This is a genomic window from Bacteroides neonati (assembly GCF_000499785.1).
GTDB lineage: Bacteria > Bacteroidota > Bacteroidia > Bacteroidales > Bacteroidaceae > Bacteroides > Bacteroides neonati.
Window position 1 is genome coordinate 408,046 of the sequence record NZ_HG726023.1, and the last position, 41,869, is coordinate 449,914.

General features: G+C 42.5%; 32 protein-coding genes and 1 tRNA gene. 24 read left to right on the forward strand and 9 right to left on the reverse strand.

Going from position 1 to position 41,869, the window contains the following annotated elements; translation table 11 throughout:
• Positions 1–262: 262 nt before the first annotated feature.
• Positions 263–1,456, forward strand: coding sequence for an ammonium transporter (locus TY03_RS14320; protein ID WP_042371126.1), 1,194 nt, complete (start codon positions 263–265; stop codon positions 1,454–1,456).
• 99 nt (positions 1,457–1,555) lie between these two features.
• On the opposite strand, the gene TY03_RS14325 is transcribed toward TY03_RS14320, so the two are convergent.
• Together TY03_RS14325 and TY03_RS14330 are read right to left on the reverse strand one after the other, a co-directional pair.
• A complete protein-coding gene (locus tag TY03_RS14325) occupies positions 1,556–2,341 on the reverse strand; it encodes a porin family protein (RefSeq protein WP_042371128.1) in 786 nt (261 codons plus the stop codon).
• 2 nt (positions 2,342–2,343) lie between these two features.
• The gene (locus tag TY03_RS14330) at positions 2,344–3,447 is read right to left on the reverse strand and encodes a PCMD domain-containing protein (protein WP_042371416.1); all 1,104 of its coding nucleotides are present in this window, start codon (positions 3,445–3,447) and stop codon (positions 2,344–2,346) included.
• A 287-nt stretch (positions 3,448–3,734) separates the two neighbouring features.
• Between TY03_RS14330 and TY03_RS14335 the strand changes: the two genes are divergently transcribed.
• The 4 genes from TY03_RS14335 to TY03_RS14350 all read left to right on the forward strand — a co-directional run bounded on the left by TY03_RS14335 (position 3,735) and on the right by TY03_RS14350 (position 7,178).
• Positions 3,735–5,021 carry an L-cysteine desulfidase family protein gene (locus TY03_RS14335; RefSeq protein ID WP_042371129.1) on the forward strand — a complete coding sequence of 429 codons (1,287 nt, stop codon included), beginning with the start codon at positions 3,735–3,737 and terminating at the stop codon, positions 5,019–5,021.
• A 2-nt stretch (positions 5,022–5,023) separates the two neighbouring features.
• Complete coding sequence (locus TY03_RS14340) at positions 5,024–5,617, forward strand: TlpA family protein disulfide reductase (protein ID WP_052332502.1); 594 nt, start codon at positions 5,024–5,026, stop codon at positions 5,615–5,617.
• Positions 5,618–5,631: 14 nt separating this feature from the next.
• Positions 5,632–6,495 (forward strand): helix-turn-helix domain-containing protein, encoded by an 864-nt coding sequence (locus TY03_RS14345; RefSeq protein ID WP_042371132.1) that lies wholly within the window; start codon positions 5,632–5,634, stop codon positions 6,493–6,495.
• A 62-nt stretch (positions 6,496–6,557) separates the two neighbouring features.
• Positions 6,558–7,178, forward strand: a complete 621-nt coding sequence (locus tag TY03_RS14350; protein ID WP_042371134.1) for a DUF417 family protein — start codon at positions 6,558–6,560, stop codon at positions 7,176–7,178.
• 48 nt (positions 7,179–7,226) lie between these two features.
• Here TY03_RS14350 and lacZ4 read toward each other — a convergent pair whose 3' ends face one another.
• Positions 7,227–9,266, reverse strand: a complete 2,040-nt coding sequence (lacZ4, locus tag TY03_RS14355; RefSeq protein WP_042371420.1) for a beta-glucuronidase LacZ4 — start codon at positions 9,264–9,266, stop codon at positions 7,227–7,229.
• 108 nt (positions 9,267–9,374) lie between these two features.
• Positions 9,375–13,412, reverse strand: coding sequence for a two-component regulator propeller domain-containing protein (locus tag TY03_RS14360; RefSeq protein WP_042371136.1), 4,038 nt, complete (start codon positions 13,410–13,412; stop codon positions 9,375–9,377).
• A 359-nt stretch (positions 13,413–13,771) separates the two neighbouring features.
• Here TY03_RS14360 and TY03_RS14365 point away from each other — a divergent pair, with 359 nt between their 5' ends.
• Positions 13,772–16,972, forward strand: coding sequence for a SusC/RagA family TonB-linked outer membrane protein (locus TY03_RS14365; protein WP_081713107.1), 3,201 nt, complete (start codon positions 13,772–13,774; stop codon positions 16,970–16,972).
• A gap of 52 nt (positions 16,973–17,024) precedes the next feature.
• The gene (locus TY03_RS14370; protein ID WP_042371424.1) at positions 17,025–18,761 is read left to right on the forward strand and encodes a RagB/SusD family nutrient uptake outer membrane protein; all 1,737 of its coding nucleotides are present in this window, start codon (positions 17,025–17,027) and stop codon (positions 18,759–18,761) included.
• A gap of 74 nt (positions 18,762–18,835) precedes the next feature.
• Here the strand turns inward: TY03_RS14370 and TY03_RS14375 are convergent, their stop codons facing one another.
• Positions 18,836–19,423, reverse strand: coding sequence for an FKBP-type peptidyl-prolyl cis-trans isomerase (locus TY03_RS14375; RefSeq protein WP_042371138.1), 588 nt, complete (start codon positions 19,421–19,423; stop codon positions 18,836–18,838).
• Between the two features lie 474 nt (positions 19,424–19,897).
• Here TY03_RS14375 and ilvD point away from each other — a divergent pair, with 474 nt between their 5' ends.
• From ilvD to ilvC, 5 genes are read left to right on the forward strand one after another with little or no spacing between them, the layout of a single operon-like run.
• Positions 19,898–21,700 carry a dihydroxy-acid dehydratase gene (gene ilvD / locus TY03_RS14380; protein WP_042371139.1) on the forward strand — a complete coding sequence of 601 codons (1,803 nt, stop codon included), beginning with the start codon at positions 19,898–19,900 and terminating at the stop codon, positions 21,698–21,700.
• Between the two features lie 29 nt (positions 21,701–21,729).
• Positions 21,730–23,427, forward strand: a complete 1,698-nt coding sequence (ilvB, locus tag TY03_RS14385) for a biosynthetic-type acetolactate synthase large subunit (protein ID WP_042371142.1) — start codon at positions 21,730–21,732, stop codon at positions 23,425–23,427.
• Positions 23,428–23,446: 19 nt separating this feature from the next.
• Positions 23,447–24,010: an acetolactate synthase small subunit gene (gene ilvN / locus TY03_RS14390; protein ID WP_042371144.1), complete on the forward strand. Its 564-nt coding sequence runs from the start codon at positions 23,447–23,449 to the stop codon at positions 24,008–24,010.
• Positions 24,003–24,746: an acyl-[acyl-carrier-protein] thioesterase gene (locus TY03_RS14395; protein WP_042371147.1), complete on the forward strand. Its 744-nt coding sequence runs from the start codon at positions 24,003–24,005 to the stop codon at positions 24,744–24,746. Before ilvN ends, TY03_RS14395 begins: the two co-directional genes overlap by 8 nt.
• 58 nt (positions 24,747–24,804) lie before the next feature.
• Complete coding sequence (gene ilvC / locus TY03_RS14400; RefSeq protein WP_042371149.1) at positions 24,805–25,851, forward strand: ketol-acid reductoisomerase; 1,047 nt, start codon at positions 24,805–24,807, stop codon at positions 25,849–25,851.
• Positions 25,852–25,933: 82 nt separating this feature from the next.
• On the opposite strand, the gene TY03_RS14405 is transcribed toward ilvC, so the two are convergent.
• On the reverse strand, positions 25,934–27,826 hold the full coding sequence (locus TY03_RS14405) for an AAA domain-containing protein (protein ID WP_074434184.1): 1,893 nt from the start codon (positions 27,824–27,826) through the stop codon (positions 25,934–25,936).
• 110 nt (positions 27,827–27,936) lie between these two features.
• On the opposite strand from TY03_RS14405, the gene TY03_RS14410 reads away from it, so the two are divergent.
• The 3 genes from TY03_RS14410 to TY03_RS14420 are packed head-to-tail and all read left to right on the forward strand — an operon-like array spanning position 27,937 to position 32,727.
• Positions 27,937–30,180, forward strand: coding sequence for an aconitate hydratase (locus TY03_RS14410; protein ID WP_042371153.1), 2,244 nt, complete (start codon positions 27,937–27,939; stop codon positions 30,178–30,180).
• Between the two features lie 3 nt (positions 30,181–30,183).
• Entirely contained in the window at positions 30,184–31,371 is a 1,188-nt protein-coding gene (icd, locus tag TY03_RS14415) for an NADP-dependent isocitrate dehydrogenase (RefSeq protein ID WP_042371155.1), read from the forward strand.
• A gap of 12 nt (positions 31,372–31,383) precedes the next feature.
• A complete protein-coding gene (locus tag TY03_RS14420; protein ID WP_042371156.1) occupies positions 31,384–32,727 on the forward strand; it encodes a citrate/2-methylcitrate synthase in 1,344 nt (447 codons plus the stop codon).
• 237 nt (positions 32,728–32,964) lie between these two features.
• Here TY03_RS14420 and pfkA read toward each other — a convergent pair whose 3' ends face one another.
• The 3 genes from pfkA to cmk all read right to left on the reverse strand — a co-directional run bounded on the left by pfkA (position 32,965) and on the right by cmk (position 35,642).
• Positions 32,965–33,945, reverse strand: a complete 981-nt coding sequence (gene pfkA, locus TY03_RS14425) for a 6-phosphofructokinase (protein ID WP_042371157.1) — start codon at positions 33,943–33,945, stop codon at positions 32,965–32,967.
• A 104-nt stretch (positions 33,946–34,049) separates the two neighbouring features.
• Positions 34,050–34,928: a 4-hydroxy-3-methylbut-2-enyl diphosphate reductase gene (locus TY03_RS14430; protein WP_042371158.1), complete on the reverse strand. Its 879-nt coding sequence runs from the start codon at positions 34,926–34,928 to the stop codon at positions 34,050–34,052.
• A gap of 24 nt (positions 34,929–34,952) precedes the next feature.
• Positions 34,953–35,642: a (d)CMP kinase gene (gene cmk / locus TY03_RS14435; RefSeq protein ID WP_042371159.1), complete on the reverse strand. Its 690-nt coding sequence runs from the start codon at positions 35,640–35,642 to the stop codon at positions 34,953–34,955.
• 274 nt (positions 35,643–35,916) lie between these two features.
• Between cmk and TY03_RS14440 the strand changes: the two genes are divergently transcribed.
• The 9 genes from TY03_RS14440 (at position 35,917) to TY03_RS14480 (ending at position 41,853) form a co-directional block, all read left to right on the forward strand.
• Entirely contained in the window at positions 35,917–36,600 is a 684-nt protein-coding gene (locus tag TY03_RS14440) for an energy transducer TonB (protein ID WP_042371160.1), read from the forward strand.
• An 88-nt stretch (positions 36,601–36,688) separates the two neighbouring features.
• A complete protein-coding gene (locus TY03_RS14445; protein WP_042371162.1) occupies positions 36,689–37,663 on the forward strand; it encodes a polyprenyl synthetase family protein in 975 nt (324 codons plus the stop codon).
• 13 nt (positions 37,664–37,676) lie between these two features.
• On the forward strand, positions 37,677–38,378 hold the full coding sequence (locus tag TY03_RS14450; RefSeq protein WP_042371163.1) for a hypothetical protein: 702 nt from the start codon (positions 37,677–37,679) through the stop codon (positions 38,376–38,378).
• 7 nt (positions 38,379–38,385) lie between these two features.
• Positions 38,386–39,162, forward strand: coding sequence for a TatD family hydrolase (locus TY03_RS14455; protein WP_042371426.1), 777 nt, complete (start codon positions 38,386–38,388; stop codon positions 39,160–39,162).
• A gap of 162 nt (positions 39,163–39,324) precedes the next feature.
• Positions 39,325–39,412: transfer RNA gene (locus tag TY03_RS14460), tRNA-Ser, on the forward strand.
• Between the two features lie 75 nt (positions 39,413–39,487).
• Positions 39,488–40,282 carry a MotA/TolQ/ExbB proton channel family protein gene (locus TY03_RS14465; protein ID WP_042371165.1) on the forward strand — a complete coding sequence of 265 codons (795 nt, stop codon included), beginning with the start codon at positions 39,488–39,490 and terminating at the stop codon, positions 40,280–40,282.
• An 8-nt stretch (positions 40,283–40,290) separates the two neighbouring features.
• On the forward strand, positions 40,291–40,761 hold the full coding sequence (locus tag TY03_RS14470) for a hypothetical protein (protein ID WP_042371167.1): 471 nt from the start codon (positions 40,291–40,293) through the stop codon (positions 40,759–40,761).
• A gap of 37 nt (positions 40,762–40,798) precedes the next feature.
• Positions 40,799–41,389 (forward strand): ExbD/TolR family protein, encoded by a 591-nt coding sequence (locus TY03_RS14475; protein WP_042371169.1) that lies wholly within the window; start codon positions 40,799–40,801, stop codon positions 41,387–41,389.
• Positions 41,389–41,853 carry an ExbD/TolR family protein gene (locus TY03_RS14480; RefSeq protein WP_042371170.1) on the forward strand — a complete coding sequence of 155 codons (465 nt, stop codon included), beginning with the start codon at positions 41,389–41,391 and terminating at the stop codon, positions 41,851–41,853. The genes TY03_RS14475 and TY03_RS14480 overlap by 1 nt, the downstream gene beginning before the upstream one ends.
• Positions 41,854–41,869 lie beyond the last annotated feature (16 nt).

A 41,869-nucleotide genomic window follows, 5' to 3' on the forward strand; every position in this document is an offset into this window, starting at 1 on the left:
CTAAATAATAATTCTTTGTAAGAGTGATTTCGTTTAAGGTTTTTCGAAGAACTAAAGCTTTTCATTATTCAAACTTGCCTAAATAACGTTTCGTGTAAATATACCGATTGGCCTGAACAAATTTTATATTATTTCTGTTTTTAGCAAATCAACAAGTAAAAGGTTGTATACCATTTGTATAACTTATACTCTGCCGCCCGTTAGAAGGAGAAATAAGTAGTAATATTTATGCTAATAGTGATATACTTTAAACGCTATAATTATGATTCCAGACACAGGTAATGTTGCCTTTATGGTTATAACGACCGTATTGGTTTTTTTTATGATTCCCGGATTGGCCTTCTTCTACGGTGGACTTGTTCCTAAAAAGAATAGTCTGACAATGATGATGTATACATTTATTGCTATAGGTGTAGTAACCGTCTTATGGACTTTAGGCGGCTTCTCGATGGTTTTTGGCGAGGATATTGGAGGAATAATAGGCAATCCCGGTGAGTATTTTATGCTTCGTGGTGTCGATTTTGCCGTGAATCCGGCTTACGGTTCAACTATTCCCTTTTTGATGTTCTTTATGTATCAGTTAATGTTTGCCATCATTACTGCACCGTTGATGACAGGAGCTATTGCGGGGCGTATCACTATCAGTGGTTGGGTGGCAGTACTGGTATTATGGATGGTACTTATCTATTTTCCTGTTGCTCATATTATATGGGGCGGAGGTTTTCTTGCTAAGATGGGTTTTGTTGATTATGCCGGAGGTACGGTGATTCACGCAACAGCAGGATTCAGTGCATTGGTTGGCGTTTTTTATTTCGGTAAGCGTTATGTAATTCCTAAGCGCGATTATAGCAATCTCAATTTGGTGCTCATTGGTGCAGTGATATTACTTTTCGGTTGGTTTGGATTCAATTCGGGGGGTGCATTGGCAAGTGGTCAGACCGCTGCAATCGCTTTTACAAATACCGGTATTGCAGCAGGTTTTGCTACGATAGTATGGGTGATAATATCGTATATCCGCGATAAGAAGTATTCGTTCATTGAGCTTACTACGGGCTCCATTGCCGGACTTGCTACGATTACCCCTTGCGCCGGTTATGTAACCCCGCAAGGAGCTGTTGCCATCGGAATTATCGCCGCTTTGGTAAGCTATTGCTGCTTGGCGTTTGCCCGTAAAATGAAGTGGGATGATGCTCTTGGAGTATGGGGTGTTCACGGAATGGGGGGTGTAACAGGGTCGCTATTGGTCGGTCTTTTTGCTGTTAAAGAAGTGAATGGTATTGCAGGTGGCTTAGACCAGTTTCTTATTCAGCTTTTGGGCGTGTGTATCGTTGTTATATATACCGTTATTGTATGTTGGTTGATATTTAAAGTATGTGACAGTCTTTTCGATATAAAAGTTCCCGAGAAGGTGCAGGAGTCCGGTTTGGATAAAGAGTACTTAACCGAAAAAGCGTGAATCTCACAAAACAAAGGCTTACACCAAATAGAAGATGTAAGCCTTTGTTTTGTGAGATTGTTTTCAACTATCTCCTTCTTTATTATAAAGACGGTTTATTTAGAATGCATATCCGAAGCCTACATTTAAATAAATGGGATACATGGCAAAAGTGATCGTTTTGAATTCTTCCTTGAAAATATCATTCAACCCCCATGCCAGATTTGCATATACATTTAAATGCTTGAATGCTTTCCACTCAGTTCCGGCTTGCACTCCCCATTGAAACTTCTGTAAGTCTTTAGAGAAATCATAAGGTGCAGTATCTCCATCTTTAAATTCTGCTTTTGTACCGGTTGGATCACCTTTTCTAAGATAACCATCCGATACGTATCCGTTGAAATCGCCGCTTGTTAAATATGAAAAATACGGACCTGCATTCAGTTTAACACGTGGGCTTAATTGGTAAGTAGCCAGAATTGGAACTGATAGATAAGAAGCTTTAAATTTAGTTTTTACCTTTCCCGTCCAGTAACCTGCTAAATGTTCGCCACCGTCTCCAATAATTTCCATACTATAATTTTTGACTGTAGCTGTAGTTTCCATGCCTTTGGTTTCTAAACGCGCTCCTACAATAACTCCCCACTTATTATTATAACCGAACCATTTGGTCACGTTTCCTTCGATGGCAAAACAGATGTTAGGGCTATATCCATCAATCGATCTAATCTCTTTGGGCAGTGGGAGCGGAGAAGCTCCGCCTATATTAAAACCTGCTTTAACTTGATATTCTAAACCATGTAAAGAAGACCAAATAATACCGTGGTTTCTCTCCTCTTGAGCTTGTATCTGCGTGGCGTTACCCAGCAAAATGAGTAAACCAATAATAAAACCATTCTTTTTCATAACTAATTAGGTATTTGGTCTGTATAATTTAATTCAACTTCATCAATATATAAGGTACTTCCAACGGCTCCTTCAAATAAATCACCTTTGATACTTGATGAGAATACAATGGCAACATTATATCCGCCGTTCTCCAGTTTTTGAGAATCTATTTTCTTATTTGGGAGCAATTTGAATGGAAGATTGAATTCAGTCCATTGGTCTGTTTCTTTGGCATTGGTGATACGTGCCACGGAGATTAAATTGGGGCTGGTAAATACATTGGTGCCATCTAAGTTTTTTACATTGTCATCAGTTTCATAGAATACGGCATAAATATCGCAAATATCTTTACGTCCCTCTACCGGGCTTCCTTGAACAGAAAACACGTCTCCCGATTTGTATTTGTAATATCCTTTAAAAGAAGTTGGAATATAGGTGAACGGTACTCCGAATTTCGTCGCTCTCAATACATTGCCAATATCTAATGTGAAACTTCCCATGAACAGATTACCAGAAGCAATATACATTTTTAGCATGGCGCCCAAATTCCCGGTACTTTTTGTGGTTAATTTTACGCAACCACCTACCACTCCGTTGGGAGATGGGCTTGTGGGGTAATCTGTTGCGGCAGCTTGTACCCCGGTATAATTAAATCCCTCATTTGCATTTGCCCAGTTCAGCACGTTTCCTATTAAATCTTTCTCTTGAAAGTTGTAATAGATCGTCTTGCCTTTCTTATCTTTTACCGGGATCGTGTCAGAGAAATGGTAACGCGAAGGAATACCTGTATGTATGGCACTAACCTCATACTCTTTTTTCCAAGCTTTATCTTCCGAGGTAACTATATACTTTTGAGCAACAGTGAAGTCACGAACTGATCCGCTCACCGGCGAAATAGTCGCTCCGGGAGTTAATGTAAACTCTGGGGCTAATCGAGTTATATCCGTTCCTTTTCTGAGTCTTAGGGATATTTTATCATTGTTAATAACAGGCTCCTGATTTAATACATCGCCAGGTAACGTACAACTTATTATATCTGCTTCTGCATTAGGAGCTTCATCTTGTATACACGATGTTGCTATCAATCCTAAAAAGAAATAAGCTAACAGATTTTTCAATTTCATTCGATTCTGTTTTGGGTTAATAATCATTCTTTAGTTTCGTTTATCTTACGAAGAAAACTTGGGTGCAAAGTTAAGTTTCTTTTTTGAAATCTGATATTTTTTCTTTAGCTATCTTTCATTATAACAACGAATAATTGCTTGTCAATTGGCCTTTTATCCAAGTTCCCAGCCGATTGGCTGAGTTGCTTTTATTCTCTTTATATGGGTATCTGTCTTTTATTTATCCATTTTACTCATTAATAAGCCAGAATTTTCTACATTTGTAGCAACAAAAAACAAACAGGACCATGACAGAATCGGAAAGAAAACAAATAATAGCTTTGGTAAAGCGTGAAGTGGTTCCGGCTATCGGTTGTACCGAACCTATAGCAGTAGCCCTTTGTGTGGCCAAAGCAACCGAAATACTAAGCGTAATACCTGAAAAGATTGAGGTGAAACTCAGTGCCAATATACTCAAAAATGCGATGGGAGTCGGAATACCGGGTACCGAGATGATCGGACTTCCTATTGCTGTTGCGCTGGGAGCTATTATCGGGCGATCAGCCTATCAGTTGGAGGTACTAAAAGACTGTACTTTCGAGACAGTGGAACAAGGCAAACGCTTCATTGATGAAAAGCGTATCTGCATTTCTCTGAAAGAAGACATCACTGAGAAACTATATATCGAGGTTGTTTGCAAAGCTGGTGACCAATCGGCCACAGCCATTATTGCCGGTGGGCATACCACATTCGTTTATGTGGCTCGAAACAACGAAGTGTTGCTTAACAAGCAACAAGTGGTTGGTGAAGAGGCCAAAGATCAGTCTGTCGAACTCAACCTGTACAGGATTTATGATTTTGCTACTACTGCTCCGCTCGACGAGATTCGTTTCATTCTTGAAACGGCCCGAGTCAATAAAGCGGCAGCCGAACAATCGTTTAAAGGTAACTACGGGCACGCATTGGGTAAGATGTTATCCGGTTCTTATAGCGATACCATCATGGGTGATAGTGTTTTTTCTCACATTCTCTCTTATACTTCGGCAGCCTGCGATGCCCGTATGGCGGGTGCTATGATTCCTGTCATGAGCAACTCGGGCAGCGGAAATCAAGGTATATCGGCTACATTGCCCGTGGTCGTTTATGCCGAAGAAAACGGGAAATCGGAAGATGAACTGGTTCGGGCATTGATGTTAAGTCACCTCACGGTGATCTATATCAAACAGAGCTTAGGACGCTTATCGGCTCTTTGTGGCTGTGTTGTTGCTGCTACCGGTTCGAGTTGCGGCATTACATGGCTGATGGGAGGTGGATATGAGCAGGTTTCCTTTGCTGTACAGAATATGATAGCCAATCTCACCGGAATGATTTGCGATGGGGCAAAACCCAGTTGCGCCTTGAAGGTGACTACCGGGGTGTCGACTGCGGTGCTTTCGGCTATGATGGCTATGGAAAATCGCTGTGTTACCTCTGTAGAGGGTATTATTGATGAAGATGTAGATCAGAGCATCCGTAACCTGACTCGTATCGGTTCGCAAGGAATGAATGAGACAGATCGAGTCGTGCTCGATATTATGACTCACAAAGGTTGTTGATTATGAAAAAAATGCTCGGTACTTTTTGTTTACTTATACTATTTGTACCTATATTGAGGGCTCAAACCGATAAGTTGCCTGCACTTCTTAAAGAAAAGAGGAGTGGTAAGGTTATGTTTAATCGGGATAATGCGATCGATGAGATCAAACGTCAGCGTTTGGCTCATAGTAGCACAATCTGGGACAGGTGGGGTGGTAAGCCTTGCCCCGTTTTTGCCTATAAGGATTTGAATGGAGTCTTGTGGACGAACGAAAACATACGGGGAAAGGTGACGTTAATCAACTTCTGGCACACCGAAGGTGCCCCCTGCGTACGTCAGATTCCTTGGTTGAACAAGCTCTTGGAGAAGTTCTCAGATGTCAACTTCATTGCTTGTACCTTCAATGACGCAGCGCAGATAAAAAAGGTGGTGGAACAAACTCCCTATCTCTATCACCAGCTAACCGATGCATTGCCGCTGTTTCAGGAATTCGGTATCGTTATTATGCCTACTACTATCATATTAGATAAGGAAGGCAAGGTATTTGCCGTGGTAACCGGAACCAATGATACGCTAAAGCATACCATTGAAGCGAAATTGAAAGAGAACCTTTAATATCAATAATACGGATGCAGTACGAGAATGGAAAAATAGGAGGGGTGATTTCGTTGTATACCAGTTCGGATCCCCACTTGGCCGAGATAGTCAATCAGCCGCTTTATCGCTTTCTCTATGTAATGCATGGAACGATCGTTGTGAATGTCAATTACCTCGATATAACCATTGCTGAAGGCGAGGTATTGGTACTTACCGATCTTCACGACACTGTGCTTAAGAGCGTAGATGGAAGCTTTGCAGTGCTGAGTTTCAACAGTAGTTTTTATTGTATTTATGGCAATGATCACGAGGTATCATGCTCGGGAGTGCTTTTTCACGGTACATCGCATCAGCATAAATTAAAGTTGACTGCTGATACGGTCGATGCATTGAACTATCTGATTAATGCCTTGCAGCGAGAGTTTGCCGAGAAGGACAACCTGCGTGAGGAGGTGTTGCGCATCATGCTTAAGCATTTTATCATCATCTGTACTCGTATAGCCAGAGCACAAATAGGAGTCGACGTAAGGACAGAACAAGGGTTTGATCTGGTACGCCAATTTTATGTGCTCGTTGATAAGCATTTTAAGGAGAAGAAGCAGGTACAGAACTATGCGGAACTACTGCATAAATCGCCAAAGACACTTACCAATCAATTTGCCGAATATGATCTTCCTTCGCCCATTCAAATTATTCATCAACGCATTGCCAGTGAGGCTAAGCTACTTTTATCGCGGACCGATAAATCGGCCTCGGAGATCGCTTACGCATTGGGTTATGATGACTTGTCAAGTTTCAGCCGTTTCTTCAAAAAAATGTCCAGTAAAAGTATTACCGACTTTAAAAAGGAGGTAGAAGCTTCACGAATGGGAAATATTGCCCAATCAAAGGGGTAAATCGTTATGAACCGGTAGCTTGAATAGCACTATTTTTGTATCATAATAAAAATGATTTGATTATGAATACTAAAATGAAGACTCTTTTTGAGCATTTTCTTCGAGTGGCAGCTTCGGCCAAAGAGTTTGGATACGGAGCGATGAGAGTAGCTATCCTTGTTATTTTTGTGTGGATAGGGGGATTGAAAATTTATCAGTATGAGGCCAATGGTATTGTGCCGTTTGTTGCCAATAGCCCTTTTATGAGTTTCTTCTATACTCATGCCAATGACAAAGTAATCACCGACAGTGGTAAGGAGGTAAAAGCTTATATGCTCAATAAACTACCCGAAGGAGCAACAGATGCTAAAAAAACAGTCTGGCACGAAGCTAATGGTACCTATAGCTTTGCTATTGGTCTAGGGCTCTTAATTGTGACGATTGGTGTATTGGTCTTTTTAGGCTTTTTCTCAACGAAGCTTGGCATGATAGGGGAGGTTCTTTGTATTATCATGACTCTTGGAACATTGTCTTTTCTGGTTACTACACCTGAGGTTTGGGTACCTAACTTAGGATCGGGTGAATTTGGTTTTCCGTTGCTGTCTGGTGCAGGACGATTGGTTATAAAAGACTTGGCGATTTTGTCCGGAGCCATTATACTATTATCTAATTCGGCGGCAAAACTGTTGGAGAAGATGAAATAATAGTATCGGACTCCACGAACGATTCGTTGGAGTCCGATGTGTTTAATACTACTCTAACCTACAATGGAAACTGTCGCTTAGGCTTCCTTTTCTGTCGGTAGTTACCACCCTGATTTCATTCTTACCGGACTTTAGATTGATATTGTTCCAAGTAAGAGTAGCATAAGCATCGGTTACCGCTTTGCCTTGGCTTTGTCCATTCACAAATAATTCGGCACCAGCAGCGGTAGTAAAGGCTTGGATTGTTTGTTCCTTTTTTTTGCGAATAATATTGCGTTTCCCAGATAGATGGATCATCGGTTCCTTTTTGTTCCAGTTGGCTTTATAGAAATAAAAGGCATCTTTGCGAACCTTACGGTCAAATGTAACCAATCCCTTATCATTGATTCCCGGACGATCACCTTCAGTGCGGTGTGCAGCTCCAAAGTCGAACATATTCCAAACAAAGCTTCCCCATATAAAGGGGCGAGAGCTAATCTCTTTCCAGTTTTCGATGTGATAGTATGTTTGCCAATTTTCGGGATGCCACCATGCGGTAGGAACTGTTTTCGTTAGTGAGTCTTGCTGGTGATAAATACTGGCTCCTGCACCGTATTCACTGATACCAATACGTATGTCGGGGCGCGTTTTATGCATTTCGTCCAGCCATTTCCCTAAATGGGCAGGTGTGCCACCATACCATCCCTCATATTTGTTCCAGGCAATTAGGTCGGTAATAAAATTTAAACTCCCCCCCTGATTACTGGCTGCCGTAGTAGGGCGCGTATTGTCTTCTTGCTTAGACAGCTCGTTTAGCTCTTTTACGTAGGCTACCGGATTGTCACCAGGTTCTTTCAACTCGTTAAATATACCCCACATGCAGATCGACGGGTGATTGTAATGTTGCCGTATCAATTCTTTTAACTGCTCTTGACCATTGGTTCTAAAGGAGGGCTGGTCCACAAAGCCTTTATCGCCGTATCCACCTGGGCCGATGAAAGGAATTTCTGCCCACACAATAATCCCGTTACGATCCATCAAATCGTAGAAATAGGTTGCTTGTGGATAATGAGCCAAACGAACGGCATTGACTCCCATCTCCAGCATAATGGCCAGATCTTCATCGTGGTGTTGTGGACGGAGTGCATTTCCTACCTCACTGCGGTCTTGGTGACGGCAAACACCATGTAAGGGGAGGTGTGTGCCATTCAAAAAGAAACCTTTATTGGAATCTATATGATAGAAACGTAGTCCTAACGGCTGAGTTATTTGGTCAATTACTTCTCCGTTGTGGCTAATGGTTACTTCCGCCCGATACAGAAAAGGATCTTGTCGTCCATTCCATAAATGAGGGGTCTGCAACTCTAGTGTAATTTCTTCTTTACTTATAGTCTTGGCCGCTAATTGTACACTGCGGTTACTCTCGGTTACGATCTTAGAACCATCGAATAATCGTAGCTTGACTTCAAGCTTTTTGCTATTGCTTGCACCGTTCGACAAGTCTATTTCTGTACGCACACGAGCAAACTGTTTGCTCACACTATCTTGAATTAGTTTAACTCCGGGTGCAGCATAGTTGAGAGGTGAGATACATACCTCTTCGGTGACGAGTAAATATACATTACGGTAAATTCCTCCGTAGAAGTTGAAATCGCCTACCAACGGCATGATATCTAATTGTTCGCCGTTATTGACACGTACTAGGATAGAGTTCTCTTTTCCATAGGTTACTCGATCCGTAATCTCGAAGGTGAATGCGCCGTAACCTCCCCGATGTTCGCCTACGTGCGTACCGTTTATAAAAAGATTGGCTACAGTGTTGACGCCTTCAAAGCGAAGAAATAACCGTTTCCCTTTCCAGTCTGGGGATACAAACAGTGGCTTTTCATAATTACCTATCCCTCTTTTGTAATCGGTTTTACCGCTTAGGGCATCTTGTGCATTCCAAGTATGAGGTAGGTTAACACGTTCGGTTTGATTCGATTTAACTTGGTGGGAAAATCGAAACTGCCAATTGTCATTTAATAGAATGGTGTTTCGTTGGGCATGCAAATCTACCGTTGTATAAAAGAATAACAGGCAAATTGTTACTATGTACATTTGTTTCATCATGTATGGATGTTAAATTAAAAATAATAGCCACAAAAATATTGCTAAAGGTCTTACACTAATAGGCGAATAATCCGTTAAAATGGTAAATAAGTACTATAATAATGTTTATATATCTTCCGACGGTGTATTTAACTGTGTTTTTCGGTATTGCAGAGGAGTGATTCCATACATTTTCTTGAAGCGTTTAATAAAATAAGGTGGGTCATTAAATCCCAATGTGGTGGCGATAGTGTTGATTGGCATTTGTGGCTTTTCAATGATTAAAGAAAGGCTTTTCTTTAATCGTATACCGGTGATGAAATCATTGGGTGTTTGCCCGGTTAATCCTTTGATTTTGCTGAATAAATTCGTTCGTCCTAGACACATTTCTTGTGCAAACATATCGATATTAAACTGTTCGTTACTTATGTTTTTTTCGATGATGGCGATTGCCTTTTCCAATAACTCTTGGTCGTATGCATTTCCTGCAAGAGTTTGGGGTTGTACTTCTGCACTTTTAAAGAATTGTGATTGCAACAATCTACGGCTATTGATAAGGTTATTGCATCGTATAATAAGTATTTTATTGTTGAAAGGTTTTGATATGTAATCATCTGCACCCGTTTGTAATCCTTCGATGGTATGCTCGATTGTTGAACGGGCTGTAAGCAAGACCACAGGGATGTGGCAGGTTTTTACATTGTTTTTAATTTTGCGGCACATTTCTGTTCCGGTCATTTGTGGCATCATTACGTCTGTCAGTACGATGTCGGGTTGTAGGTGAATGGCTTTTTCATATCCCTCCAAACCATTTGTAGCTGTATGTATCGTGTAGATCGGAGTAAACATTTCAACTAAAACTTGTAGTAGCTCTTTGTTATCCTCAACGATAAGTATTGATACCTTCTGTGAGGTAGCAGTTTCATTTTGTACCTCTTTGATTTCGGTTATAAAATGGTGCTCGATCGTTGAAAGGTTCAGCTGCAATTCCGATGCTTCTTGTTCGCATGTTATGATCTTGTTCTTATCGAAATGTGTGCGTCCCAGCATCAGAGTAACCTTAAAAGTGCTGCCTGCGCCTAGTTCGCTTTGAACGGATATCGTTCCTTTGTGTTCCTCTACAATTCCTTTGGATAGAGAGAGTCCAATACCCGTACCTTGATTGATGGAAGATGTAGAGATGGTTCCTTCGACCTGAAAAAACGGATTGAATATCTGCTCGATATTTTCTTGACTAATACCGATCCCACTATCTTTGATTTTGATTACGACTGTATCCTCTATGTGCTCGACTGAAATGGAAATCTCTCCTTTTTCCGGAGTAAATTTGAATGCATTGGATAATAGATTATAAAATACTTTTTCCATTTGGCTGAGATCGAACCAAACTCTTATGTCTTCTTCCGTGTGGATAAAAGAAAAACGTATGTGTTTACTTTGACTATATTCTTGAAACATTCCTACAATAGCATTTAAAAAGACAATGATATTTTGTTCATGTATCTTTAACTTCATGTATCCTTGTTCTTGTTTCCTAAAATCGAGTAACTCATTGATCAGCATTTTCATTTTTTCGGCATTCTTTAGTATGTGAACCAAGCGATTGTGTACACTTTGCTGAATACTATCTATCTGAAGCATAGATTCCAGTTGTGAAATGATTAGTGTGATAGGAGTTCTGAACTCATGTGATACGTTAGTGAAGAAGTTAAGTTTAATCTGGCTGAGCTCCTCCATGCGTTTTTGTTCTCTTGTGGCATAAGCGAGCGATGCCTTTAGCTGTAATTTTGATATATAATTAGCTAGTAAGGTGTAAAAAATGCTTGCAAATGTAATGAAGTAAAATAAATAAGCATACCATCTTAAATAAATGGGGGGAAGAATGATGATGTTAAGTTGTGTCGTAGCGATGGTTTCGCTACTCGAGTCATTATTGCTTGTTCGTATATGTAGGGTATAGTTACCGGCTGTCAGATTGGTATAAGTAATTAGGTTTCTCGCATTGGCCTTGACCCACTCTTTATCAAACCCTTCGAGTTTGTAATAGACAGTCGGCTGGATCGATCTGATGTAGTTAGTCAATGCAAATTCGACCGAAAACACAGAATGACTATGGTTTAATGTAATTTCTTTCGTAAAGGGGAGAGCTTGCTTCAATATTGCTTCGCTACTGGGTACTACGAGGGTGTTGTTTACATATAAATTAGTGAGGTTGATATCATATTTTTGAGGTTTTATCTCTAAATCCTTTTCATTTAATATCACCAGTCCATTGACGCTACAAACAATAATTTCGTTCTTACGGGTTATAAACAGGCTACTTTCGTTGAGGGAAGCAAAAGGGAAATAGTTCTTATTGTTGTAATTAGTGAAAAAAAGATTTTGAGTGTCAAACTTAGAGATCCCCTTATTGGTTGCGATGAGTAAGCACCCTGATGCGGCTTGGTTGATATCTAATATGTAATCGTCGATTAATTGTGAATTCTGGGTATGATAATGAGTGAAATCGTCGGTTTTGGGATGATATAGGCTCAGTCCATTGCCCGATGATCCAATCCACAGACGGCCTTGTTTGTCTTCAAAGAATGTATTAGAAAAACAGTAGCCGATACTTCTGGGATTTGAAGGGTTATAAATATAGCGAGTCAGTTGCTCTTTCTTTAAATCGTATCGATACATAGAAGAGACAGTCGAAAACCAGAGTTGATCTTTAGAGTCAATGAACATATCCCATATCTGTTGGTTTTGCAGTTTATCAATGTTGGTGGGTGATAAAGATGCCCATTTCTTTGTTTTTCGATTGTATTTTACAATCGAATTATGTGTTCCTAAATATAGGTCATCCTGATAGGGAACTATACATCTTACATAATCATTATTTAAAGGATTATCTCCAATCTTTATTCGTTCAAAACGTCGAGTACTAAGGTCGTAGCGGTTAAGCCCTCCCATGTGAGTTCCCAACCAGAGAGCTTTGTTCTTTTCATCCAGATAGATTGATTTGATATTATTTGAAGAGATGGAACCGCTTTTTTTAGGGTCATGTGTGTATGAGGTGAACTTATTCTTTTTTCTGTCGAAATAATTTAGCCCCCCATTTTCTGTGCATATCCAGAGATTGTTCTCCCGATCTTCGGCTATATTGCCAATCACAGATCCACTCAACCCATTCTTATCTCCTTTTACCCGGTAATATTGTTTAAAAGAGTAGGCTGGATTCAGGATATCGACTCCACCAAAGAAAGTACCGATCCATAAAGTGCCTTGTCGATCATTGGTTATACTCCATACCGATGAATTTCCGATACTATAAGGGTCATCTATGGTGTGATCAAAGTTGCTAAACTCACCTGTTCGGCTATTGAGGCGGTCAACACCTTTAAAAGTTCCTATCCAGTAATCTCCTAAATTATCTAAGCAGACGGCTCTGACATAATTATCAGACAACGATTTTGGGTTGTTAGGATCGTTTTTGAAATGGGTAATCTGCTGTTTCGTGTCGATTTTAAAGAGTCCGTCGCGTAGCGTGCCTATCCAGCAGTTGGTGTATTTGTCTATGTATAGACATACTACATGTACACCAGGTAAGAGATTGGACTTCTTTTTATGTTGGTCAATAATGTACACGCCGTTGGAGGTTGTGCCGATATAGAGCTTTCCATCGGGAGCTTCTTTGATACACCCGATATCATTGTAGCCAAGTTTCAGATATGTTTTGAGGGTTAGAGTTTTGGGATCTAAATATTTAATATCTTGATTCTCGATTACCCATAGGCGGTCAGTACCGTATGTGATACAATCGACTCCTTTTTTTAGGATCGGTTTCATTTGCAATGTTTTTAGATCGTACATTACAAGTCCCGCCATACACCATATATATACATGTCCTTTTTGATCGCCGCAAACATATTGCATATTGCTCCCTAGGAGCCCGACACTATCTCCTACGCTGGGACGAAATACTTCTATCTTGTTCCCGTCATACAGATTTAGGCCATCGCGAGTAGCTATCCATATTCTGTTTAGTTCGTCCTGATAAGTCGAGTAAACGGTAGCTTGTGAAAGTCCGTCTTCGACTCTAAGATGATTAAATAATAATCCTTGAGCAAGTAAGTTGTGGCCTAAACAAGAAAATAACATAAAAAGAAAGAGGGTGTTTTTCATAATAAAATCTCCTTTGGGATATGACGTCGGACCATTAATTGGTGTTTTGCTGTATTGTGATATTGATTAAATACAAAATTAATATAATCAGTGTTTACTTGTATACTTTGTAGTCGTTTTTTGAAAGAGGAGTTTGTGAGAATAGTACTGTTTTGTATAAAAGTCCTTTTTTTCTGTACGAATTACATGTTGTGGAGGTTGTTCTTGCCTTTACCTTTGTCGTTGTAATTATGAAGTATGTGTAATCTAAAACAAATGCGTATGAAATAAACATTAAATTCAAGTGTTATAATAAATCCTAAGTTAGTAGGAGAGCGAATTAAAAACATTTATCTAATAAGTATGAATAAAAAAACAAGATGGCAGGATTCATTCTTTGCCTACCACTGAAAAACCATTTCACTAAGCTGGCACTAATATGGGTAATGGGATTAAATCCGATCACCTCTTCTGTTGTAAGTGCAGCAATTACATCTGAAAATGAGTCTGGAATTGTTCAGCAGGACACACGTAAAATTCAAGGTATAGTAAAGGATGCTTTGGGCGAACCTGTCATTGGTGCGAATGTTCTTGTGAAAGGAACGACCAATGGTGTGATCACTGATCTGAACGGACACTTTTCTCTGTCTGTACCTAATAATGCTGTGTTAATTGTTTCCTATATAGGTTTCTTAAATACAGAATTAGTAGTAGGTAGTCGAAACGATCTGAATATTACACTCAAGGAGGACACCAAAACATTGGAAGAAGTCGTTGTAGTGGGATATGGCACGCAAAAGAAGGTTAATCTCTCTGGAGCTGTGTCGTCAGTCAATGTGTCAGATATGACTGAAAGTAGGCCGGTGACCAACATTTCTTCGGCTTTGGCCGGACTAGCTGCTGGTGTTTATGTTAACTCTGGCAATAATAAACCTTCAAACAATGGTAATGCGTCGATTACAGTGCGTGGACAGGGTACATTAAACAACTCTTCTCCCTTGGTTATTATCGATGGTGTAGAGGGTAGTATGAGCTCTATTAGTCCACAAGACGTAGAGAATATTTCTGTATTGAAAGATGCAGCCTCTGCATCCATCTACGGTTCACGTGCGGCGAATGGTGTTATCCTAATTACCACGAAAAAAGGAAAGTCGGGAAAAATAACACTCGATTATAATGGTTATATTTCGTTTGAATCGATTCGTGACAATGTGAATATGGTAAGTAATTATGCCAATTATATGGAATATATGAATGAAGCATCGCGAAACAGCGAGAGAGTTGAGCCTTATTCTAAAAAAATGATAGACCTATGGCGAAGTAATGAGAATAATCCGAATAAATTGTTGTATCCTAATACGGATTTGATGGATATTTTTGAAGTGGGAGTATCTCAGCAGCACAATATGTCTGTCAGTGGGGGAAATGAAAAGGTGACTTTCTTCACTTCTTTTAATTATTTGAAAAATCCCGGTGTATTAATTAATTCTGGACATGAACGATATAATTTGCGTTCGAATGTTGATGTGAAAGTGAATAACTGGTTGAAAGTAGGAACGAACTTGAGCGGCTATACTTCTTCTTCTGATGCAACAGCAGCCCCATATCCTGGTGAAGATGGTGATTTTGTGGATCGCGCATTTAATTATATGGGCTGTCTTCCTGGTACTCCGCTCATGGATGATCAAGGAAGATTAGGCGTCAATATGAATCCGGAGGAAAATCCTCAGAGTATTAATAGCCCTTACTTTCGACTTCGCAGCATTGAAGGAAATGTAAAAACAAATAATATAAAAGCTCGCTTATATGGAATGTTGAATCCCTTTAAAGGTTTAACCGTGCAGGGATCTTATGTCTATGAATTCTATGATAATAGTATTAATACAAAGCCTGTAGCCGTTCCTCAATACGATTTTTTAAACGATAAACTTTTTTCGGATGGACAAATACGAACAAATGTATATAATGCCAATGAAAAGCGAATTCGTAATTTTATGGATGCCACTGCCTTGTATGAAACTAGTCTGATCAATGATAAATTAGATCTAGGAATGATGATTGGAGCTAGTCAGGAGCAGTTTAGACAAGAGTCGTTTGGTGTAACACGTTACGACTTGATAGACCCTTCGCTATCTGTGATAGATGGAGCAGTTGGACCTTCTGAATCGGACGGGAATGCAAAAGAATGGGCTATGCGTTCATTTTTTGCTCGATTGAACCTGTCATGGGATAGTCGATATCTGTTAGAAGTAAACTTCCGTGGCGATGGATCTTCCCGCTTTCTTAAGGGTAATCGTTGGGGCTATTTCCCTTCTTTCTCTGGTGCCTGGCGTGTTTCAGAAGAGGCATTTATGAAGGGAGTTCGTTGGTTGGATAATCTGAAAGTAAGAGCCTCTTATGGTTCGTTGGGAAACAATGCTTTGGGTAATAACAAAGACTTGGACGGTAACTATATGGCTCAATCTCTTTACTCTTCATCTAATTATGTTTTGGGTAGAGCCTTGGCTATGGGATTATCTCAAACTGCGTTGGCTAATGCGGCTCTTACTTGGGAAAGTACGTATGTAACCAATTTAGGCTTTGATTTTGGATTGTTGAACAATAGACTATCTGGAACAATCGATATTTTTAAGAAACGTACAGAAGGCATTTTAATCAATCTTCCTGCACCCATGGTGGTGGGAAATGCAACTATACCCCGCCAGAATGCAGCACAAGTAACTAATAAAGGTATCGAACTGACACTTAATTGGAATGATAAAATAGGGAAAGATTTTACCTATAGTATCGGAGGCAATTTTTCTTATATAAGAAACAATGTAGATAAATTCCGTGGAGATGTACCTGCTTATTCCGGTGATCAAATGATTCTAGAAGGATACCCTATCAATGTAAAGTATTTATATAAGGTAGATCGTATCATACAGTCAGATGCAGATTTAGCAATAGTGCAGAACATGCTTGATAATGCCCCTGTCGATGAAAACGGGAAAAAGATGACTGTTTTCCCGTATGGTACTCCTGGCAAAGGTGATCTGTTATACAGGGACTTAGATAATAATGGCATTATTGACGATAAAGATAGAGAAGTGATGGGACACGGTGCTTCTCCGACTATTACGTACGGGATGAACCTGGCGGCTTCATGGAAAGGATTTGACTTTTCTATGCTTCTTCAGGGAGTAGCTGATATTCAATCTTCATATAGAACAAGTTTGTTTACAACCAATGTTTTGTGGGGAGGTTCACTAAATCAAGATATTGTGGATGGAAGATGGTATGAGGGTAGAACTACGCCAGCCGAATACCCCCGTTTGTTAGCTAATTCAGAACAACGTAATATGCTTAATTCTGATTTTTGGGTGATGAGCAAAGCGTACCTGAAAATTCGTAATATTCAATTAGGATATTCGTTGCCTAAAAACTGGATAAGTAGCATTTTTGCAGAACGAGTTCGTATTTATGGATCACTGGAAAACTTTTTTACGTTTACCTCATACAAAGGCTTTGATCCAGAAGTTGCTGGTGTGGGTTATCCGAGTTTAAAACAAGCTGTAGTAGGGCTTAATGTCACTTTTTAATGACTCGTTTTATAGAGAGATTGATCAAATAATAATTTAATAAATGCGTAAAATGAAAAAATATATAATTTCATCCTTCTTGGCAATAATTTTCATTCTGTCAGGATGCTATGACTTAGACAGGGCGCCATTTGATAAGCCTAGTTCTTCTACCTTTTGGAAAACGGAAGCACAATGTAAACAGGGAATCATGGGTGTATATGCCTCGCTTAAGAATAACGATTTGTATGGTAAAATGTTCCTAATTGATATAAACTCCGATGTGGCAGTAGGATACGATGAATACGAACCATTGATGATCGGCACCTGTACCCCTCGAACTGGTTTTTTGAATGGAAAGTGGAAAAATGGATATGATGCTATCCAGAAAGCAAATACGGCTCTTCGTAATCTGGGCGTAGCAGATATTCCGGATAACGTCAAACAAACGATGATAGCAGAAGCAAAATTCTTGCGTGCTCTTGTCTATTTTCATTTACTTGATTATTTTGGTGGACTACCTTTATATGATGAAACGACTAATTTGGAGTTGGAGTTCAATCAGTTGCTGAAACCGCGAAGCACCATTGAAGAAACCCGTGCTTTTATTTTGAAGGATTTGACAGATGTAATTAATTCTTCGCTACCTATTAGTTGGCCGGCGTCTGATTACGGAAGGGTTACTAAAGGAGCTGTGTATGCCTTGCGTGGTAAAGTAAATCTTTATAATAAGAGTTATGCTGAAGCCATCAAAGATTTTGAAGAGGTGATTGATCCTAAATATAACTATGCTCTTTATCCTAAATACGAAGAGTTGTTCAAGCCATTTGAGGGACATGTTAGTTCTGAAATGATTTTTTCGATTGTTAACGTCGGAGGTATTAGTACTCCTTATGGTATGCCGTTCTGCTTTTATGCTGGTAGTCGGGCTACTTTCAACTCATGGAACAATTCGGTTCCTTCCAGTGGATTAGTCGAAATGTATGAATACAAGGATGGAAGACCTTTTAATTGGGAAGAAATCTTTCCGGGATATACCAATGCGGATAATGCGGTAAAAGAAAAAGTATATCGGGTAACGATTGATTTAAAAACACTCAAAAGAATTCCTGTGCCCGAAGAAGCTGCTGCAGAAAAGAAACTATTGGATATGTACGCACAACGAGATCCACGTTTGAACGCTACTGTTATTCTTCCATTTACACAACACCTTGGATGGGTCAATAATGCCGAGAAGATGATGACATTCTATTTTGGTAAGGACGAAACAGGAAAGTTGGTGATTTTAAGTGAGAAAGATGGTTATTTCCGTAATAACAAAGGATGGGATAGCTATTATTGGCGTAAGTATATACCCGAAGGTAACTGGAAAGGGCTTATAACCGACCGTGCACATACACCGGTTAACTTTTCAATTATTCGTTTGGCAGATGTATATCTAATGCTGGCAGAAGCTTATAATGAAGTAGGTAGAAGCAGTGAGGCCGTTACTTATATTAATAAGATAAGATCACGTGCGGGGATAGCATTACTTAATAGTGGCCCTGATTATTTGAAAGCAATGTCAAAGGAAGAGGTCTTTGAGCGGATCGTGAAAGAACGTGCATATGAATTGGCAGGTGAGGGTATCCGTGATAGTGACTTACGTCGCTGGAGAAGATCGCACCTCATTCTTAATCACAAAGAATTTAGTATTTTGGGAAAACAAATGACGACACGTAAATTTAATGAGAACCGAGATTACTTATGGCCTATTCCGGCTGGAGAAATAGAATATAATCCTGAATTGAAACAGAATCCTTCCTGGTAACAATCCTGATTATAAAAAATGCTACATTGATTCTGTTTAGACAAAACAGAATCAATGTAGCATTTTTATATCAATTAATGACAGCTTCCGCCGCATCCGCAACCTTCGCCGCAACCTTCGTCGTCGCCACAGCCATCTCCACAGCTACCACATCCACATCCGCCTTCGCCACTCATTACGTTGACCATACCTTGAATTTCTTCATTGGTAGCAGGACGGTTTTCGATAACTTCGCCTACAAACGTAAGTGCAGCACCTGCAAGAGGGTGGTTCATGTCAATAACAACTTTATCTTCTTGTACTTCAACTACGGTTCCGTTCAAACGGTGTCCTTCAGCGTCCATCAATGGCACTACGTTACCTGCATAGATACGCTCGTTGTCGAATCGACCGTCGATCTCGAAAATACTTTTGGGTAAGTCGAGCACGTGCTCTTCAGAATATTCGCCGTAAGCGTCTTCCGAAGCAATTGTGAATTCAAATTTATCTCCTTTATTAAGTGATACTATTTGGCTTTCGAAAGCGTCGAGTGTAGTACCCAGACCTGAGATGAACTGGAACGGGTGTTCAGCTGTTGCTTTCTCCATTAATTCTCTTTCTCCATCTTCTGTAGTGTACAACTCATACGCTACGGTGATGTACTTGTTTTCTGCTGTTTCCATCTGTTATGTTATAATGTGATTAATAGATTCGGGATGAACCGAGATACAAAGATACGATTAATTTATGTTCTATTTTAAGATCGCTATTGCATATTTCAGATAATTAAGTGCTTTTAAGCCCGAATGCTTGTCTGAACCGTCTTTTTTATATATAATAGAAAGAATATAAAGTGATAAAAGTGATGTTTATCTCTTGTTTTTCTTACGATTATATGCTTTTATTTCTTTTTTTTATTCAATTTGTTTGGATATAATAAAAAAGCCCTTACCTTTGCAGCATAAAATAAGAGTAGTTATGAACAAGAATACAACGAATAACCTAGTAGTTCTACATCTAATTAACGTCGTGGTGGTCATTCCGTCAAGAGCGTGAGAGAGGTTATGCATTGTATCAAACAGATATAAAAGATAGTAATTAGAGCCTTTCTCACTACAGTGAGAAAGGCTTTTTTAATTCATTAAAGGAATATCGGAATGAAAAAACAATTACGCAGTTCGATTAGCACACAAGGTCGTCGTATGGCAGGTGCCCGTGCACTTTGGGTGGCCAATGGAATGAAGAAGGAGCAATTAGGGAAACCGATTATTGCTATTGTGAACTCTTTTACTCAGTTCGTACCGGGACATGTGCACTTGCACGAGATTGGTCAATTGGTAAAAGCTGAGATTGAAAAGCTTGGTTGTTTTGCTGCCGAATTTAATACGATAGCTATTGATGACGGCATTGCTATGGGACACGACGGAATGCTTTACTCACTCCCTTCCAGAGATATTATTGCCGATAGTGTGGAGTATATGGTAAATGCGCACAAAGCGGATGCCATGGTCTGTATCAGTAACTGCGATAAGATTACCCCGGGAATGCTGATGGCTGCCATGAGACTCAACATACCTGCTGTATTTGTATCGGGAGGGCCGATGGAGGCTGGCGAACTGAATGGTCAGCACCTCGATCTGATCGATGCTATGATTAAAGCGGGTGATCAAAGCGTGAGTGACGAAGAGGTAACTGCCATCGAAAACAGTGCTTGCCCTACTTGCGGTAGTTGCTCGGGAATGTTTACCGCCAATTCCATGAACTGCTTGAACGAAGCTATCGGCTTGGCATTGCCCGGAAATGGTACGGTAGTGGCTACACACCTCAACCGCGAGAAACTATTTAAAGACGCTGCTAAGTTGATCGTAGAGAATACATACAAATATTATCGCGATGGCGATGAAAGTATACTACCACGCAGTATTGCTACCCGAGAAGCTTTTCTCAATGCAATGACACTCGATATTGCTATGGGAGGCTCTACCAATACGGTACTTCATTTACTGGCTATAGCCCACGAAGCTGAGACTCCTTTTACAATGGATGACATTGATGCACTCTCTCGCAAAAGTCCCTGTCTCTGTAAGGTAGCTCCCAATACACAGAAATACCATATTCAGGATGTAAACCGTGCCGGAGGTATTATGGCTATTCTGGGCGAGCTGGCCAAGGGTGGTTTGATTGACACCACTGTTTCCCGGGTTGACGGAATGACACTGGCAGAAGCGATTGATCGTTTCTCCATTGCCAGTGCGAATGTATGTGAGAAGGCTCTCTGTATCTACAAAAGTGCTCCTGCCGGAAAGTTTAACCTGGTATTGGGTTCACAGGAATCCTATTACAAAGAACTCGATACCGACCGTTCCGAGGGTTGTATTCGTGATCTTAATCATGCTTACAGCAAAGATGGAGGATTGGCTGTATTGAAAGGAAACATTGCCCAAGGTGGCTGTGTAGTCAAAACAGCCGGTGTAGACGAGAGTATTTGGTGCTTTAGCGGACCTGCCAAAGTATTCGATTCGCAAGATGCTGCCTGCGATGGCATATTGAAAGGGAAAGTGGTAAGTGGCGATGTAGTGGTCATTACGCACGAGGGTCCTAAAGGTGGCCCGGGTATGCAAGAGATGCTATATCCGACCTCTTATATTAAGTCTCGGCATTTGGGTAAGGAGTGTGCATTGATTACCGATGGTCGTTTCAGTGGAGGAACATCGGGCTTAAGCATCGGTCACATCTCTCCCGAGGCAGCTGCAGGAGGAAACATCGGAAAGATAATAGATGGCGATATCATCGATATCAACATTCCCGCCCGAACCATTAACGTTCGGTTAACTGATGACGAGCTGGCTGCTCGCAGTATGACACCTGTTACGCGCCAACGTCATGTACCCAAAAGCCTGAAGGCATATGCCAGTATGGTCAGCTCGGCCGATAAGGGAGCTGTGAGAATAATCGATTAAATAGTATCACTTAATTCACCCATAGAACGATGAGTAAAGAGATTATTTCAGGTGGAGAAGCCTTAATGCGTTCTCTAGAACTGCACGGTGTTAAAACACTTTTCGGATATCCGGGCGGTTCTATTATGCCCGTATTTGACGCTTTGTATGACCATCGAGAGACGCTAAACCATATTTTGGTTCGTCATGAACAAGGAGCAGCCCATGCTGCACAAGGATTTGCCCGCGCATCGGGCGAGGTTGGTGTCTGTTTGGTTACCAGCGGGCCTGGCGGAACCAATACGGTAACCGGTATTGCCGATGCCATGATCGATAGTACCCCGATAGTGGTCATTGCCGGTCAGGTAGCTACCCATTTCTTAGGAACAGACTTTTTTCAGGAAGTAGATTTAGTCGGTATCACTCAGCCCATTACAAAATGGAGTTATCAGATACGTCGTGCCGAAGATGTGGCTTGGGCGGTAGCACGCGCCTTTTATATTGCCAAAAGTGGTAGACCCGGTCCTGTGGTGCTCGACTTTGCCAAAAATGCGCAAGTAGAGAAGTTTGAGTATACACCTACCAAACTCGACTTTATTCGTAGCTATATTCCGGTACCCGATACCGATCCTCAAACAATCACAGAAGCTGCTGCCTTGATCAATCAAGCCCGGCGTCCGTTGGTGCTTGTAGGTCAGGGAGTCGAATTGGCTCATGCACAAGCCGAACTGCGCGCTTTTATCGAAAAGGCCGAGATGCCTGCCGGTTGTACCCTACTGGGCTTATCGGCCTTGCCTACGGAACATCCGCTGAATAAAGGCATGCTCGGTATGCACGGTAATCTGGGGCCTAATATGAATACGAACAAATGCGATGTTTTGATTGCTGTCGGTATGCGTTTTGATGATCGAGTAACCGGGAAGCTGGAGACGTATGCTCCTCAGGCAAAGGTGATTCACTTTGATATTGATCCTGCCGAAATAAATAAGAATGTTCCTGCCGATATAGCTGTTTTGGGCAACTGCAAAGAAACATTGGCGGCGGTAACCCAATTATTACAGCCCAATAGCCATACCGAATGGTTGGACAGTTTCAAGCCTTTTGAGGCCGTTGAGGAAGAAAAGGTGATTCGTCCCGAACTCTATCCGATGGGCGATGCACTTACAATGGGTGAGGTAGTGCGGGCGATAAGCGAAGCTACAAACCATGAGGCTGTATTGGTTACGGATGTCGGTCAGAATCAGATGATGGCTGCCCGTTATTTTAAATATAGCAAAGACCGCAGTATTATCACCTCCGGAGGGCTCGGAACGATGGGCTTCTGCTTGCCGGCTGCCATAGGTGCTACTTTTGGGCGTCCCGATCGAACCATTTGCGCATTTATGGGCGATGGTGGTTTGCAAATGAACATTCAAGAGCTGGGAACCATTATGGAACAGAAAGCACCGGTAAAGATTATTGTGTTGAACAATAATTACTTGGGCAATGTACGTCAGTGGCAAGCCATGTTCTTTGATCATAAATATTCATTTACTCCGATGATGAATCCCGACTATCTGAAAATAGCTGAGGCTTATGATATTCCTGCCGGTCGGATTTTGTCTCGTGAGGAGCTCTCCAAAGCTATTCGTGAAATGTTATCGACCGAAGGACCTTACCTGCTCGAAGCTTGTGTCATAGAAGAAGGCAACGTGTTGCCGATGACCCCTCCGGGCGGTTCGGTGAATCAGATGTTGTTAGAGTGTTGAATTAGTAATTCGAAAATTAATGAAGACATTATATACTTTAATTGTTCATTCGGAAAATATAGCCGGTTTACTGAATCAGGTAACAGCCGTATTTACTCGTCGCCAGATTAATATCGAGAGCCTGAATGTATCGGCTTCTTCCATCAAGGGAGTACATAAGTATACCATCACTGCATGTACGGATAAAGATACTATTGAAAAGGTTGCTAAACAAATTGAAAAGAAAATCGATGTATTGCAGGCACATTATTTTGCCGATGATGAAATCTATTTTCATGAAATCGCTTTGTATAAAGTTTCAATGCCCGAATTTCAGGCAACTCCCGATGCTTCGATAGTTATCCGTCGGTACAACGCTCGTATTGTAGAGGTAAACCCGGTCTTTGCCATTGTCGAAAAGAACGGTATCAGCGAAGATATTACCGCACTTTATGATGAGTTGAAAGCACTCAACTGTGTGTTGCAATTTGTGCGTTCGGGGCGTGTGGCTATAACAACGAGCTGCTTCGAACGTGTCAATGAGTTCCTTGCCGACAGGGAGGCTCAATATACTATCAATAAAAAGAATCAAGGGAATGAGTGATAATAATAAATTAGGAACCTATCGGTTTGTAGCCGAACCTTTTCATGTTGACTTTACCGGCCATCTTACCATGGGGGTATTGGGCAATCATTTACTAAACTGTGCAGGCTTTCATGCAACCGACCGGGGTTTTGGCATTGCTACCCTAAACGAAGAAAACTATACATGGGTGCTCTCTCGTTTGGCTATTGAACTCGACGAGATGCCTTATCAATACGAGGACTTTAGTATTCAAACATGGGTCGAAAATGTGTATCGCTTGTTTACCGATCGTAATTTTGCAATTCTCGATAAGGATGGGAAAAAGATTGGTTATGCCCGTTCTGTTTGGGCGATGATTAACCTCAATACACGCAAACCGGCCGACCTATTGGCCTTGCATGGCGGTGGCATTGTCGACTACATTGCCGATGAACCTTGTCCCATCGATAAACCTTCGCGTATAAAAGTAACCACACAGGAGGTTGCCGCTACATTAACAGCGAAATATAGCGATATAGATATCAACGGTCATGTGAATAGTATTCGGTATATCGAGCATATCCTCGATCTTTTTCCTATCGAGCTGTATCAGTCAAAACAGATTCGCCGATTCGAAATGGCTTATGTAGCCGAGAGCTACTATGGAGATGTACTCTCTTTCTTTCAAGAAGAAGTGGATGCCGATGAATATCACGTCGAAATAAAAAAGAACGATACAGAAGTGGTTTGTCGTGCAAAAGTCAAATTTCAATAGAATCAACAAGTAAATAATAACAAGACGAGGCAACTCGTCACTAAAAATTAGAAATAAAATGGCACAAATGAATTTTGGTGGTGTTACTGAAAATGTAGTAACACGCGAAGAATTTCCGTTAGAGAAAGCTCGTGAAGTATTAAAAAATGAAACCATCGCCATTATTGGTTATGGCGTACAGGGTCCCGGTCAGTCACTGAACCTGCGCGACAATGGTTTCAATGTAATTGTAGGCCAACGTAAAGGTGGTAAAACGTGGGAAAAGGCAGTTGCCGATGGTTGGGTACCCGGCGAAACATTGTTTGATATCGAAGAGGCTTGCGAACGTGGAACAATCATCCAATACCTGCTTTCGGATGCTGCTCAAATCGAAGTATGGCCTACTGTGAAGAAACACTTAACTCCGGGTAAGGCGTTGTATTTCTCTCATGGTTTTGGTATCACTTACAAAGAGCGCACCGGCATTGTTCCTCCTGCCGATGTAGACGTTATTCTGGTTGCTCCGAAAGGTTCGGGAACCTCACTTCGTTCTATGTTTCTTGAAGGACGCGGTTTGAACTCCTCTTTTGCTATCTTCCAAGACGCTACAGGCCATGCGTTTGACCGCGTAGTGGCATTGGGTATCGGCGTAGGATCGGGCTATTTGTTTGAAACAACGTTCAAACGCGAAGTTTATTCTGACTTGACGGGCGAACGTGGTACCTTGATGGGTGCTATTCAAGGTTTGCTGTTGGCTCAATACGAGGTATTGCGCGAAAACGGTCATACGCCTTCCGAAGCATTCAACGAAACAGTCGAAGAGTTAACTCAATCGCTGATGCCTTTGTTTGCCAAGAATGGTATGGATTGGATGTATGCGAACTGTTCTACTACGGCTCAGCGTGGTGCACTTGACTGGATGACTCCGTTCCATGATGCAACCAAACCCGTATTCGAAAAACTGTATGCCGAAGTAAAATGCGGTAACGAAGCACAGCGTTCTATCGATACCAACTCTAAACCCGACTATCGTGAAGGTTTGGATGCCGAACTGAAAGCATTGCGCGAGAGCGAGATGTGGCAGGCGGGTGCTGTTGTTCGTAAACTGCGTCCCGAAAACAACTAAACACTTAGTTGGTATAGGTTAATATTAACGAGAGGGTGATCCTGTTACACACGGGATCACCCTCTCTGTTTTTACTGCTTCATTATGCGGGTGTACATGCATCTATATATTCCATCAACTTTCGATAAAAAGGATGCTTGGTCAATGTGGCTGCTTCGCCCAGAATGACCAACTTCATGCGTGCACGGGTGATGGCAACGTTCATTCTGCGCAGATCGTTAAGGAAACCTATCTGCCCGTTTTCATTCGCTCTAACCAGACTGATGAAGATCACATCTCGCTCTTGCCCTTGAAAACCATCTACCGTATTTACGGTGATGAGGCTGCGAAACGGCTGAAAGAAAGGGGTAACTTTTATCTTATTGCGTATGTATTGTACCTGTGCTTTGTAAGGCGAAATAAGACCGAAATCAATTTTCTCGTCCAGCACTCTGGCTTTGCCGATACGCTGTATGTACTGTTCGAGTTCTTGTAGTAGCAGGTTGGCTTCCGATTTATTGATGCGTCCGAAACTCTCTCCGATAAACTCTTCGTGAAACTCCATTGCCGAGGTGTCTATCCATGCCATGGGCGTGTCATAATCTAAAATACCTCGATAACGAATTTCGGGAGCTGCTGCAAGTGACCCCTGATAGAACCATTCGGAGGGAAAGCGCATAATCTGTTCGTGCATACGGTACTGAACCTTTAGTAACGAAACGGAGTTCGGCTTACCATTCACAACCTTCTCCATCAGCGTTCGGTCTAATCCGCTTCGAGCAGCTTCTGCACATTTAATGGTAGGAGGGAGCTGACAATGATCGCCTGCCAATACCACTCGGTGAGATCGTCGGATGGCAATCCAACACGAAGCTTCGAGTGCTTGTGCCGCTTCGTCGATGAAAAGAGTTGAGAATTGACGACCTGTTAGCACCCGGTGGTTACTACTAACCAAGGTCGAAGCGATCACACGGGCACCGGCAAAAAGCTCTTCATTGATAAGTATCTCTAATTCGGTGGCTCGCTCCTTGAGCCGGTTTATACGATCTCGGATTCCTTCCCGGTTGGAATGATTGCCGCGACGTAGCTGGCTGTTCATTTCGCGAATAGACTTTCGGATGCCCCACAATTCGGCATAAGACGGGTGGCTCTCAAAACGATGTTCGTACGTAAACGAAAGCATCTTGTCATTCACCCGGCTCGGATTGCCGATGCGTAAGACCGGCACTCCACGGTCGACGAGCTTTTCCGAAATCCAATCAACAGCCGTATTGCTTTGCGCGCAAACGAGTACTTGATTCTCCCGGTGCAAGGTTTCATAAATGGCTTCGACCAGCGTGGTCGTCTTTCCTGTTCCCGGAGGGCCATGCACGATGGCGACATCTTTTGCACAAAGTACTTGATTGACAGAGGCCTCCTGTGTGGTATTCAGCCAGGGAAAACGAACCGGATAGAGCTCCCGGCTACGCGAGGGCAGCGAACCGAGTAAGATATCGCGCAACTCGGACAGGCGGTTGCCTTTGGCCCGTATCACCTCTTCCAATGCCTCGAACATGGTACGATAAGACGTTTCGTCAAAATAGAGTTGAACTCCCAAACGGTCGGTTGCCTGCACTTCGAGCAGTGCACCGGCACTGGGTAGTGCCACTACCATGCGTTCTTCGCCGGCAAAGCTCACTGTAGCCGTAAAGTTCATGTACTGTATTTTTCCATCGTACCCCTGCCTGAAGAAACAGACCGGTCGTCCGAACTCGAAAGCGTGTTCAATCTCTTTCTCTTCGCTTCGTTCAATTTCCACGACGAGTTGGTTCAGAGAGTTGTAATAGCTCCGCCCTGTGGTAACGGGATACCAACAAAGTCCTCGTTTTATTTTTCGGGCTATCCCCATTGACTCGGTCTGACGCCGAAATTCTTCTTTCTCATATTCGTACTCCATACGAAGTAAGAGTTGCTGGTGTTGCAGATCGGCGATGGGAGCGAGGATGTTTTTTGTCATATTGTTTAATGAATTACTCACGGGCAAAGGTACGAATTCTTCTCGTTCTCCTAAACTTTCCACTCTTCCCAATCGTTAATATACTATATTTAATTTAATAGAGAAACTGAATGGTATATGATAAAAAGATGTTGGAATGCTTCTACTCCGCTTATAAAGGGAAGATAGAGCATGTGCGAGCTATACTGAAAAGACCATTAACACTGTCTGAGAAGATCTTGTATGCTCATTTGTATGATGAAAAAGTGGTGAATAACTACAAGCGTGGCGAGGATTATGTCAACTTTCGTCCCGATCGGGTAGCCATGCAGGATGCTACTGCACAGATGGCTTTATTGCAATTTATGAATGCCGGTCAAGATCAGGTATCTGTTCCCTCTACCGTACATTGCGATCACCTGATTCAGGCCGATCATGGGGCACGCGAAGATATAGCTACTGCCAGACATACGAATGAAGAAGTTTATGATTTCCTTCGCGATGTCTCTTCCCGCTACGGCATTGGTTTCTGGAAACCGGGTGCAGGTATTATTCATCAAGTGGTACTCGAAAACTATGCTTTTCCCGGTGGAATGATGATTGGAACCGATTCGCATACCCCCAATGCAGGCGGATTGGGAATGATTGCCATTGGTGTGGGTGGTGCAGATGCGGTCGATGTAATGACGGGCATGGAGTGGGAGCTCAAGATGCCTCGTTTGATCGGTGTGCGGCTAACGGGAAAACTCAGCGGATGGGCAGCCCCCAAAGATGTCATTTTAAAGTTGGCCGGTATTCTTACCGTCAAAGGAGGTACCAATGCTATTATCGAATATTTTGGTTCCGGTGCCGAATCAATTTCTGCTACCGGCAAAGCAACCATTTGCAATATGGGTGCTGAGGTAGGTGCTACCACCTCTGTGTTCCCTTACGACGAATCGATGAAGCGTTACCTTTGTGCTACCGGACGCGAAACGGTGGCTGCAATGGCCGACGTAGTAAAAGACGACCTATGCGCCGACCCGGAGGTATGCGAACAGCCCGAATGTTATTATGATCAGTTGATCGAGATCGATTTAAATACGCTCGAACCCTATATTAACGGGCCTTTTACCCCTGATGCAGCTACACCCATATCGGAATTTGCCGAAAAGGTATTAATCAATGGTTATCCTCGTAAGATGGAAGTAGGGCTGATTGGTTCGTGTACGAACTCTTCTTATCAAGACCTCAGCCGGGCAGCCTCCATTGCGCAACAAGCATTGGAAAAAGATTTGAGCGTGGCTGCCAAACTGATTATTAATCCGGGTTCGGAGCAAATCAGGGTTACAGCCGAGCGTGACGGTATGATGACGCTTTTCAAAAAGCTGGGTGCAACGATTATGGCCAATGCCTGCGGCCCTTGCATCGGTCAGTGGAAACGCCATACCGACGACAATGCCCGTAAGAACTCCATCGTTACCTCCTTCAATCGTAATTTTGCCAAACGAGCCGATGGAAACCCCAATACGTATGCCTTTGTGGCATCTCCCGAACTGACATTGGCCTTGACCATTGCCGGAGATCTTTGTTTCAACCCGTTGAAAGATCGTTTGTTTACCCGCGAAGGCGAACGGGTGAAACTCGATGAACCGCATGGCGATGAACTACCGGTGCATGGCTTCTTGACCGATGCTCATGGATATATAGCACCGGCTGGATCGGAAGTTGCGATTGTGATAAATCCCGAGTCGAATCGCTTGCAGCAGTTGTTACCTTTTGCTCCTTGGCGTGCCTCCGATTTTGTAGATATGCCTCTCTTGATTAAGACACAGGGCAAATGTACAACTGATCACATCTCGATGGCAGGCCCTTGGTTACGCTTTCGCGGACACTTGGAGAATATCTCGGATAACCTGCTGATGGGTGCCGTGAATGCTTTCAATGGCGAAACCAATAAAGTATGGTGCCGGCTGACGAATACCTATGATACCGTCTCGTCCACCGCCAAGTTGTATAAACAACACGGCGAAAGCTCCATCGTAGTAGCCGAAGAAAACTATGGCGAAGGCTCCAGCCGCGAACATGCTGCTATGGAACCTCGCTTCCTCAACGTAAAGGTTATACTGGCCAAGAGTTTCGCACGTATCCACGAAACCAATTTGAAAAAGCAAGGCATGCTTGCCCTCACCTTTGCCGAAAAGGCCGATTACGACCGTATCTGCGAACATGACCTCCTCACCGTTGTTGGGTTGGAGACATTTGCTCCCGATAAGAACCTGCAAGTAATCGTTTACCACGAGGACGGAACGAAAGACGTGATTGAAGTACTACATACTTATAATGAACAGCAGATAGCCTGGTTCCGTGCCGGCTCTGCACTAAACGCAAGATAGAATATGAGAATAACAAAACAAACAGATGGTACGCTGCTCGTACCCGATGTGCCTACCATTCCGTTTATTACGGGCGATGGTGTAGGCTCCGAAATAACGCCGGCTATGCAAGCCATTGTAGATAAGGCAGTCGAACTGGCTTATGGCGGTAGCCGACACATTGAATGGATGGAGGTGTTGGCCGGACAACGTGCCTTTGATGTCACCGGTTCATGGCTTCCCGACAATACCATGCATGCTTTTCAGGAATACCTGATTGGCATTAAAGGCCCCCTAACCACTCCCGTAGGAGGGGGCATACGCTCCCTCAACGTAGCTTTGCGCCAAACGCTCGATTTGTACGTATGCCTGCGTCCCGTCCGTTGGTTTCGGGGAGTGGTATCGCCACTGAAAGAACCACAGAAAGTTGATATGTTTATCTTCCGCGAGAATACCGAAGATATCTATGCCGGTATCGAGTGGGAAGCAGGTACGCCCGAAGCTAAAAAGTTCTACCGCTTTCTGCACGATGAGATGGGGGTAACGAAAGTGCGTTTTCCCGAAACATCGGGCTTTGGTGTAAAACCGGTGTCAAAAGAGGGAACCGAGCGTTTGGTACGTGCTGCTTGTCGCTATGCACTGGAGTTTGGATTGCCCACTGTAACATTGGTGCATAAGGGAAACATCATGAAATATACCGAAGGAGGTTTCAAGAAATGGGGCTATGAACTGGCTGAGCGCGAGTTTGGCGATGCTCTTGCCAAAGGAACACTGAAGGTGAACGACTGCATTGCCGATGCGTTTCTGCAAAACACGTTGCTTCGCCCCGAAGACTATTCGGTAGTGGCAACGTTGAACCTCAACGGAGATTATATTTCCGACCAGTTGGCTGCTATGGTAGGAGGTATCGGCATTGCTCCCGGAGCCAATATCAACTATATCACCGGACATGCTATTTTTGAGGCCACACATGGCACTGCACCCGATATTGCCGGAACCGATCAGGCGAACCCCTGTTCGCTGCTTCTTTCGGCGGTGATGATGCTCGAATATATGGGGTGGCAGGAACCTGCCGATTTGATTGTAACTGCCCTCGAACAGAGCTTTAGTCATGGGCGTGCTACCCATGATCTGGCTCGCTTTATGCCCGATGGACACTCACTTGGCACTACTGCCTTTGCACACGAAATTATCCAAAGAATCAATGATTAATATGACTGACTCATGAAAAAAGAATATCTTGTCTATAAACTCTCTGAAGAGATGAAGAATGCTGCACGTATTGATGCAGAGCTTTTTCCGAAGTTCGATGTAAAGCGCGGATTGCGCAACGAAGATGGTACGGGTGTGTTGGTGGGACTCACCAAGGTGGGCAATGTGGTAGGTTACGAGCGTATCCCCGGTGGTGGGCTCAAACCCATTCCCGGCAAACTATTTTATCGGGAGTATGATGTCGAAGACATTGTTCATGGGGTGATCAAGGAGAAACGATTTGGCTTCGAAGAAGTTGCCTATTTGTTGTTGTCGGGACATTTGCCCGATCGCGATGAGCTCTCTTCCTTCCGGGAGTTGGTAGCCGATAATATGCCGCTCGAACAAAAAACCAAGATGAATATCATCGAGCTCGAGGGTTCGAACATCATGAATATTCTGGCTCGTAGCGTACTCGAAATGTACCGCTTCGATGCCAACCCCGATGATATTTCGTGCGATAACCTGATGCGTCAGAGCATCGACCTCATTTCGAAGTTCCCTACCATCATTGCGTATGCCTATAATATGTTGCGCCATGCCACCTTCGGTCGTTCGCTGCATATTCGCCATCCACAGGATGAGCTGTCTCTTGCCGAAAACTTCCTTTATATGTTGAAGAAGAACTATACGGCACTCGAAGCAAGAACCCTCGATCTGTTGCTCATTCTTCAGGCAGAGCATGGTGGAGGTAACAACTCTACCTTTACGGTGCGTGTTACCTCGTCTACCGGAACGGATACGTATTCTTCGATTGCTGCCGGTATCGGTTCGCTTAAAGGCCCGCTTCATGGAGGTGCCAACATTCAAGTGGTCGATATGTTCCATCATCTCGAGCAGAATATTGAAGATTGGACCAATGTAGATGAGATTGATACCTACTTCACCCGTATGCTAAACAAAGAGGTGTATAACAAAACCGGTCTTATTTATGGTATCGGCCATGCCGTATATACCATTTCCGATCCGCGTGCGTTACTGCTCAAGGAGTTGGCTCGCGATCTGGCAAAAGAAAAGGATAAAGAGCGCGAATTCGCTTTCCTCGAACTGCTCGAAGAGCGTGCTATCGCTACTTTCGGTCGAATTAAGAACAACGGGAAGACGGTATCGAGCAATGTAGATTTCTACTCGGGCTTTGTGTACGAGATGATCGGTCTGCCACAGGAGATCTATACGCCGCTTTTCGCTATGGCTCGTATCGTAGGCTGGTGTGCACATCGCAACGAGGAGTTGAATTTCGAAGGTAAACGAATCATTCGTCCGGCCTATAAGAATGTACTCGATGAGGCTAAATACATACCGTTGAAGGCTCGTTGATGCAGCAGATTTCTTTACCTGCTTCAAGCATCGGTTGATGCGGAAAGCATGGGAAAGTGTAATATAATAAATTGATAATGAGTGCGTAAAGGAATACGTACTTTTATACAGCAAGAGTACGTACTTTATAGAGCATAGATTAGTATCTTATTGCTCGATAGAGTACGTACTCTTGTATATAAGGAAACGCTTTATCTGTATGTAGTGATAAAAAATACGGTCGCTCGTATGCTCCGTTTAAATAGACAACTTACGCAGTACATTTACCAACTCTCTGTTGATCGGTTTCTCTTTCTTGATGGCCTTGCTGAAGGGAACATATACAATTTCATCGTTCTCGATTCCAATCATGACGTTGCGTTGGTCTTCCATAATGGCATCGATGGCTGCAGAACCCAACCGGCTGGCTAGAATACGGTCGTGTGCCGAAGGGCTACCACCGCGTTGCAGGTGTCCCAAAATAGTTACACGTACGTCATATTGCGGATATTCGTTCTTTACGCGTTCGGCATAGTGCATGGCACCGCCTGTAAGTTCACTCTCGGCTACGAGTACGATGCTGCTGTTTTTTGATTTACGGTAACCGCTTTTGATGAACTCTTCCAGTTGGTCGAATTCAGTGCTGAACTCCGGTATAATGGCTGCTTCGGCTCCCGAGGCAATAGCACCGTTAAGGGCTAGGAATCCGGCATCGCGTCCCATTACTTCGACAAAGAAAAGACGTTCGTGCGAGGTGGCTGTATCGCGTATTTTATCCACGGCATCGAGAATCGTGTTTAGTGCCGTATCGTATCCGATGGTAGTATCTGTGCCATAAAGATCGTTGTCGATGGTGCCGGGCAATCCGATACACGGAACATCGAACTCCTGAGCGAAGATGCGTGCGCCTGTTAGCGAACCGTCTCCACCGATAATAACCAATGCATCGATACCTTCGGCTTTCATGTTGTCGTAGGCTACCTGGCGTCCTTCGGGAGTGGTGAATTCTTTGCAACGTGCTGTTTTCAAGATGGTTCCTCCCAATTGAATGATGTTGCTTACGTCTTGGCTCTTGAATTCTTTGATTTCGCCTGTTACCAGACCTTTATATCCTCTATATATACCTTTTACAGCTAAACCGTTGTAAATTGCTGCCCGTGTTACTGCACGAATGGCAGCATTCATTCCCGGAGCGTCGCCGCCCGAGGTTAAAATACCGATACACTTTACTGTTGCCATAACAATCTTATTATTATTTTAATTTTGATGCTGCAAAGATAACAAAAAGCCTTTGCAAATGTATTTCTTTGTTGCTAAACTAAAGTGTTCAGTAATAAATAACGTTAAACATCTTTTGCTTCGATACGGGTTTTAATCACTCTGTAAATCTTTTCCATAAGCCATTTGGGAGTAGACGTGGCTCCGCATACACCAATGGATTGTGCGCCTTCGAGTAGTGAATTATCTATTTCTTCTTCATTATCGATCAGATGTGAATTTGGATTTACTTTCAGGCATTCGCTGAAAAGCATTTTTCCGTTCGAACTCTTCTTGCCGCTGACAAAAAAAAGGAGATCGTGAGAGGCTGCGAACTCACGTAAGTTGGGCATGCGGTTGGCTACCTGACGGCAAATCGTATCGTAATACTCGAATGTTGCTTCGGGGGAAATGTGCTCTTTGATATAGTCTACTATTTCCCAGAACTCATCGAGCGATTTGGTTGTTTGCGAATACAGACGAATGCTTTTCGTAAAGTCGAGGCTTTTCACCTCTTCCAGTTTCTCGATAACGATGGCTTTTCCGGCGGTTTGCCCAACCAATCCCAGTACCTCGGCATGTCCGTTTTGCCCGTAAATAATGATTTGCTTCTCCTCTTTGCTCTCTTCCCGGTGTTCGACTTTGATCCGTTTCTGCAAACGCAATACCACCGGGCAGGTGGCATCGATAATCTCAATCTGGTTGCGACGAGCTATCTCATACGTTTCGGGTGGTTCTCCGTGGGCACGAAGAAGCACTTTGGCATGGTGTAACTGCTCAAACTCTTCGTGGTTGATGGTGATAAGTCCCATCTCTTTGAGTCGCTCCACCTCGCGGCTATTGTGTACAATATCTCCCAGGCAATAAAGGGTAGCCCCTTTTGCCAGCTCTTCTTCGGCCTTGTTGATGGCGGTTACCACCCCAAAGCAAAAGCCCGATCCTTTGTCTATTTCTACTTTTGTCATGGGTTTAGCACTAATTTAGAATAATTACTTGGAGATTACCTGATTGTAACGGTCGAACAGCCAATTGCGCTGCTCGTCGATGGTTAGGTTCGTATTGTCGAGTGTCAAGGCATCGTCGGCTTTGCGCAACGGGCTTACCTCGCGGTTCTGATCAATGTAATCGCGCTGTTTCACGTTTTCGAGAATGCTGTCGAAGTCGGCTTCTTCACCCTTCGCCTTTAGCTCGTCGTATCGGCGTTGAGCACGAACTTCGGCCGATGCCGTGACGAATATTTTCAGTTCGGCATCCGGAAATACAGTGGTTCCGATGTCTCTTCCATCCATCACAATGCCCTTTTCGCGACCCATGGCTTGTTGCTGCTCGACCAATGCTTCGCGTACGAAGCCCAGCGTACTGATGGGGCTTACCTTAGAGGATACTTCCATGGTGCGTATTCTGTTTTCTACGTTGTTGCCATTCAGATACGTCACCGGGCGTCCTGTTTCGGGATCAATCCGAAAGGTGATGTGAATATCGTTGATACGTTCTTTGAGTGCTTCGACATTGATCTCACTTCCGCAGAAGATGCCGTTTTCTATGCTGTATAAAGTAACTGCCCGATACATGGCGCCGCTATCAATATAGATATATCCGATTTCTTTGGCCAGGTCTTTGGCCATGGTGCTTTTTCCACAAGAAGAGAATCCGTCGATTGCTATAGTTATCTTTTTCATCTGATTGTATGTATTATCATGTTAGTGTAAAGTGAAACGGCAGCATGCCTGAAGTCGAGACTCCACCGAACGGAATAAAACACTCCGTTGCCTGCTTGTGACCCTGTGTGAAGCATAAAAATAGTGAAAAAAGCAGGATTATATTCTTTTTTAACATGCTGGCCGAAAATTCTGCTCAAATATACTGCATTTTTAAAATATCTCCATTATATTTGCCACAGAAAAGCTATTGAAGCTCGAAACCAGGAACACACATTTAATTATTTATATTTGTATGGAAGTTAAAAAATCACCCAAAGCAGACCTGGAAGGTAAGAAGTCTACCTGGATGCTTGTTGGCTACGTGATTGTATTAACCTTTATGTTCGTAGCGTTCGAATGGACTAAACGTGACATAGTGATTGATACAAGTCAGGCATTGGCCGACCTCGTATTTGAAGAAGAGATCATTCCGATTACGGAACAAAAACAAGAAGTTGTCCCTCCTCCTCCTGAGGCTCCTGCGGCAGCAGAAATTCTGAATATTGTTGATGACAAAGCAGAAGTGAAGGAAGCGGTGATTGCATCGACCGAAGATACCGGACAGAAAGTAGAAGTAAAATATGTAGCGGTAAAAGTGGTAGAGGAAGAACCTGAAGAACAAACCATTTTTGAGGTAGTAGAACAAATGCCCGATTTTCCCGGCGGTATGGCTGCATTGATGCAGTTTCTCGGTAAGAACATTAAGTATCCTACCATTGCTCAGGAAAATGGAACTCAAGGTCGTGTGATCGTTCAGTTCGTTGTGAACAAAGACGGTTCTATCGTAGACCCAAGAGTTGTGAAGAGTGTTGACCCTTATTTGGATAAGGAAGCTCTTCGTGTAATTGGCACTATGCCCAAATGGAAGCCGGGTATGCAGCGCGGTAAACCCGTTCGTGTAAAGTATACGGTTCCTGTAATGTTTAGATTGCAATAATATTGTATAGCATAGTAAGAGGCTGCCGTAAAGCAGCCTCTTTTTGTTAATTAGCCTGTTCTTTTAAACCCGTTTAAATCATCAAAGTATGTTCACTTCATCTCAAATGCTCGATAAAATGAATGCGCACATCGAAGCACTTCGATTTACTCGCAGCCCCAAAGGTTTGTATGCTCCTGTTGAGTATGTATTGTCTATGGGCGGAAAACGCATTCGACCGGTACTTATGCTTATGGCTTATAATCTTTATAAAGAAGATGTGGCTCGCATTTATGGACCGGCTACGGGTGTTGAAGTGTATCATAACTATACCTTGCTACACGACGATTTGATGGACAATGCCGACAAGCGGAGAGGCAAAGCAACGGTTCATAAGGTTTGGGACGACAATACCGCCATTCTTTCGGGCGATGCCATGTTGGTGTTGGCGTATCAGTTTATTTCGGATTGTCCGACCGAACACCTTAAAGAGGTGCTCGACCTATTTAGTCAAACGGCGCTTGAAATTTGTGAAGGACAGCAAATGGATATGGAGTTTGAACATCGCGACGATGTGCTTGCGAATGAATATATCGAAATGATTCGCCTCAAAACAGCTGTATTGCTGGCAGCCAGTCTTAAGATCGGTGCCATTCTGGGAGGTGCATCTGCTTCCGACGCCGAATACTTATATCAGTTCGGCATCCGGATAGGGGTGGCTTTTCAACTGCAAGACGATCTACTGGATGTTTATGGAGATACTGCCGTATTCGGCAAGAATATCGGCGGAGATATTCTCTGCAATAAAAAAACGTATATGCTCATCAAAGTACTTGAGCATGCCAATGAGGCTCAACGAGGCGAGTTAAAGAAATGGATTGCTGCCGAAACCTTCAAAGCAGACGAGAAAATAAAAGCGGTAACTCTGCTTTATGACGAAATAGGGGTGAGGACGGTGTGCGAAAATCTGATGCAACAATATTACACCTCGGCTATGGAGAACCTTTCTGCAGTCAATGTTGCGGCGGAGTTAAAAACAGAATTGATTGACTTAACCAAGAGTTTGATGCATAGAAAACTCTGATTTTTATTATAGAATGCCTTATAGACGATTGCCCAACACCGACTTAGCAAGAATCAGGGCGCTGAAAGCAGCGGTCATGAAAGGTGATGCGTCTAATCTTCGTGAATTGCCCATATCACTACATACACTTTCGGAGGCACGCTCTTATTTACAGAAGTTTGAGGTTATGCAAGATTACTATGCCCAATGTCTGGACCATCAAACGAAGGCCAGTCGCAAGCATCAGGTGCATGTAAAAACAGCCCGTTTGTATATTTCTCATTTTATTCAAGTGCTTAACATGGCCGTCATTCGTTCCGAAATAAAGGAAATGCATAAAAAACTATATAGCTTGTCGACAAGCGATCACAATGTACCCGACTTAACCAATGAAGCCGCTATTGTACTTTGGGGGAAGAACGTGATTGAGGGCGAACGTAAGCGAATAGCCCAAGGGGGAATTCCTGTTTATACGCCTACCATTGCCAAAGTGAAGGTTCATTACGATATCTTTCTGGATGGATATGAGAGGCAAAAAGGACTTCAGGCACTTACTGCCCGTAGCTTGGAAGAACTGGCAGCGATGCGGGGACGGGCCGATGAACTGATTCTGGATATCTGGAATCAGGTAGAAGCTGCTTATCAGGACATCTCTCCCAACGAAGTTCGGTTAAACTTATGTCGTGACTACGGACTGATTTATTATTATCGAACAGGCGAACAGCCAATAGAATAAACGTATGATACTTGTTGACTCTCATTCTCACCTCTTTTTGGAAGAATTTTCAGCGGATTTACCTCAGGTTATGGATCGTGCCCGAAAGGCCGGTGTATCGCATATCTTTATGCCCAATATAGATAGTACTACCATTGAACCAATGCTCTCGGTATGTGCCGCTTACAAAGATCTTTGTTTCCCGATGATCGGTTTGCATCCGACCTCTGTGAATGAATCGTATGAAAAAGAACTGGCCATTGTAGCCGATCGGCTGGCAGCTCCTCATGACTTTGTAGCCATTGGCGAAATCGGGTTGGACTTATATTGGGACAAAACATTTTTGAAGCAGCAATGTGCTGCTTTTGAGCAGCAGATAGAGTGGGCTCTAATGTATGATTTGCCTATCGTGATTCATTCCAGAGAGGCCTTTGAACTTATCTGTGAAGTGCTGTCTCCTTATAAAAACACATCCTTGAGGGGTATCTTTCACAGTTTCACCGGGAGCGTTGAAGAGGCCGTTCGTTTACTGGAGTTTTCGCAGTTTTTAATTGGTATCAATGGGGTGGTGACTTTCAAAAAGTCCACCTTGCCCGAGGCTTTGAAAGAGATTCCGTTGCAACGCATCGTACTCGAAACAGACTCCCCATACTTAACTCCAATGCCAAATAGAGGTAAACGGAATGAAAGTGCCAATTTGAAAGATACATTGATGAAAGTGGCCGAAGTGTATAATATGCCTCCGGAACTGGTTGCTCAAGCGACTTCAGTAAACGCTTTAAAAATGTTTGGAATGCTCAAATAAGGTCAGAAAGATTTTAAAATATATTAATTTGAACTATTTCTGATAGATAAAAAAGCGATAATGCTGTGCAAGAAGAAAAAAAAGAATACATTTGTGGCTGAAATCATTTTTGGCTCACTCCTCTTTAAGAGTTATGGCGAGAATGTATAAGTAATATTTGTAGGAGAGATGCTCGAGTGGTTGAAGAGGCACGCCTGGAAAGCGTGTATACGCCAAAAGTGTATCGCGGGTTCGAATCCCGCTCTCTCCGCGGATTTACGAACAAATAATTACAATAATAATAATAAATTTAATTAATTAATTAATCTTAAAAATTAGACACACAATGAAAAAGTTATTTGCAATTGTTGCTGTGATGGGAGTCTTAACATTTGGCTCAACTCAACTTGCTCAGGCTCAAGATGCTCCTGCAGCAGAACAAACTGAACAGGTTGCTCCTGCTGATGCTCCTGCTGCTGATGCTCCTGCCGCAGAAGAAGGTGGTATCCACAAAGAAATTAAAGTTAAATTCATTGAAGGTACTGCATCTTTCATGAGTTTGGTAGCTATCGCTTTGGTTATCGGTTTGGCATTCTGTATCGAACGTATTATTTACCTAAGCTTGGCAGAAATCAACACGAAGAAATTCATGGGAGCTATCGAAGCTGCTTTGGAGAAAGGTGATGTTGAAGCTGCAAAAGATATCGCACGTAATACTAGAGGACCTGTGGCTTCTATCTACTATCAAGGTTTGATGAGAATCGACCAAGGTATTGATGTAGTAGAAAAATCAGTTGTATCTTATGGTGGTGTACAGGCAGGTTACCTTGAAAAAGGCTGTTCATGGATCACTCTGTTTATCGCAATGGCTCCTTCTTTAGGATTCTTGGGTACAGTAGTAGGTATGGTTATGGCATTTGATAAGATCCAACAAGTAGGTGATATCTCTCCAACGGTTGTTGCAGGTGGTATGAAAGTGGCTTTGATCACTACTATCTTCGGTCTTGTTGTTGCTTTGATCCTTCAGGTATTCTACAACTACATCCTTTCTAAAATTGAGGCTCTTACAAGCGAAATGGAAGATTCTTCTATCTCTTTGCTTGATATGGTGATCAAATACAACTTGAAATACAAAAAATAATCTGCGTAATGAATAAGTTAACATATAAATTATCATATTACGTACTTTATGCAATGTTTGCTGCTATTCTGGTAGTGATGGGCCTCTTCTACATGGGTGGTGAGATGGCTACTCCAATCGTACCGGATATGTCAAACCCTGCAAATACAGATGCACTGTTGTATCTGATGTACGGACTGTTCGGCATCGCTGTTGTCGTGACTGTGATTGCTTTTGTGTTCCAATTTGGTACTGCTTTGAAAGATAATCCGATGGGAGCTATCAAGTCTTTGGTTGGTATTATTCTATTAGTTGCTGTATTGGTGATTTCTTGGGTAATGGGTAGTGATGAAACATTGGTATTGCCAGGTTATGACGGATCTGAAAATGTTCCTTTCTGGTTGAAACTTACCGATATGTTCCTTTACACTATTTACTTCTTGTTGGCAGCTACTGTTGTAGCTATCCTTGGAAGTAGCATTAAAAAGAAATTATCATAATCAATTGAGGTAACTCAATTTTAAAAAAGTAATTAAAATGGCAAAAGGAAAAAGAAAAGTTCCTGATATTAACTCCAGTTCTACTGCCGATATTGCCTTCTTGTTGCTTATTTTCTTTTTGATTACGACATCTATGGATACTGACCGTGGTTTGGCAAGACGCTTGCCCCCACCGCCAGAAAAGGATCAGAAAGAGAATGATGATAAGATTAAAGAACGTAACGTTTTGCAGATCTACCTGAACAAGGATGATCAGTTGATGTGCGGAAATGATTATATTCAGGTTACACAATTGAAGCAGAGAGCAAAAGATTTTATTGTGAATCCTTATAACGATGAATCACTCCCCGAGAAGGTATCGAAAGATGTTGAATTCTTTGGAGCGACTATGGTTACGGAAAAACATGTAATCTCTTTGCAGAATGACCGTGGATCTTCTTATCAGGCATATATTAGCGTTCAGAACGAACTCGTAGCTGCTTATAATGAGTTGAGAAACGAGTTGGCTCAAGAAAAATGGCAGAGAAACTATGCCGACCTGAGTGAAGATCAGCAGAAAGCTATTCGTGAAATTTATCCTCAGAAGATTTCTGAGGCAGAACCTAAAAAATACGGAGAAAAGAAGTAATGGGAAAGTTTAATAAAACAGGTAAACGTGAAATGCCTGCGTTGAACACTTCTTCTCTGCCTGACCTTATCTTTACCTTGTTGTTCTTCTTTATGATTGTAACAACAATGCGTGAGGTATCATTGAAGGTTGAGTTTAAGGTTCCGCAAGGTACTGAACTTGAAAAACTGGAAAAGAAATCATTGGTTACGTTCATCTATGTAGGTAAGCCTACACAAGAGTTCCGTAAGAAAATGGGTTCTGAAAGCCGCATTCAGTTGAATGATAGCTACGCTGAAGTTTCTGAAGTACAAGACTTCATTATCCAGGAAAGATCAAGCATGAAAGAAGCTGACCAAGCTATGATGACAGTTTCTTTGAAAATTGATGAGGAAACAAAGATGGGTATCGTAACCGATATCAAGAATGCGCTTCGTCAAGCTTATGCACTAAAGATTAACTATTCTGCTAAACCACGTGAATAAGCAAAATAGCAATAAT

Excerpts from the sequence above, each read along its gene's own strand:
- TY03_RS14320 (WP_042371126.1), top strand. The coding sequence starts at position 263 with ATGATTCCAGACACAGGTAATGTTGCCTTTATGGTTATAACGACCGTA.
- TY03_RS14325 (WP_042371128.1), bottom strand. The coding sequence starts at position 2,341 with ATGAAAAAGAATGGTTTTATTATTGGTTTACTCATTTTGCTGGGTAAC.
- TY03_RS14330 (WP_042371416.1), bottom strand. The coding sequence starts at position 3,447 with ATGAAATTGAAAAATCTGTTAGCTTATTTCTTTTTAGGATTGATAGCA.
- TY03_RS14335 (WP_042371129.1), top strand. The coding sequence starts at position 3,735 with ATGACAGAATCGGAAAGAAAACAAATAATAGCTTTGGTAAAGCGTGAA.
- TY03_RS14340 (WP_052332502.1), top strand. The coding sequence starts at position 5,024 with ATGAAAAAAATGCTCGGTACTTTTTGTTTACTTATACTATTTGTACCT.
- TY03_RS14345 (WP_042371132.1), top strand. The coding sequence starts at position 5,632 with ATGCAGTACGAGAATGGAAAAATAGGAGGGGTGATTTCGTTGTATACC.
- TY03_RS14350 (WP_042371134.1), top strand. The coding sequence starts at position 6,558 with ATGAATACTAAAATGAAGACTCTTTTTGAGCATTTTCTTCGAGTGGCA.
- lacZ4 (WP_042371420.1), bottom strand. The coding sequence starts at position 9,266 with ATGAAACAAATGTACATAGTAACAATTTGCCTGTTATTCTTTTATACA.
- TY03_RS14360 (WP_042371136.1), bottom strand. The coding sequence starts at position 13,412 with ATGAAAAACACCCTCTTTCTTTTTATGTTATTTTCTTGTTTAGGCCAC.
- TY03_RS14365 (WP_081713107.1), top strand. The coding sequence starts at position 13,772 with ATGGCAGGATTCATTCTTTGCCTACCACTGAAAAACCATTTCACTAAG.
- TY03_RS14370 (WP_042371424.1), top strand. The coding sequence starts at position 17,025 with ATGAAAAAATATATAATTTCATCCTTCTTGGCAATAATTTTCATTCTG.
- TY03_RS14375 (WP_042371138.1), bottom strand. The coding sequence starts at position 19,423 with ATGGAAACAGCAGAAAACAAGTACATCACCGTAGCGTATGAGTTGTAC.
- ilvD (WP_042371139.1), top strand. The coding sequence starts at position 19,898 with ATGAAAAAACAATTACGCAGTTCGATTAGCACACAAGGTCGTCGTATG.
- ilvB (WP_042371142.1), top strand. The coding sequence starts at position 21,730 with ATGAGTAAAGAGATTATTTCAGGTGGAGAAGCCTTAATGCGTTCTCTA.
- ilvN (WP_042371144.1), top strand. The coding sequence starts at position 23,447 with ATGAAGACATTATATACTTTAATTGTTCATTCGGAAAATATAGCCGGT.
- TY03_RS14395 (WP_042371147.1), top strand. The coding sequence starts at position 24,003 with ATGAGTGATAATAATAAATTAGGAACCTATCGGTTTGTAGCCGAACCT.
- ilvC (WP_042371149.1), top strand. The coding sequence starts at position 24,805 with ATGGCACAAATGAATTTTGGTGGTGTTACTGAAAATGTAGTAACACGC.
- TY03_RS14405 (WP_074434184.1), bottom strand. The coding sequence starts at position 27,826 with ATGACAAAAAACATCCTCGCTCCCATCGCCGATCTGCAACACCAGCAA.
- TY03_RS14410 (WP_042371153.1), top strand. The coding sequence starts at position 27,937 with ATGGTATATGATAAAAAGATGTTGGAATGCTTCTACTCCGCTTATAAA.
- icd (WP_042371155.1), top strand. The coding sequence starts at position 30,184 with ATGAGAATAACAAAACAAACAGATGGTACGCTGCTCGTACCCGATGTG.
- TY03_RS14420 (WP_042371156.1), top strand. The coding sequence starts at position 31,384 with ATGAAAAAAGAATATCTTGTCTATAAACTCTCTGAAGAGATGAAGAAT.
- pfkA (WP_042371157.1), bottom strand. The coding sequence starts at position 33,945 with ATGGCAACAGTAAAGTGTATCGGTATTTTAACCTCGGGCGGCGACGCT.
- TY03_RS14430 (WP_042371158.1), bottom strand. The coding sequence starts at position 34,928 with ATGACAAAAGTAGAAATAGACAAAGGATCGGGCTTTTGCTTTGGGGTG.
- cmk (WP_042371159.1), bottom strand. The coding sequence starts at position 35,642 with ATGAAAAAGATAACTATAGCAATCGACGGATTCTCTTCTTGTGGAAAA.
- TY03_RS14440 (WP_042371160.1), top strand. The coding sequence starts at position 35,917 with ATGGAAGTTAAAAAATCACCCAAAGCAGACCTGGAAGGTAAGAAGTCT.
- TY03_RS14445 (WP_042371162.1), top strand. The coding sequence starts at position 36,689 with ATGTTCACTTCATCTCAAATGCTCGATAAAATGAATGCGCACATCGAA.
- TY03_RS14450 (WP_042371163.1), top strand. The coding sequence starts at position 37,677 with ATGCCTTATAGACGATTGCCCAACACCGACTTAGCAAGAATCAGGGCG.
- TY03_RS14465 (WP_042371165.1), top strand. The coding sequence starts at position 39,488 with ATGAAAAAGTTATTTGCAATTGTTGCTGTGATGGGAGTCTTAACATTT.
- TY03_RS14470 (WP_042371167.1), top strand. The coding sequence starts at position 40,291 with ATGAATAAGTTAACATATAAATTATCATATTACGTACTTTATGCAATG.
- TY03_RS14475 (WP_042371169.1), top strand. The coding sequence starts at position 40,799 with ATGGCAAAAGGAAAAAGAAAAGTTCCTGATATTAACTCCAGTTCTACT.
- TY03_RS14480 (WP_042371170.1), top strand. The coding sequence starts at position 41,389 with ATGGGAAAGTTTAATAAAACAGGTAAACGTGAAATGCCTGCGTTGAAC.